Annotated in this window: 56 protein-coding genes, 1 tRNA gene and 1 pseudogene (1 of these 58 only partly in view); 28 read left to right on the top strand and 30 right to left on the bottom strand. The window is 65.1% G+C overall.

Annotated features, from left to right (window positions below; all coding sequences use genetic code 11):
* Positions 1 to 775, top strand: partial view of an HAD-IB family hydrolase gene (locus EAW56_RS00290; RefSeq protein ID WP_095275137.1) — the 3' portion only. The gene continues 278 nt to the left of window position 1, outside the view; 775 of the gene's 1053 nt are visible here — the last part of the coding sequence; its start codon lies off the left edge, out of view; its stop codon occupies positions 773 to 775.
* A gap of 144 nt (positions 776 to 919) precedes the next feature.
* Here EAW56_RS00290 and EAW56_RS00285 read toward each other — a convergent pair whose 3' ends face one another.
* The 5 genes from EAW56_RS00285 to EAW56_RS00265 form a co-directional block, all read right to left on the bottom strand.
* Positions 920 to 1021 carry a 30S ribosomal protein bS22 gene (locus tag EAW56_RS00285; protein ID WP_003855542.1) on the bottom strand — a complete coding sequence of 34 codons (102 nt, stop codon included), beginning with the start codon at positions 1019 to 1021 and terminating at the stop codon, positions 920 to 922.
* A gap of 215 nt (positions 1022 to 1236) precedes the next feature.
* Complete coding sequence (locus tag EAW56_RS00280; protein ID WP_095275138.1) at positions 1237 to 1428, bottom strand: helix-turn-helix domain-containing protein; 192 nt, start codon at positions 1426 to 1428, stop codon at positions 1237 to 1239.
* A gap of 210 nt (positions 1429 to 1638) precedes the next feature.
* Positions 1639 to 2472, bottom strand: a complete 834-nt coding sequence (gene proC, locus EAW56_RS00275; RefSeq protein ID WP_122084625.1) for a pyrroline-5-carboxylate reductase — start codon at positions 2470 to 2472, stop codon at positions 1639 to 1641.
* 64 nt (positions 2473 to 2536) lie between these two features.
* Positions 2537 to 3364: a hypothetical protein gene (locus EAW56_RS00270; protein WP_122084623.1), complete on the bottom strand. Its 828-nt coding sequence runs from the start codon at positions 3362 to 3364 to the stop codon at positions 2537 to 2539.
* On the bottom strand, positions 3364 to 4320 hold the full coding sequence (locus EAW56_RS00265) for a Ppx/GppA family phosphatase (protein WP_122084622.1): 957 nt from the start codon (positions 4318 to 4320) through the stop codon (positions 3364 to 3366). Before EAW56_RS00265 ends, EAW56_RS00270 begins: the two co-directional genes overlap by 1 nt.
* Positions 4321 to 4353: 33 nt before the next feature.
* On the opposite strand from EAW56_RS00265, the gene EAW56_RS00260 reads away from it, so the two are divergent.
* On the top strand, positions 4354 to 5250 hold the full coding sequence (locus tag EAW56_RS00260) for a DUF3109 family protein (RefSeq protein WP_095275142.1): 897 nt from the start codon (positions 4354 to 4356) through the stop codon (positions 5248 to 5250).
* On the opposite strand, the gene EAW56_RS00255 is transcribed toward EAW56_RS00260, so the two are convergent.
* Genes EAW56_RS00255 through EAW56_RS00245 form a run of 3 tightly spaced genes read right to left on the bottom strand, consistent with a single transcriptional unit; the run spans position 5247 to position 8002 of the window.
* Positions 5247 to 5936, bottom strand: a complete 690-nt coding sequence (locus EAW56_RS00255; RefSeq protein ID WP_095275143.1) for a response regulator transcription factor — start codon at positions 5934 to 5936, stop codon at positions 5247 to 5249. The two genes, EAW56_RS00260 and EAW56_RS00255, sit on opposite strands and share 4 nt — an antisense overlap.
* A gap of 14 nt (positions 5937 to 5950) precedes the next feature.
* Positions 5951 to 7237: a sensor histidine kinase gene (locus tag EAW56_RS00250; protein WP_122084620.1), complete on the bottom strand. Its 1287-nt coding sequence runs from the start codon at positions 7235 to 7237 to the stop codon at positions 5951 to 5953.
* A gap of 18 nt (positions 7238 to 7255) precedes the next feature.
* The gene (locus tag EAW56_RS00245; RefSeq protein WP_208636469.1) at positions 7256 to 8002 is read right to left on the bottom strand and encodes a phosphoglyceromutase; all 747 of its coding nucleotides are present in this window, start codon (positions 8000 to 8002) and stop codon (positions 7256 to 7258) included.
* A gap of 86 nt (positions 8003 to 8088) precedes the next feature.
* On the opposite strand from EAW56_RS00245, the gene EAW56_RS00240 reads away from it, so the two are divergent.
* Positions 8089 to 9264, top strand: coding sequence for a chymotrypsin family serine protease (locus EAW56_RS00240; RefSeq protein WP_122084617.1), 1176 nt, complete (start codon positions 8089 to 8091; stop codon positions 9262 to 9264).
* Between the two features lie 6 nt (positions 9265 to 9270).
* Here EAW56_RS00240 and mshA read toward each other — a convergent pair whose 3' ends face one another.
* Positions 9271 to 10530 (bottom strand): D-inositol-3-phosphate glycosyltransferase, encoded by a 1260-nt coding sequence (gene mshA / locus EAW56_RS00235; protein ID WP_095275328.1) that lies wholly within the window; start codon positions 10528 to 10530, stop codon positions 9271 to 9273.
* A 390-nt stretch (positions 10531 to 10920) separates the two neighbouring features.
* Positions 10921 to 11316: pseudogene (locus tag EAW56_RS12915) on the bottom strand (MinD/ParA family ATP-binding protein); the annotation flags it as partial.
* A gap of 404 nt (positions 11317 to 11720) precedes the next feature.
* On the opposite strand from EAW56_RS12915, the gene EAW56_RS00225 reads away from it, so the two are divergent.
* Together EAW56_RS00225 and EAW56_RS00220 are read left to right on the top strand one after the other, a co-directional pair.
* Positions 11721 to 13448, top strand: a complete 1728-nt coding sequence (locus tag EAW56_RS00225) for a long-chain-fatty-acid--CoA ligase (RefSeq protein ID WP_122084616.1) — start codon at positions 11721 to 11723, stop codon at positions 13446 to 13448.
* 97 nt (positions 13449 to 13545) lie between these two features.
* Positions 13546 to 15297 (top strand): long-chain-fatty-acid--CoA ligase, encoded by a 1752-nt coding sequence (locus tag EAW56_RS00220; RefSeq protein ID WP_122084614.1) that lies wholly within the window; start codon positions 13546 to 13548, stop codon positions 15295 to 15297.
* Here EAW56_RS00220 and EAW56_RS00215 read toward each other — a convergent pair.
* Positions 15290 to 16387: a UDP-N-acetylmuramate dehydrogenase gene (locus tag EAW56_RS00215; protein WP_122084768.1), complete on the bottom strand. Its 1098-nt coding sequence runs from the start codon at positions 16385 to 16387 to the stop codon at positions 15290 to 15292. The genes EAW56_RS00220 and EAW56_RS00215 overlap by 8 nt on opposite strands.
* Between EAW56_RS00215 and EAW56_RS00210 the strand changes: the two genes are divergently transcribed.
* From EAW56_RS00210 to EAW56_RS00200, 3 genes are read left to right on the top strand one after another with little or no spacing between them, the layout of a single operon-like run.
* Entirely contained in the window at positions 16349 to 16840 is a 492-nt protein-coding gene (locus EAW56_RS00210; RefSeq protein WP_122084770.1) for a DUF2505 domain-containing protein, read from the top strand. The genes EAW56_RS00215 and EAW56_RS00210 overlap by 39 nt on opposite strands.
* A complete protein-coding gene (locus EAW56_RS00205; RefSeq protein WP_122084613.1) occupies positions 16841 to 17656 on the top strand; it encodes a class I SAM-dependent methyltransferase in 816 nt (271 codons plus the stop codon).
* 5 nt (positions 17657 to 17661) lie between these two features.
* Positions 17662 to 18447: an LmeA family phospholipid-binding protein gene (locus tag EAW56_RS00200; protein ID WP_122084611.1), complete on the top strand. Its 786-nt coding sequence runs from the start codon at positions 17662 to 17664 to the stop codon at positions 18445 to 18447.
* Here the strand turns inward: EAW56_RS00200 and EAW56_RS00195 are convergent.
* The 9 genes from EAW56_RS00195 to lpdA all read right to left on the bottom strand — a co-directional run bounded on the left by EAW56_RS00195 (position 18444) and on the right by lpdA (position 27239).
* A complete protein-coding gene (locus tag EAW56_RS00195; protein WP_122084609.1) occupies positions 18444 to 18980 on the bottom strand; it encodes a hypothetical protein in 537 nt (178 codons plus the stop codon). The two genes, EAW56_RS00200 and EAW56_RS00195, sit on opposite strands and share 4 nt — an antisense overlap.
* 6 nt (positions 18981 to 18986) lie before the next feature.
* On the bottom strand, positions 18987 to 19307 hold the full coding sequence (locus EAW56_RS00190) for a DUF2516 family protein (RefSeq protein ID WP_233125689.1): 321 nt from the start codon (positions 19305 to 19307) through the stop codon (positions 18987 to 18989).
* Between the two features lie 3 nt (positions 19308 to 19310).
* Complete coding sequence (locus EAW56_RS00185) at positions 19311 to 19856, bottom strand: CGLAU_01105 family protein (RefSeq protein ID WP_095535211.1); 546 nt, start codon at positions 19854 to 19856, stop codon at positions 19311 to 19313.
* 64 nt (positions 19857 to 19920) lie between these two features.
* The gene (locus tag EAW56_RS00180) at positions 19921 to 21198 is read right to left on the bottom strand and encodes a DUF445 domain-containing protein (RefSeq protein WP_122084608.1); all 1278 of its coding nucleotides are present in this window, start codon (positions 21196 to 21198) and stop codon (positions 19921 to 19923) included.
* A 123-nt stretch (positions 21199 to 21321) separates the two neighbouring features.
* The gene (locus EAW56_RS00175) at positions 21322 to 21693 is read right to left on the bottom strand and encodes a hypothetical protein (RefSeq protein ID WP_095275155.1); all 372 of its coding nucleotides are present in this window, start codon (positions 21691 to 21693) and stop codon (positions 21322 to 21324) included.
* Positions 21694 to 21748: 55 nt separating this feature from the next.
* Positions 21749 to 22498: a succinate dehydrogenase/fumarate reductase iron-sulfur subunit gene (locus tag EAW56_RS00170; protein ID WP_095535209.1), complete on the bottom strand. Its 750-nt coding sequence runs from the start codon at positions 22496 to 22498 to the stop codon at positions 21749 to 21751.
* Complete coding sequence (locus EAW56_RS00165; RefSeq protein ID WP_122084606.1) at positions 22498 to 24591, bottom strand: fumarate reductase/succinate dehydrogenase flavoprotein subunit; 2094 nt, start codon at positions 24589 to 24591, stop codon at positions 22498 to 22500. The genes EAW56_RS00170 and EAW56_RS00165 overlap by 1 nt, the downstream gene beginning before the upstream one ends.
* A 24-nt stretch (positions 24592 to 24615) precedes the next feature.
* Positions 24616 to 25389 carry a succinate dehydrogenase cytochrome b subunit gene (locus EAW56_RS00160; protein ID WP_122084604.1) on the bottom strand — a complete coding sequence of 258 codons (774 nt, stop codon included), beginning with the start codon at positions 25387 to 25389 and terminating at the stop codon, positions 24616 to 24618.
* 386 nt (positions 25390 to 25775) lie between these two features.
* Positions 25776 to 27239, bottom strand: coding sequence for a dihydrolipoyl dehydrogenase (gene lpdA / locus EAW56_RS00155; protein WP_122084603.1), 1464 nt, complete (start codon positions 27237 to 27239; stop codon positions 25776 to 25778).
* A 177-nt stretch (positions 27240 to 27416) separates the two neighbouring features.
* Here lpdA and EAW56_RS00150 point away from each other — a divergent pair, with 177 nt between their 5' ends.
* The 15 genes from EAW56_RS00150 to EAW56_RS00080 all read left to right on the top strand — a co-directional run bounded on the left by EAW56_RS00150 (position 27417) and on the right by EAW56_RS00080 (position 43455).
* Entirely contained in the window at positions 27417 to 29084 is a 1668-nt protein-coding gene (locus tag EAW56_RS00150) for an alpha/beta hydrolase (RefSeq protein WP_239215553.1), read from the top strand.
* A gap of 370 nt (positions 29085 to 29454) precedes the next feature.
* Positions 29455 to 30600 (top strand): alpha/beta hydrolase, encoded by a 1146-nt coding sequence (locus EAW56_RS00145; RefSeq protein ID WP_122084601.1) that lies wholly within the window; start codon positions 29455 to 29457, stop codon positions 30598 to 30600.
* Positions 30601 to 32679: a prolyl oligopeptidase family serine peptidase gene (locus EAW56_RS00140; protein ID WP_122084600.1), complete on the top strand. Its 2079-nt coding sequence runs from the start codon at positions 30601 to 30603 to the stop codon at positions 32677 to 32679.
* On the top strand, positions 32676 to 33866 hold the full coding sequence (locus tag EAW56_RS00135; RefSeq protein ID WP_122084598.1) for a polysaccharide biosynthesis protein: 1191 nt from the start codon (positions 32676 to 32678) through the stop codon (positions 33864 to 33866). Before EAW56_RS00140 ends, EAW56_RS00135 begins: the two co-directional genes overlap by 4 nt.
* Positions 33867 to 33872: 6 nt before the next feature.
* Entirely contained in the window at positions 33873 to 34853 is a 981-nt protein-coding gene (rfbB, locus tag EAW56_RS00130; protein ID WP_122084597.1) for a dTDP-glucose 4,6-dehydratase, read from the top strand.
* A 21-nt stretch (positions 34854 to 34874) separates the two neighbouring features.
* Complete coding sequence (locus EAW56_RS00125; protein ID WP_122084595.1) at positions 34875 to 36197, top strand: sugar nucleotide-binding protein; 1323 nt, start codon at positions 34875 to 34877, stop codon at positions 36195 to 36197.
* 52 nt (positions 36198 to 36249) lie between these two features.
* Complete coding sequence (locus tag EAW56_RS00120) at positions 36250 to 36726, top strand: hypothetical protein (protein ID WP_122084594.1); 477 nt, start codon at positions 36250 to 36252, stop codon at positions 36724 to 36726.
* Positions 36727 to 36765: 39 nt separating this feature from the next.
* On the top strand, positions 36766 to 37629 hold the full coding sequence (gene rfbA / locus EAW56_RS00115; RefSeq protein ID WP_122084592.1) for a glucose-1-phosphate thymidylyltransferase RfbA: 864 nt from the start codon (positions 36766 to 36768) through the stop codon (positions 37627 to 37629).
* A 102-nt stretch (positions 37630 to 37731) separates the two neighbouring features.
* A complete protein-coding gene (locus tag EAW56_RS12495) occupies positions 37732 to 38421 on the top strand; it encodes a DUF6973 domain-containing protein (protein WP_133064815.1) in 690 nt (229 codons plus the stop codon).
* Positions 38422 to 38427: 6 nt separating this feature from the next.
* Positions 38428 to 39303 (top strand): glycosyltransferase, encoded by an 876-nt coding sequence (locus EAW56_RS00105; protein ID WP_239215572.1) that lies wholly within the window; start codon positions 38428 to 38430, stop codon positions 39301 to 39303.
* Positions 39304 to 39391: 88 nt separating this feature from the next.
* A complete protein-coding gene (locus EAW56_RS00100) occupies positions 39392 to 40144 on the top strand; it encodes a glycosyltransferase family 2 protein (RefSeq protein ID WP_122084590.1) in 753 nt (250 codons plus the stop codon).
* A complete protein-coding gene (locus EAW56_RS00095) occupies positions 40141 to 40509 on the top strand; it encodes a DUF2304 domain-containing protein (protein WP_095275334.1) in 369 nt (122 codons plus the stop codon). The genes EAW56_RS00100 and EAW56_RS00095 overlap by 4 nt, the downstream gene beginning before the upstream one ends.
* A gap of 13 nt (positions 40510 to 40522) precedes the next feature.
* Positions 40523 to 41236 carry a DsbA family protein gene (locus EAW56_RS00090; protein WP_244213297.1) on the top strand — a complete coding sequence of 238 codons (714 nt, stop codon included), beginning with the start codon at positions 40523 to 40525 and terminating at the stop codon, positions 41234 to 41236.
* Positions 41237 to 41312: 76 nt separating this feature from the next.
* A complete protein-coding gene (locus tag EAW56_RS00085) occupies positions 41313 to 42452 on the top strand; it encodes a DNA cytosine methyltransferase (RefSeq protein WP_122084589.1) in 1140 nt (379 codons plus the stop codon).
* 10 nt (positions 42453 to 42462) lie between these two features.
* A complete protein-coding gene (locus EAW56_RS00080) occupies positions 42463 to 43455 on the top strand; it encodes a DUF4928 family protein (RefSeq protein WP_208636468.1) in 993 nt (330 codons plus the stop codon).
* 23 nt (positions 43456 to 43478) lie between these two features.
* Here EAW56_RS00080 and EAW56_RS00075 read toward each other — a convergent pair whose 3' ends face one another.
* Both EAW56_RS00075 and EAW56_RS00070 read right to left on the bottom strand, forming a co-directional pair.
* A complete protein-coding gene (locus EAW56_RS00075; protein ID WP_095553297.1) occupies positions 43479 to 44105 on the bottom strand; it encodes an MBL fold metallo-hydrolase in 627 nt (208 codons plus the stop codon).
* Positions 44106 to 44130: 25 nt separating this feature from the next.
* A complete protein-coding gene (locus tag EAW56_RS00070; RefSeq protein WP_122084587.1) occupies positions 44131 to 45231 on the bottom strand; it encodes an S-(hydroxymethyl)mycothiol dehydrogenase in 1101 nt (366 codons plus the stop codon).
* 107 nt (positions 45232 to 45338) lie between these two features.
* Here EAW56_RS00070 and EAW56_RS00065 point away from each other — a divergent pair, with 107 nt between their 5' ends.
* Both EAW56_RS00065 and EAW56_RS00060 read left to right on the top strand, forming a co-directional pair.
* Positions 45339 to 45710, top strand: a complete 372-nt coding sequence (locus EAW56_RS00065; RefSeq protein ID WP_122084586.1) for a PadR family transcriptional regulator — start codon at positions 45339 to 45341, stop codon at positions 45708 to 45710.
* Positions 45707 to 46681 carry a hypothetical protein gene (locus tag EAW56_RS00060; RefSeq protein ID WP_095547723.1) on the top strand — a complete coding sequence of 325 codons (975 nt, stop codon included), beginning with the start codon at positions 45707 to 45709 and terminating at the stop codon, positions 46679 to 46681. The genes EAW56_RS00065 and EAW56_RS00060 overlap by 4 nt, the downstream gene beginning before the upstream one ends.
* Here the strand turns inward: EAW56_RS00060 and EAW56_RS00055 are convergent.
* The gene (locus EAW56_RS00055) at positions 46662 to 47516 is read right to left on the bottom strand and encodes a GDSL-type esterase/lipase family protein (protein WP_095553293.1); all 855 of its coding nucleotides are present in this window, start codon (positions 47514 to 47516) and stop codon (positions 46662 to 46664) included. The two genes, EAW56_RS00060 and EAW56_RS00055, sit on opposite strands and share 20 nt — an antisense overlap.
* A gap of 194 nt (positions 47517 to 47710) precedes the next feature.
* On the opposite strand from EAW56_RS00055, the gene EAW56_RS00050 reads away from it, so the two are divergent.
* The 3 genes from EAW56_RS00050 (at position 47711) to EAW56_RS12910 (ending at position 51386) form a co-directional block, all read left to right on the top strand.
* Positions 47711 to 49384, top strand: a complete 1674-nt coding sequence (locus tag EAW56_RS00050) for an AMP-binding protein (protein WP_122084584.1) — start codon at positions 47711 to 47713, stop codon at positions 49382 to 49384.
* A 49-nt stretch (positions 49385 to 49433) separates the two neighbouring features.
* Positions 49434 to 50618: an MFS transporter gene (locus EAW56_RS00045; RefSeq protein WP_122084582.1), complete on the top strand. Its 1185-nt coding sequence runs from the start codon at positions 49434 to 49436 to the stop codon at positions 50616 to 50618.
* Positions 50619 to 50873: 255 nt separating this feature from the next.
* Positions 50874 to 51386: a hypothetical protein gene (locus EAW56_RS12910; RefSeq protein ID WP_244213296.1), complete on the top strand. Its 513-nt coding sequence runs from the start codon at positions 50874 to 50876 to the stop codon at positions 51384 to 51386.
* Between the two features lie 228 nt (positions 51387 to 51614).
* Here EAW56_RS12910 and EAW56_RS00035 read toward each other — a convergent pair whose 3' ends face one another.
* The 7 genes from EAW56_RS00035 to EAW56_RS00005 all read right to left on the bottom strand — a co-directional run bounded on the left by EAW56_RS00035 (position 51615) and on the right by EAW56_RS00005 (position 56228).
* Entirely contained in the window at positions 51615 to 52262 is a 648-nt protein-coding gene (locus tag EAW56_RS00035; RefSeq protein WP_122084581.1) for a hypothetical protein, read from the bottom strand.
* Between the two features lie 472 nt (positions 52263 to 52734).
* Positions 52735 to 53301, bottom strand: a complete 567-nt coding sequence (locus tag EAW56_RS00030; protein WP_122084579.1) for a helix-turn-helix domain-containing protein — start codon at positions 53299 to 53301, stop codon at positions 52735 to 52737.
* Positions 53302 to 53535: 234 nt separating this feature from the next.
* Positions 53536 to 53955, bottom strand: coding sequence for a hypothetical protein (locus EAW56_RS00025; RefSeq protein ID WP_122084578.1), 420 nt, complete (start codon positions 53953 to 53955; stop codon positions 53536 to 53538).
* A 4-nt stretch (positions 53956 to 53959) separates the two neighbouring features.
* Complete coding sequence (locus EAW56_RS00020; RefSeq protein ID WP_244213295.1) at positions 53960 to 54340, bottom strand: hypothetical protein; 381 nt, start codon at positions 54338 to 54340, stop codon at positions 53960 to 53962.
* A gap of 113 nt (positions 54341 to 54453) precedes the next feature.
* The gene (locus EAW56_RS00015) at positions 54454 to 54741 is read right to left on the bottom strand and encodes a hypothetical protein (RefSeq protein WP_095275179.1); all 288 of its coding nucleotides are present in this window, start codon (positions 54739 to 54741) and stop codon (positions 54454 to 54456) included.
* 107 nt (positions 54742 to 54848) lie between these two features.
* Positions 54849 to 54924, bottom strand: a tRNA-Thr gene (locus tag EAW56_RS00010).
* A 74-nt stretch (positions 54925 to 54998) separates the two neighbouring features.
* Entirely contained in the window at positions 54999 to 56228 is a 1230-nt protein-coding gene (locus tag EAW56_RS00005; RefSeq protein ID WP_122084576.1) for a DNA polymerase III subunit delta', read from the bottom strand.
* Between the last annotated feature and the right edge of the window lie 145 nt (positions 56229 to 56373).

The following is a 56373-nucleotide window of genomic DNA, read 5'->3' as shown; positions in this document are numbered from 1 at the left end:
CTTTGACGTGGACAACACCCTCATCCAGGGCTCCTCGCTCATCCTGCTCGCCGAGGGGCTGGCGAGGCGGCGCTTCATCACCGCCGGCGAGCTGTTCCCGGCCCTGCTCAAGCAGATCCGGTACCGGCTGCGCGGTGCGGAGAGCCACTCGGACATCGCCGCGGGGCGCGAGCAGGCGCTGGGGATTGTGAAAGGCAAGCGCGTCGACGAGCTTAAGGCGCTGTGCCAGGAGATCGTGGAGCGCCAGATGCTGGACAAGGCGTACCAGGACACGATCGAGCTGGCCAGCATGCACATCGCCGCGGGCCAGCAGGTGTGGCTGGTCTCCGCCACGCCCGTGCAGATCGGCCAGGCGCTGGCGAAGCGGCTCGGCTTCACCGGCGCGCTGGGCACCGTCGCGGAGGAGCAGGACGGGGTGTTCACGGGGCGGCTGGTCGGCGACATCCTGCACGGCCCCGGCAAGAAGCACGCGGTGGCGGCGCTTGCCGCGATCCAGCGCCTTGACCTGGACAAATGCACGGCCTATTCGGACAGCATCAATGACCTGCCCATGCTCGGCATGGTCGGGGTGCCGGTGGCGGTGAACCCGGACCGGGCGCTGCGCCGCCACGCCCGCGCAGCCGGGTGGGCGGTGCGCGAGTACCGGCCGCTGCGCAAGCTGGCGCGCAGCCGCGTGGCGCTGGGCGTTGCGGGTGCGGTCGCGGTTGCCGGTGTGGCGGGTGTGGCCGCGGCGAGGCGGGGCGCCGACCATACTGATGCGGCTCTTGAAGGATGACGAGACGGCCATGACGAAGATGCGACTAGCCTCTCGCATCTTCGTCATCCGGTCTTCGTCAGCTAGGCTGCACCCCACCCGGCACAGGTGCGCGGGCACGAAAAAGCACCCGCCCCAACGGGAACGGGTGCGGGCCGACAGGGCCTACTTGCCCAGCTTACGACGCTGAACGCGGGTGCGGCGCAGCATCTTGCGGTGCTTCTTCTTGGACATGCGCTTGCGGCGCTTCTTGATCACAGAACCCATGGGGCTTCCTCGTTTCCTTGGTGTACGTACAGTGCCTGTCAGCGCGACCGCCACCCCGCCAAGCGGGGCGAACGGGCCGGCGTGAGGTGCACACTCCGCAGGGCGTGCGCCGACATCAATGGTTGACAGCATACAGCCCGCCGCGTGTCCAACCAAAAATCCGGCGCCACCCGCCTTGACTGGAAGCGAGCGGTGCCGGTTGCAGCGCAAGGGCGTTATCCCACGTCGTAGACGGAGGACTCCAGGTACTCATTCACCGCGCCCTCGTTCACACGGAACGACCGACCCACGCGCACGGCCGGCAGCTCGCCGGAGTGCACGAGGCGGTACACCGTCATCTTGGAGACGCGCATGATCTCTGCGACCTCTGCGACTGTCAGGAACTTACCTTTGTCTTCGTTTGCCATAAAATACTTAACCCTTCAGCACGGTCGCGCTGTAGGCTTCCCCTCCCACAGGACGAACACGCACGTGCCTGAACCAGACTATCGTGAAACCAGGGCCGAATGCGACCTGAGTGCCAAAATTTTTCTGTGAGTCCCCAGAGACGCCGCGTCATTGGTGTGAAAAGTGGGGCGCAGAGTGCCTATCGACGCCACACCCACCCCCTCGCACCATCACCCGATCTCCGCGGAACGGTTCGCGCAGGCCTCCGTCGCCCGGTAGAACGCGCCGCGCAGCCCGGACTCCTCGAGCTCCCGGATCGCCGCCACCGTCGTCCCGGCCGGCGAGGACACCCCGGCCCGCAGCTCGGTCGGCGTCTGCTCCCCCTCCAGCATCGCGCCGGCGCCGGCGGCCGTGGCGGAGGCGAGCTCGGTGGCGAGGTCGCGGGGCAGGCCGAGGGACACGCCGGCGTCGACAAGCGCCTCTGCGACCAGGAAGAAATAGGCGGGGCCGGAGCCCGAGAGCGCGGTGACCGCATCCATTTGTTTCTCCTTGACCTCGACGAGCTTGCCGGCCGCGGAGAGCAGCTGGCTGATCGCGGCGTGCTGCTCGTCATCAACAAAGCGGCCGAACGCCGCGGCGAGCACGCCCTTGCCCACCAGCATCGGGGTGTTGGGCATCACGCGCACGATCGGGGTGCCCGCGGCCGAAACGGCCTCCTCCATCGCCTGCAGCGAGATGCCCGCGGCCATGGAGACCAGCACCGTAGCGGAGTCGGAATCGGCGATGTCGGTGCTGATGTCCTCGATGAGGCCGAGGATCTGGCCCGGCTTCACGCACAGGAACGCCACCTGCGATTCGGAGACGGCGCCGTTGTTGTCGTCGGTGACGTTGACGCCGTAGCGGTCGGCGAGCTCGTCGCGGCGCGCCGCCGTGCGGTTCGTGGCCGTGATCTGTTTGGGGTCGATGCCGCTGGCCACCAGGCCGGACAGCAGGGCCTCGCCGATGCTGCCGGTGCCGAGGATGGCAATCTTGCCCTGGAACGTGGGTGCAGTCGTGGATTCCATGGTGGACAGACTAAACCCTCCACCGGCAGTTGCGCTCAGTGGAGGGTTTGTACTGCGGGGGCGTCTAGATCAGCGCCGGGCCAAACGCCATGACCGCGGCGGCAATGCCCGCCATTGTGACGGTCAGCGCGTCCTTGCCGGTGCGCATCGCGCGCACGCCGAAGATGACGGCGAGGACGGCGACCACGCCCAGGATCGCGGCGAGGATGGTGGACATGTGCGCCCAGATCCACTGGAAGGCGAGGAAGCCGAGCACGCCGAGCAGGACGCCGACGAACACCAGCAGGACCAGGACGATTGGGTTGACGCCCTCGTCAACCGGCTCGTCCACCTCCGCTGCCTCCGCTGCTTCCGGCGACTGGACAGGCGCGGCCGGTTCGACGGGGCGCTCCTCGCGCGGCTCGGCGGGCGCGGTTGCCGACGTCTCCGGCGCGACAACCGGGATCTGCGACGTGTCTTCGGTACGCACCGGACGCGACGCGCCAGCAGTCTGAGACTCAGTTTTCGGCTCAGCCTTGGGCGCCACCTTCGGGGCGGACGCGTCGGGGACCTTCCGCAGGACGGCGGTGTCGCCCGCGGACGGCGCCTTCGGCTCCGCAGGCTGCTTCGGCTCCGCCGGCTCCGGCGAAACCTTCACCACCTCGACGGGAGCGGAAGCGCCGGTTGGCTTCGCGTCCTTGGGGGGCTGCGGGGGTGCGTCGATAGGCACGTTCGAGTGCTTCGACTCCGGCGGGCGCGCCTCGACCTTCTTCAGGGACCCGGTGAGCTCCGCGACAGACACGCCGCCGTCTTCCAAGCTGCGGCGACGCCGACGGCGCTTGCCTGCCTCGGGGTTGTCCTGCTGGGCCCGGGCAAGAAGCTCCGCAACGGTCAGCTGCCGTTCCTCAGACATTAGGCGTTGTCTCCTTCGTCATCTCCTGGGGCAAGTCCCTGGTCAATACGCTTCAGAATGACGCCTTCGCGCAACGCCCAAGGACAGATCTCTAACTTATCAAGATTAAGTGCACGCATCGCGGCTTCGGCCACCAGGGCACCCGCGACGATCTGGTGGGAGCGGTCCGAATTGATGCCCTCGAGCTCCGCGCGGTCCGCCGCTGTCATGCGGGAAATGAAGGCGATGAGCTGGCGCAGCCCCGGGGCGGTGAGTGTGCGCTGCACGTACGGTCCGGCCGAGGAGGGCGCGGCGCCCGTGAGGCGGGCCAGGGAGCGGAACGTCTTGGAGGTGCCGACGGCGAGGCCGGCCTCGCCAAGCGCGCGGAACTCATCGGCCGGGCCGGCGAGCTCGGCGTCGATGTAATCGCGCAGCGCATTAATCTTCTTGCGCTCCGGCGGGTCGGTGTCGAACCACTCGTGGGTCAGGCGGCCGGCACCCAGGTTGAGCGACACGGCCAGGTCCGGCACCTCTTCGGTGCCGGTGGACAGCTCAAGGGAGCCGCCGCCGATGTCCAGGTTGGTGATGCGACCGGCGGACCAGCCGTACCAGCGGCGGACCGCCTGGAAGGTGGAACGCGCCTCTTCCTCGCCGGAGATGACCCGCAGCTGCACGCCGGTCTTCTTCTCCACCTTCTTCAGCACCGCGTCTGAGTTCGTCGCCGAACGCACCGCCGAGGTGGCAAACGCGAGCAACTCATCGCACTTGAGCTTGTCGGAGAGGTCCTTGGCCTCTTGCACGGCGTCGATAAGCTTGCTCACGCCCTTGTCCTCGATATTGCCGTCCGCGTCCAGCTGCTCCACAAGTCGCAGGGGCTGCTTCCAATCGCTCATCGGGGTCGGGCGGCCGCCGGACTGGGCATCTACCGCCACGAGGTGGACGGTATTGCTCCCAACATCTAATACACCTAATCGCACACCACTAGGGTAATGGGTCTACCGTGTTGAGGTGTGAATCAGCCAGCTTCGAACCAAGTTTTTCTCGGTTTCCCCGCAGACTCGCCGGCCGGAAAGTCCATCCTGGCCGGGCGCGAAACCCGCCCAGACTTCCCGCACGAATGGTTCGAGTTCGTCCACCCCGACGACCCCACCCACTACTTCAGCCTCGACCTGACCTGGCTGGAATCCACCTGGTCGTGCCGGTTTGGCACGCCCGAGTGCCTGGGCATTGATGAGAGCTTCCCCGTGGTCGGCTGCTGCATCCACGGCGCGTACCTCTCGGACGAGTCGGACCGCGACGACCTCTACAACGCCGTTGCGGAAATGCCGGCGAAGTACTGGCAGCTGCGGCCCGCCGAGACCGACTCCTACATCGCCAACGCCGACCCGACCATCCTGGAGCCGTGGCTGGAGTGGGACGACACCGAGGAAGAGGACGACGGGCCGCACATTAAGACCCGCGTGGTCGACGGCGCGTGCATCTTTGCCAACCGTTCAAAGGAAGGGACGGGGCCGGGGTGCGCCCTGCACCAGTGGGCGATGGCGGAGGGCCGCAACATCATCGGCTCCAAGCCGGAAGTGTGCTGGCAGGTGCCGTTTTCGCGCGAGGACGAGTACGAAGAGCGCTCCGACGGCGAGGAGATTCTGCGCACCACCATCGGCGAGTACGACCGGCGCCAGTGGGGCGGGGGCGGCGAGGACTTCGACTGGTGGTGCACCAGCGCCCCCAGCTGCCACACCCCCACCGGCAGCGGCTCGGCGACGCCGGTGTGGCAGTCCATGAAGGACGAGCTCACCGCGCTGATCGGCGAGAAGCCCTACGAGATCGTGGCGGCGCACTGCGCGGCGCGCGCGGCGCTACCCGCCGAGGCGAAAGCGGTTCACCCGGCGGCCCGGAAGCAGGCTTAGCCCTCGAACTTGTAGCCCAGGCCGCGGACCGTGACCAGCAGCTTCGGCTTGGACGGCTCCGCCTCGATCTTGGTGCGCAGGCGTTTGACGTGGACGTCGAGCGTCTTCGTGTCGCCGACGTAGTCCGCGCCCCAGATCCGGTCGATGAGCTGGCCGCGGGTGAGGACGCGGCCGGCGTTGCGCATCAGGTATTCCAGGAGGTCGAACTCCTTGAGGGGCATGGGGACGGGCGTGCCGTCGATAAGCACTGTGTGCCGCTCAATGTCCATCTTGACGCGGCCGCCAACGAGGACCTCCTGCTCGGCCGGCTTCGCCTCCTCCGTCTCGCCACCGCGGCGCAGCACGGCGCGGATGCGGGCGATGAGCTCGCGGGTTGAGTACGGCTTGGTCACGTAGTCGTCGGCGCCGAGCTCCAGGCCCACGACCTTGTCAATCTCCGTGTCGCGGGCGGTGACCATGATGATCGGGACCGAGGAGACGGAGCGCAGCGACTTGCACACCTCGGTGCCGGACATGCCCGGCAGCATGAGGTCCAGGAGGACCAGGTCCACGTCGTTGTCGCCGAACTGGTCGAGTGCGCTGGGCCCGTCCTGTGCCACGAGCGTGTCAAAGCCTTCCTTTTGCAGGAGGTAGGCCAGGGGATCAGCCAAAGATTCTTCGTCTTCAACGATCAGGATGGTGGTCACAGGTCTTCCCTTTCCTACTTATTGGCTTTCACTCGACGCATGACGTTACGCACCGGGGTGTTCGTGCCCGACTTCGGCTGCCCCTTGGCCGTCACTGCTGGCTCGCCCGCCGCTTCCGATTCGGCGGCCGCGCGCTCGAGCTCCGCGCGCTCCGCGGCCTGCTCCGGGTCGAAGATCGGCAGCTCAATGGTGAACGTCGACCCCGTTCCGGGCCGGGACCATAGTTTGATGTTACCCCCGTGGTTTGCCACCACGTGCTTCACGATGGCCAAGCCCAGGCCGGTCCCGCCCGTGGAGCGCGAACGGGCCTTGTCCACCCGGTAAAAGCGCTCGAAGACGCGCTTCTGGTCCTCGGGGGCGATGCCGATACCGCGGTCGGTCACGCGCAGGTACAGGACGTTGCCGCGCACCACCTTCTGGGTGATGCTCACCGGCTTGCCGTCGGGCGAGTAGTTCACCGCGTTGGAAACGAGGTTGGACACGGCCGCGGTGAGCAGGGGGCGGTCCCCCATCACGCGCAGCCCGGTGCGTTCCCCGCGGATGAGCTCGATCGAGCGGTTTTCCGCGCCGACGTGGTTGCGCTCGATTGCGTCGTCAATAATCTCGTCCACCCGCACCGGGCTCATGTCCGGGAGCGCCTCCGCGCCCTGCAGCTTGGACAGGGAGATCAGGTCTGTGATCATCTCCCCCATCCGGTGGGCTTCCTTTTGCAGCTTCGCGCCAAAGTAGGTGACCATGTCCGCGTCCGTGGGGTCTTCCATGAGCGCCTCTGCAAGCAGCGCCATGCCGCCGACCGGCGTTTTCAGCTCGTGGGAGACGTTGGCCACGAAGTCGCGGCGCGCGTTTTCCATCCGCACGTTCTCGGATTCGTCGGTGACGTAGACCACCGCGTACGAGTTCTGGGTGAGCGTGAGCGGCTTGATCACGGCGCGCACGTTCCGAATCCGGCTGCCCGTTGCGCGCTGCGGGAGGGCGAGGGCGAGGATGTGCTCCTCTTGGTCGTCGAAGACCTCCTCGGCCACCGCCCACACCTCGGGGTTCACGGTGCCGTCGTGCACGACGGACATGTCGTGGGCGCGAGCGTTGGAAAGCGTGACGTGTCCCGAGCGCTCCATGACGGCGATACCCGTGGGGGAGCCCTGGATAGCCAGGTGATACATCTGGCTGATCGAGCTTGCCTGCGTCTCCGACTCCGCCGTGTATTCCCGATTGCGCTCGCGCCAACGCAGCGCCCGCCGCAGGATTGGAGCGGCGAGCGCGGCGACTGCGATGCCCAGGAAAAAGGCGATAAGTGGGGTCATGCAGACAACTTTAGGGTCTTACTTCTGCCCCTGGTTTGCCACGGCAGCGGCGCCGGCAGCGGCGGCCTCCGGGTCCAGGTAGGTGCCGCCCGGGTTGAGGACCTTGCCGTCCGCGTCGATCTCGTAGACCAGCGGCATGCCGGTCGGGATGTTCAGCCCGGCAATGTCGTCGTCCGAAATGTTGTCCAGGTACTTGACCAGCGCGCGCAGGGAGTTGCCGTGCGCGGCGATCATCACGGTCTTGCCTTCGAGCACCTGCGGCAGGATGACGTCGACGTAGTACGGCAGGAAACGCTCGACAACGTCCTTGAGGCACTCGGTGCGCGGCACCTCCGGGAGGAAGGCGTAGCGCAGGTCGTGGGTCTGGGAGTACTCGTTCTCCGGGTCGATCTCCGGCGGCGGGGTGCCGTAGGAGCGGCGCCAGGTCATGAACTGCTCCTCGCCGTACTCGTCGCGGATCTCAGCCTTGTTCAGGCCCTGCAGCTTGCCGTAGTGGCGCTCGTTGAGGCGCCAGTTGCGCTCCACCGGGATCCAGTGACGGTCAGCTGCGTTGAGTGCCAGGTTTGCGGTGCGGATCGCGCGGCGCAACAGAGAGGTGAACACCATGTCGGGCAGCACGTTCTGCTCGGCCATGAGCTTGCCTGCGTTGATTGCTTCCTGCTCACCCTGCTCGGTCAGGTTGACGTCAACCCAGCCGGTGAATTGATTGGACTTGTTCCACTCGCTTTGCCCGTGACGGACAAGAATTAGCTTTCCGTTGCTCATGGTTCCCAGCATGCCACGATTCCGTTCAGCATGCGTTCACGTACTCTCATAGACAGACCTTTTAAACCACCATTCGAGGAGGACTTGTGAAGCTCGCCCGCACCCGTAAAGTCGTGGCCGTAGCGCTTTCCGCCACAGCACTCGCCGCAACTTTCGCCGCCCCCGCTACGGCGCAGGAACCCGCGCTGGTAGCACCCGGCGGCGCGTTCCGCGTCTTCCCGCAGGAGCCGCAGACCGAGATGCCACTCGAGGGTGCGGCCAACGGGCACATCACCATCCCACCTGAGGCCAGCGTGGCGTCCTGCTCCCAGGGCCCGAGCGGCACGATCCGCGGCGAGCGCGTCCTCCTTATCGCCGGCCACTGCGTGCTCCAGGACAACGAAACCCCGACGTTTAGCACCGAGGCCACCGTCCCCGTCGCCGGCAAATACCCGCGCATCGGCGAGCGCAAAGCCGCCCACAAGCCCACCGAGTACGAGCACACCTTCTGGCCGCACGAGTTCTTCTGGGACACCGTCAACACCGACGACTGGGGCGTCGTGCTTATCGACGATTCCGTGCCCGCCACCAGCATCTCCCAGTCCAGCAACGCGGCCGGCGCCCCGGTGAGTGCCCCCGTGCAGCTGCGCAGCATCCGCGACTACCCCACCCTGCCGGTGAACCAGTTCAGCACGGACAACTTCGGCCAGCCCATCTGTAAGGACGGCGCGACGTCCGGCCGCTCCTGCGGAACGCAGATCGGCCGCAGCCGCAACGGCGTCTACTCCTGGGGCCTGAACTACCAGGGCGGCGACTCCGGCGGCATCAACTACGACCCGAACGACGGCGCCGTCATCGGCGTCACCTCCATGGGCATCGGCCCGCTGGGCAAGGCCCAGCCGGCGGACCGCATCATCGAGGACGCCTACGGCGTGCCCGACGGACACGTCAACGAGGAGTTCACGCTGGAGCAGTCGACGGCCCCGCACGCGGAGTACACCTCGCTGAACCAGGAGTTCGACCAGGTCATGAACACAATCCAGGAGGAGAACCCGGAGGTGGAGATCTCCACGCCGAAGGAGGCCTGGGACAAGTCGGTCGCCGTCGCGCAGCAGGACGCCAACACCCTGGCGCAGCGCGCGAGCCAGGTCAACTCCGTGGAGGGCGCGCAGGAAGTGGCAAACATGGCCGGCGCGGCGGCTGACCACCACGCCCAGCAGCTCGCGGTCACTGGGGCGAACTACCTGCTCAACGACGTCCTCGGGCAGGGCCGCCCGCACTAGCCCGCACTAGCCGCCGATGGCGCGGCGGTCGTCCAGCCCGGGCTCAAACTCGGCGATCGTCCGCTCGTAGACGCCGACCAGCGCCTTCGCGCTCTCCTGCCAGCTAAAAGTGGCGGCGTGCGCGACGGCGGCTTCGCCCATGGGGATGCGCAGGGGGTCGTCGTCAAGCAATGCCCCGAGCGCCTCGGCCCAGCTGGCGGGCTCGTGACCATCCACGAGCACCCCGGTCTCCCCCTCCGCCACCGCGAGCGGCAGCCCGCCCACGCGCGCGGCGACGACGGGGGTGCCGGTGGCCTGCGCCTCGACCGCGACCAGGCCGAACGACTCGTTGTAGCTGGGCACGGCGACGACGTCCGCCGCCTGGTAGATGGACACCAGCTCCTCCGGCGGCCGTGGCCCCAGGAAGCGCACGAGACGGCCGAGGCCCTCCTCGCGCGCGAGTTCGCGGTAGCGCTCCACGCTCGTGCCGCTTCCCGACGCCCCGCCGCAGATAATCGCCCGCAGCGGCACCTCCGGGTGCGCCCGGTGCAGCTCGCCAAGCGCCCGAATGAGCACCTGCGGCCCCTTGAAATCCTGCAGACGCCCCACAAACGCGACGACTTTCGCGTGCAGCGGAATGCCCAGCTGGCGGCGCGCCAGCTCCGTGTTGCGGTTCGTGCCCGGCGTGAACAGCTCAGTGTCCGCGCCCGGGGTGACCACGCTGATCTTGCAGGGGTCCACGTCGTAGTGGCGCGAGAGCTGGTCGATCTCGTCGCGGGTGTTCACCACGAGGGTGTCCGCGTTGTCCACCAGCTGCTGCTCGCAGATGCGCCGGGCCTCGCCCTCGGAGCTGCTACTCGACGCCGCGTTTTTCACCGCCGCCCACGTGTGCCCCGTGTGCACGAGCGGGATGCCAGCCAAGTCTGCGAGTAGCCAGCCAACCTGACCCGAGAGCCAGTAATGGGAATGAATGAGGTCGTAGCGCAGGTCGTGGGCGCGCGTGAACTGGACGACACCGCCCGCGAACGCGGCGAGCTGCGTGGGCAGTTCCTCCTTGTGCAACCCCTCGTAGGGGCCGGCGACGATGTTGATCACCCGGAAGTTCTCGCACACCTGCACCACCTCCCCCTGGCTGGGGCGGGTCGCGCGGGTGTACACGTCCACCTGGACTCCCTGGCGCGCGAGCCCCTTTGCCACGTTAAAGGTGTACACGTTCATGCCGCCGGCATCGCCCACGCCGGGCTGTTCCAGGGGCGAGGTGTGCATGGAGATCATTCCCACGCGCAGTGCATCTGCATCCATAGCGCCCCAGGGTAATGCAGCGCGCGTACCTAGTAGGCGGCGTGCTTGTGCCAGGCGCTGAAGTCGCTGGCCACGTCGGCCGCGAGGTACTGGTAGGCGCGCTTGGTGGGCGCCGCCAGGCGGTCCAGGTCCACCACTGCCCCCCTCGGCGAGGTGTCGGTCGTACGGGATTGCATGCACGGCGCGGGTGCGCGACGCGAAGTGCGCAGCGAGCTTGTCCGTATCAATGGTGGGCTTGCCTGGCGCGGCCGCCGAGATGACCACGGTGGAGTTGGCCGCGAGTTGGTCGTAGCCGTGGAGGTTGAGCCAGTCGAGCGTGGCGGCGGCGGACTGGGCGCCGTCGAGCGCTGGCGAGGTCACCAGCACGAGCGAGTTGGCCAGGTCCAGCACGCCCGCCATGGCGGAGTGCATCAGTCCGGTGCCGCAGTCGGTGAGGATGACGTTGTAGTGGTGCTGCAGGATGTCGATGGAGCGGCGGTAGTCCAGCTCGGAAAACGCCTCGGAGACGGCGGGGTCGCGCTCGGAGCCGATCACCTCGAGCCGGGAACTGGACTGGTTGGTGTAGGCGCGCACCTGCGGGTAGCGCGAGGTGTCCGGCGCGGCGAGCAGGTCGCGGATGGTCGCCGGGGTAGTCGCCGCGGCGCGCTGGGCGAGCGTGCCCAGGTCCGGGTTGGCGTCGATGGCAATGACGCGGTCGCCGCGGGTCTCGGCGAAGATGCCGCCAAGGGCCACGGTCGTCGTGGTCTTGCCCACGCCGCCCTTGAGGCTCATCACGGCGATGCGGTAGTCACCGCGGAGGGGTGCGCGGATGGCGTCGATAAGCTGCTCGTGCTCGAGCTCCTTGCGCGAGCCGCCGGGGTTGATCCGGCCGCGCGTGGCGGTGTGGACGAGTTTGCGCCAGCCGCGTTTTGGCGGCGCTTTGACGGGATCGACCAGGTTGGAGTGGTCGAGCGCTTGTGGCGGGACGAGCTCGATTGGGCCGTCACTGAGCGTGGTCACAGAAATCCCCCTTGAATTGTTCCCCCTGAACGTGTGGGCACCAAGCCTAAGGCAGCTGGGGGAAGCGTGCAACGCGAATGCGTTTCGGAGGATGTTCCAAGCGAAAAACTTTCCAAAGTTACGGTTGCGTAGGTTATACTCGCATCTACTTATTTCACTATAACTAAGGAGTGACGGTGAGCGCATCCGACGAGAAGGCCTGGATCCAGCAGTACGCGGAGTGGACGGACCCGCACCCTAGACTGGGCAGCGACACCCTGGTCAGCATGTTCAATGCCAACGTGGCCGCCACCCCGCAGCGCGACGCCACGTGGTTCATGGGCAAGGCACTGACGTACGCGCAGCTCAACGAGAAGGTCACCCGGCTGGCCAACGCGCTTGCCGGGCTCGGCGTGCGCCGCGGCGACCGCGTCGCGCTCGCGCTGCCGAACTGCCCGCAGCACGTCGTGGCGCTGACCGCCGTACTACGGCTGGGCGCAACCGTGGTGGAACACAACCCGCTCTACACCGCCTACGAGCTGCGCGACCAGTTCATCGACCACGGGGCGAAGGTGGCCATCGTCTTTGACAAGCAGGCGGACACCTTCACCACACTGACCGAAGACACCCCGCTTGAGACCGTCGTCTCCGTGAACATGATCGACGAGATGCCCTGGGCCACGCGCGCCGCGCTCTCCGTGCCAGTCGGCCCAATCCGAGACAAGCGCGCGCAGCTCACCGGCCCGGCGCCCGGCACGATCGATATGAAGGACCTCCTGGAGGGGCGCGGCGGCGCGCACGTTGCCAGCCGCGGCGGGGTACCGGCCGGCGAGCCGCCGATCAGCGCCGACGACCCGGCGGTGATCCTGTACACCTCAGGCACGACCGGCGCGCCGAAGGGCGTGCCGCTCACCCACCGCAACATCACTTCCGTGCTCACCGCGGGCGTGTCCTGGCTGGAAAACTGGGGCGCGGTAGAGGAAAAGGTGCTGGGCATCCTGCCCATGTTCCACGTCTACGGCCTTACGCTGAACTACGCGCTGCCGCTCACCTGCGGCGCGCAGATGGTGCTGCTGCCGGCGCCCAAGCCGGAGCTGTACCAGAAGGCCATCCTGAAGACGCGGCCCACCGTCCTGCCGGGCGTGCCCACCCTGTACGACCGGATCATCGACTGGGCCGTCGAATCCCACGCGGACCTCTCCTCTATCCACACCTCCATCTCCGGCGCGTCCACCCTCCCGGCCCACACCATCGAACGGTGGGAGCAGGCCACCGGCGGCCGGCTCATCGAGGGCTACGGACTCACGGAGACCTCGCCAATCCTGGCGGGCAACACGCTCGACGGCACCCGTCGCCCCGGCTACATCGGCCTCCCCTTCCCCAACACGGAGATCCGCATTGCCAACCCGGACAACCCGGCGGAGACCGTGCCGGACGGCGAGCCCGGCGAGCTCCTCGCGCGCGGCCCCCAGGTGTTCTCCGGCTACCTCAACAACCCCGAGGCCACCGAGAAGACCTTCTACCTGGACTGGTTCCGCACCGGCGACATGGCCGTGATGGAGCCGGACGGGTGGATCAAGCTGGTCGCGCGCATCAAGGAGCTCATTATCACCGGCGGCTTCAACGTCTACCCCGACGAGGTCGAACAGGCGATCCGGCAGCACCCGGACGTCACCGACATCGCCGCGGTAGGCCGGCCCCGCGCGGACGGATCCGAGGACGTCGTCGCCTGCGTCACCCTGCGCGACGGCGCGGCGCTCGACCCGGAGGGGCTGAAAACCTTCGCGCGCGAGCGCCTCACCCGGTACAAGGTGCCGCGCACCTTCTACCACTTCGAGGAGTTGGACCGGGACCAGACCGGCAAGATCCGCCGACGGGACGTGCAGCGCACGCTCATCCGGATGCTGGAAGAGGACGGCGCATAACGGAACATTACGGGCAGCAACGAGGCGCAGAAGTTCACAGAAGCCCCACATTCTCCCGTTACGGTAGAGAAAGCTACGGAAGCGTAAGGTGTGGGGCATGTCTTCCACAGTGCATACCTCCGCCGCCAACAACTCCGGTTCCGCCTTTGACCCGAACCAGGAAAAGCCCTGGCTGCAGTACTACCCGGAGTGGACCGACCACTCCCTGGAATACGGCACCACCACCCTGCCGGAGATGTACCAGCAGAACCTGGAGAAAAACGCGAACAAGCCGGCGGCCACCTTCTTCGGCCGCACGCTCACCTTCGCGGAGCTGGACCGCGACGTCCGCCGCGCCGCCGCCGGGCTCAAAGCCTTCGGCGTGCGCGAGGGCGACCGCGTGGCCATCATGCTGCCCAACTGCCCGCAGCACATCGTCGCCTTCTACGCGGTGCAGCTGCTTGGCGCGGTCGTCGTCGAGCACAACCCGCTCTACACCGCCAACGAGCTGCGCCCGCAGTTCGCCGACCACGGCGCGCGCATCGCCATCGTGTGGGACAAGACCGCGGACACGCTGGAGAAGCTTCGCCCGGACACGCCGCTGGAGACGGTGATCAGCGTGGACATGACGCGCGCGATGCCGCGCAAGACGCGCCTGGCGCTGCGCATCCCACTGCCCAAGGTGCGCGAGGCGCGCGCACAGCTCACCGGTCCGTGCACCAACACCGTCCCCTTCGAGGCGCTCACCGGCTCCGCCATCGGCGGCGAGGGCGCGGACATTGACATCCCGGAGGCGCTCACCCCGGACTCGCCGGCCGTGATCCTGTACACCTCCGGCACCACCGGCGCGCCGAAGGGCGCGGTGCTCTCGCACAAAAACCTGCACGCAAACCCGGTGCAGGGCCGCGCCTGGGTCAAGGAACTGCAGGAGCCGGGCCAGCGCATGCTGGCCACCCTCCCCTTCTTCCACGCCTACGGCCTCACCTTCTCCCTCACCCTCATGATGCTGGTGGGCAGCGAGCTTAACCTGCTGCCGGCGCCGAAGATGAACCTGATCATGAACGCCCTGAAGAAGCGCCCGCCGACATTCATTCCGGGCGTGCCCACCGTCTTCGAGCGCATTGTGAAGACGGCCCGCGAAAAGCACGTCGACATGTCCAAGGTGCAGGTCGGCTTCTCCGGCGCGTCCTCGCTGCCCGTCGAGGTCATCGAGGAATGGGAGTCGCTCACCGGCGGCCACCTGGTCGAGGGCTACGGGCTCACCGAAACCTCCCCGATCATCGTGGGCAACCCGCGCACCGAGGACCGCCGCCCGGGCTACATCGGCATCCCGTTCCCGGATACGCAGATCCGCATCGCCAACGAGGACAACCTTGACGAGGACATGCCCTTCGGCGAGCCGGGCGAGATCCTGGTGAAGGGCCCGCAGGTCTTCGGCGGCTACTTCAACAACGAGGAAGCCACCGAGAAGGCCTTCCACAACGGCTGGTTCCGCACCGGCGACATGGGCGTGATGGAGGAAGACGGCTTTATCAAGCTGGTCTCGCGCATCAAGGAGCTCATCATCACCGGCGGCTTTAACGTCTACCCCGCCGAGGTCGAGGAAGTCATGCGCAAGCACCGCGACGTGATCGACGTGGCGGTGGTGGGCCGCCCCCGCGAGGACGGCTCCGAGGACGTCGTCGCCTGCGTCACGCTGCGCGACGGCGCAGCGCTCGACCCGGAGGGGCTCAAGGACTTCGCCCGCGAGAACCTCACCCGCTACAAGGTGCCGCGCACCTTCTACCACTTTGAGGAGCTTGCGCGCGATCAGATGGGCAAGATCCGCCGCCGCGAGGTACGCGACGACCTGCTCAACATGCTCAGCTAAGCGGTGGGAGCCCGACCCACACAGGCTCGGGCACCAGCGCCACGCCAAAGCGCTTCTCGACGCCACGCTGCACCCGCCGAGCCAACTCCGCAATATCATCCGCGCTCGCCCGGCCACGGTTCGTGAGGGCCAGCGTGTGCTTCGTGGACAAGCGGGCCGGCGCCTCCTCGCCCGGGAAACCGCGCGGGAACCCGGCGCGCTCGATGAGCCAGGCCGCCGACAGCTTCTCCTTGCCGTCCGGCTGCGGGAAGCGCGGCATGCCGTCTTCGCCGACCTCGCGCTCGATCGTGTCCGCAACCGACGGGTCCACGACGGGGTTGGTGAAGAAGGAACCGGCCGACCACGTGTCATGGTCCGCGGGGTCGAGCACCATGCCCTTCTTCCGGCGCGTGGCCAGCACGGAGGCGCGCGCCTGCGCCAGCGGGACCTGCTCGCCGCCCAGGTGGCGCAGCGGGGCGGAGAGCTCGCGGCGCTCCAGCTCGATCTCCAGCTCCAAGACCACCGCGCGGTGCGTGAACTTAAGGTTGGAATACCGGTAGGCCAGCTCCAGGTTGCTCGCGGGCACCCACTCGTCGGTGTTTGTCTCGCGGTTCCACAGGCGCACGCGGGTGAGCACCTCGGCGATCTCCGCTCCGTACGCGCCGACGTTTTGCACCGGGGTGGCGCCCGCGGAGCCCGGGATCCCGGAGAGGGCCTCGATACCGCCCAGGCCGCGCTCGACCGCGTAGGCCACCACGTCGTCCCACACCGTGCCCGCGCCGATGCGCAGGGTGGTGCGGGAGGAGGGGGACGAGGGGGCGTCGACAAGCGTGATGCCCGCGTTTGCCGCGACGACCGCAACGAGGTCCAACTTCCCCTCGGCGACGAGCAGGTTCGAGCCGCCGCCCACGACCAGCAGTGGCGTGCCCGCGGCGTCCAGGCGCGCGACGGTGGCGGCGAGCTCCTCCGCGGTCGTGCAACGGATCAGGTCAGCGGGGGTGCCGCCGACGCGCAGCGTGGTCAGGGAGGCGAAAGATGAATCAGACACCCCACCAACGGTAGTCTGTTGGGCATGACTGCACGAAGTGAAACCACCGTCACCATCAACCAGCCGGCCGAGAAGGTCACCGAGGCCTACGCCACCCAGGCGTACTGGGAGTTCATCGCGGAGAAGCTCTCCCCGGAGCCGGGCCAGCTGCACGAGTTCACCGGTGACACCGCCACCCTGTTTGAAGTGCTGCCCAAGTCCATCCTGCCCGAGGCCGCGCAGGCCATGATCAGCCAGGACCTCAAGCTCAAGCGCGTGGTCAACATTGGCAAGCTGGACGGTGCAACCGCCAACCACACCTTCACCGGCGACGTGAAGGGCACCCCGGTCGACTTCTCCGGCGAGATCACCATGACCGGCGAGGGCGACATCACCACCCTGGCCTACGACAACGAGGCGAAGGTAGACATCCCGTTCATGGGCGCAGCGCTCGAGCCGAAGGTGGCCGAGGCGCTCGAGGAGATCGTGGAAAACGAAGCCAAGCTCACCGAACAGTGGATCGCGGAGAACCTGTAAATCTCCCCGCACCACCACAACCTCAGGGCGCAGGCCGGCCCCGGCAAGCCGTACGGAGTAATCACCCGCGGCACCACCGGGTACAACCGCCTGCGCCGTTGTGATCGCTGGGCCTTTTACAACCCCGCGATCCGCTCCCTGCTGCGCGGCGCGCGGGAGCCGCTCGCGCTGGACGTGGGCTACGGCGCCTCGCACACCACCACCGTCGAGTGGTCCCGCTGGCTGCGGCGCGTCAATCCGTCTACCCAGGTCGTGGGCCTGGAGATCCACCCCGACCGGGTGCTGCCGCCGCGCGACGGCGTGCGCTTCGAGCTCGGCGGTTTCGAGCTCGCCGGCTACCGTCCCCACCTCGTGCGCGCCTTCAACGTGCTGCGCCAATACGACGTCGCCGAGGTGGATGAGGCCTGGCGGACCGTCTGCGAGCGCCTCGCCCTCGGCGGCATGTTCATCGAAGGCACCTGCGACGAGATCGGCCGCCGCGCCACCTGGGTGCTTCTCGACGCCACCGGCCCCCGCTCCCTCACCCTCGCCTGGGACCCCTTCGACGTCGCCGAACCGGGTGACGTGGCCGAGCGCCTGCCCAAGGCCCTCATCCACCGCAACGTCCCTGGGGAGAAGATCCACGCGCTGCTTGCCGACGCCAACACGGCCTACGCCCACGCCGCCCCCTTCGACCCGTACGGGCCCCGCGTGCGCTGGCGCGAGGCCCGCAAAGAACTCGTGTCCAAGGGGTGGCCCATCCACCCGGTGCGGCGACCCCTGCGCGACAACGTGCTCACCGTGGACTGGGCGGCGGTGGACCCTGCCGTAGACTAGGCCGCATGAAAACAGCGTGGAAAGTCATCGTTGGCATCCTTGCCGCACTGCTTGTCCTGCTCCTTATCGCCGAGGGCGGGATCCGCATGTTCATGGCAAACCAGATCACCTCGGAGTTCAACAAGAACGCCGAGACCTCGTCCGCCCAGGGCGGCGGTGACGACGCGGAGCCCGACGTCTCCTTCGGCCCGCAACCGGTAATCTTCGGCCTGGTGTCTGGCAAGCTGCCCCACATCGACCTGGACACCCCCTCCACCCTGGTGGTCAACGGCGACCAGGTGACCGGCGACCCCGCCTCGCACATCGTCATGGACAACATCCGCTACGACTCCGGCGACCCCGTCGCCGAGTCCTTCCGCGTAGACACCGAGCTCACCAATGACCTCATCCGTGCGATGCTCAACCAGCAGCTGCACCAGCAGATGGGCGAGGACTCCTTCCTCAGCGGCCTGATCAACGTCTCCGACGTGAACACCGACCCCGACGCCGGCACCGTCCACATCGAGTTCACCGGCGGGGTGGCCGCGCTGGACCTCAAGCCCATCACCGAGCAGGGCCAGATGCGCTTCGAGGCCACCGGCACCCAGCTGTTCGGCATGGACCTGCCCGAGGAGGCCGCGAGCGCGCTGAGCGACGCCATGAGCCAGGGCATGGAGGAGCAGAGTGCAGGCAGCATGAACATTCAGGAGTTCAGCGTCGTGCCCGGCGGCGTGCGCGTCACCATGACCGGCGAAAACGTGAACTTTGCGGAGATGCAGAACGCGCAGGGCCAGTACGGCGCCGCGGCCTAGTCCGACTGTGCTCCGGAGCGGGCGAAGACCCGGGCCGCGCCGGCTTCCAGCCACGTGATCGCGGCCTCCTCGCCCGGATCGGCGCCGTAGACGGCGACGTCGACAGGCGTGTCGGGCACCCCGGCGGCGGCCGGGACAGCTAGGCAGGACGCGCCGAGCTGCTCCGCGACCCGCAGCGCGGTATCCGTCGCGCCTGCGGGGCAGACGATGCCCACTGGGACGGTGAGTGACTGGTGGACCGCGATGGCGTCGGCAAGCGCGGCGCCCTGCGCGGCATCGGGGTCGAGCGCGAGCCAGATCTCGTCGGCGCCTGACTCGGCCGCCAGGCGCGCCTCCGCCGCCTTGATCACGCTGTGGTGGCGGCCGGTGGGCCAGCCCACGACGGCGATGGCGGGAAGACTGCGGCGAAGCACCTGTGGGATCTGGGTCGGCTCGACGACAAGGCCCGCGCTCCCCCGGTCGTCCGGGGCAGCAAACGGGCCACCGGCCAGGAACGTGCCCCGGCGGGTGGCCAGCCACTCGTAGTCGTTCATGCGCCGCTAGTACCCGTAGTTGCCGCGCAGAATGTTATCCAGCTGGGGCTTCACGTCCAGCCAGTACACGCCGATCGCCACCGCGCCGAACCACATGATGAACGGCAGGTGGAGCAGGCAGACCAGGGCGGAGCCGCCCAGGATGAGCGCCCACGTGTTCTTGTTCTGCCGGTCCGCCGCGTCAAACGCATCCGCACGGGTGGACAGCGCAAAGTACACCCCGGCGAAGCCCGCGATCGCCACCGCGAAGAAGAAGAGGGCGCTGAGCATCGTCGGGATGCTCATGATGATCGTGACGGTGCTCAGGTTCGCAAGAGTCGGGGTCATACGTTACTTATCCTCGTCGGCGACAATTTCGCCATCGATAATATCGGGGCGCTGGTTCGCGCCGCCAAACTGCTCCTGCACGCGGGCAAACAGGGACTCGAGGCGCTCGCGCACATCATCGAGCACGCTGTCCGCGCCTTGGCCCGTGGCGGTGCCGGCACCGCCACCGCGCAGCTCACCGATCTTCTCGTTGAACAGGCCGCGCGCGTCTTCCACGGCCTTCTGCAGCGAGCCCTTCACGTCGTCGGAGAACTCCAGGTCGCGCTGCTGAAACGCCTTAAACTGCTTCTCTGCCTCAGCGACGAAGTTGGAGGCCGCCGCGCGGATCTCGCCCTCGCTATCGGCCTGGTCCAGGCGCTCGCGGGCACTGGTGGTAGCGGACTTCAGCTTCTCCGGCAGGTCCTCCGTGTACTTGCCGGCGTGCTTGCTGATCATCGCGCCGAGGGAGGAGCCGGCGGCAACGATTGCCTGGCCCGCGTCGCGCAGGTTGGCGCGCAGGTCGCCGGATTCGGAGGGGTTGGATGCGGAGTCGAAGGAATTGTCAGCCATGTCAGAAAACCTTTCAGTGTCTTTCAGTGTCTTGCAGTGTCTTGCTGGGTGGTGGTTGCGTGAGCTAGTAGAAGAGCAGCTGAGACACAGTGTAAATAACCAGCCCGGCGAGTGCACCCACGATCGTGCCGTTGAGGCGGATGAACTGCAGATCCTTGCCCACCATAAGCTCGATCTTGTCCGAGGCCTCCGCCCCGTCCCAGCGCTGGATGGTCTCCGCGATGATGCCCACGATCTGGTCCGCGCCGTTCTCGGCGGCGAAGTGCACCACCTTTTCCAGCTTCTGCTCCGCCGACGCGCGCACCTCCGGGTCGTTCGCCAGCTTCCCGCCCCACTCCGCGGCAGCGTCCGCCACCTTGCGGCGCAGCATGCTCTGCGGGTCGGTGGCGTTGGCCACGATAGTGTCCGCGAGCTGCTCCCACATGCTGCTTGCCGCGGAGGTGACAGCGGTGGAGCCCATCACGTCGCCCTTGAGCGCCTCGACGCGCGTAATCATCTGGCTATCAAACTGCAGGTCCTGCGCGAACTGGGACAGCTGCCGGCGGATGGCGCGGCGCGCCTCGTGGTTCGGGTCGCGGTCCACCTCCGCCATGAACTTCACCAGCTCGGTGTACACCTTCTCCCCCACCAGATCCTTGGCAAACTTCGGTGCCCAGCGGGGCATGCGGTCGTCGATAAGCGTGACGATGCTCTGCTCCATTCCGTCCAGCTTCGCGCGAGACCAGGCGAGGATGTCCTCGACGATGGGCTCCGCTTTGCCGTCGGCGATGAAGCCCTCGAGCGCGCGGCCGACCGGCGGGCCCCACGTGGGCTCGGCGAGTCGGTCGATGAGCTGTGTGTTGATGAACGCCTCTGCGTCGGCAGGATCGATGCCGCGCACGACGCGGACCGTAAAGTCACCGACCTCCTGGCTGACCCGCTCGGCGCTGGCAGGGCGGGTGAGCCACGTGCCGACGCGCTGCGGCAGGTTCGCCTCCATCACCTTCTGCGTGATGGTGCGGGCGTTGAGGAAGTTCTCGCTGACGAACTCGCTGAGCGCGTCGGCGACCTGGTCCTTTTTGTTGGGGATAATCGCCGTGTGCGGGATCGGCAGGCCCATGGGATAGCGGAACAGCGCGGTGACGGCGAACCAGTCCGCCAGCCCGCCCACCATGCCGGCTTCCGCCGCGGCACGCACATAGCCCACCCAGGCGGGCGCGCCGTGCGATTGCCACCACGAGCAGGACAGGAAGATCACCGCCATGAGCCCGAGCAGGCTCGTGACAAAAATCTTGTGATTCCGGAGGATCCGCCGCCGCTCCACCTCGTTCGAGGGCGCGGGCATCATCGCGTGCTGAGACATACCTTGATTATGGCAGCCCGGCCCCGCGCAGTTCGAGTTGCTTAGCGACGCCCCCGTGCACCAAAAATCCCCCGCCCGCGGGAAAATTCCGCAGTCGGGGGAATTGGCGCAGGGCGTGCGGCGCTAGTTCACGCGGCCGGTGGCCTTGCTGTACGCCTTGTAGTCCTTGCGGCCTACGGCGATCAGGATCGCGCCGAGGATCAGGGTCGCGGCGACGACGATCAGGCCGAGGATGAGCAGGATCTGGCTGTAGTCATTCTCCTGTGCGCCGAAGCCGGCGATCATGGCGGAGCCGCCCCAGACGGCGAAGCCGAAGCCGGAGAGGGACGCCAGGATCAGGGCCATCGCGATCCAGGTGGAGAATCGGTTCAGCGAGGAGTGCGGAGCGCCCAGGGAAACCGGGTCGTAGCCCTCGATGTAGGTGTCCGCGAGTGCCGACTTGTACGTCGGGAAAGACTCGCTGCTGATGTCTGCAACTGCGTGCTCGGAAGCCATGATGACTCTTTTCTCTCGTCCTGCTTCAAATACTCGGTAGATAGTATACGGCGGCCTAGTCGTCGCCACCACGGAAGGCTGCACGTGCGCGCTCGGCGTTGATTGCACCGACCGCGTCCAGCGGGATACCCGCCGGGCAGACGTCCGCGCACTCGCCGTAGAGCGAGCAGTGGCCGAAGTTGGTCTCCAGCTCGTCGACCATGTTGCGGGCGCGGCGGCCGCGCTCCTGCTTGCCCAGCGGCAGCAGCTTCAGGTGCTTGAGCTTCGCGCCGGTGAACAGGTGTGCAGCACCGTTCGGGCAGGCGGCGACGCAGGCGCCGCAGCCGATGCAGGCCGCGTAGTCCAGCGCGGTCTCCGCGTCGTGGTGGTTCACGGCGAGGGTGTCGGCGTCCGGTGCGGTACCGGCGTTGATGGAGACGTAGCCACCCTGCTGCATCACGCGGTCCAGCGCGGAGCGGTCCACGGCGAGGTCCTTGATCACCGGGAACGCGCCGGAGCGGAACGGCTCAATCTTCAGGGTGTCGCCGTCCTTGTAGTTGTACAGGCGCTGCAGGCAGGCGGTGGTGTTGGTGTCCGCGCCGTGCGGGCGACCGTTCACGTTCAGGCCACAGGTGCCGCAGATGCCCTCGCGGCAGTCGGAGGCGAAGACGAACGGCTCCTTGCCTTCCTCGACCAGGTTGTTGTTCACGTGGTCAAGGAGCTCCAGGATGGACATCTGCTCGACGGCGTCGTCCACCTGGACGGTCTCGAAGTGCCCTTCAGTGTCGGGTCCGGCCTGACGCCAGATCTCAAGTGTCAGTTTCATTACTTGTAGTTCCTTGTCATCAGCGGGATCGAATCAAAGTACAGGGGTTCTGCGTGGCGGATGAACTCGCCCTCGCCGGCCGGCTCCCACGCGGAGACGAAGCACCAGTTCTCGTCGTCTCGCTCTGCCTCGCCATCCTCGGTGAGGTGGTCCATGCGGTAGTGCGCACCGCAGGACTCGTCGCGGTCCAGGGCGTCGATGCACATCAGCTCGCCGAGGTTGATGTAGTCGGCCAGGCGCAGTGCGGCCTCGAGGGTCTGGTTCATCTCGTTCGGGGAACCCGGGATGGAGATGTTGGCACGGAAATCGTCGCGAAGCGCGCGGATCTTCTGGATGCCTTCCTTCAGACCCTCGACCGTGCGGGAGACGCCGCAGTGCTCGTAGAGGATGTCGCCGAGCTGCTCGTGGTAGTACTCCGGGCCGTGCGGTTCGGTACCGTTAACGGACATGATCTGCTCGATGGTGTCCTTGGCGCGGTTGACAGCCTCGGTGACCTCCGGCGCGTCCTCCGGCAGCACTTCCTCGCCGAGGTGGTTGGCCAGGTAGTTCGGCACGGTGAACGGGAGGGTGAACCAGCCGTCAACGGACGCGGAGAGCAGCGAGTTCGCACCCAGGCGGTTCGCACCGTGGTAGGTCCAGGAGCACTCGCCGGCGGCGAAGAGGCCGTCGATGGAGGTCATCTCGTTGAAGTCGGTCCACAGGCCGCCCATGGTGAAGTGGACGGTCGGGGCGATGCGCATCGGGACCTTGTACGGGTCATCGCCGATGGAATCCTCGTACATCTCGAACAGGTTGGAGTAGCGCTCGCGGATGGTGTCCTCGCCGAGACGCTCGATGGCGTCGGTGAAGTCCAGGTACGCGGAGTTGTGCAGCGGGCCAACGCCGTAGCCGGCGTTGAGCTGCTGGGAGATGGCGCGGGAGGCCACGTCGCGCGGCACCAGGTTGCCAAACGCCGGGTAGCGGCGCTCGAGGAAGTAGTCGCGCTCCTCCTCCGGGATGTCCTTCGGGTCGCGGTCGTCGCCCTTTTCCTTCGGGGTCCAGATGCGGCCGTCGTTACGCAGCGACTCGGACATCAGCGTCGTCTTTGCCTGCCACTTCGCGTTGACCGGGAGGCCCGTCGGGTGGAACTGGATGAATGCCGGGGAGGCGAGGTACGCGCCGCGCTCGTACGCGCGCATCATGGCGGAGGAGTTGGAGTTCTTGGCCAGCGTCGTCTTGTGGTAGACGTTGCCGTAACCGCCGGTGGCCAGGATCACGGCGTGGCCGGTGAACGGCACGATCTCGCCGGTGATCAGGTTGCGGGTGACAATGCCCTCGCAGTGCTTCTTGCCATCCTTTTCCGTGATGACCAGGTCCATCAGGTCGTTGTGGGTAAAGATCTCCACGTTGCCCAGGTGGATCTGGCGCTGCAGCGCCGACGCGGTGGACAGCTGCAGCTGCTGGCCCGTTTGGCCACGGGTGTAGTAGGTGCGGGAGACCTGCACGCCGCCGAAAGAGCGGGTGGCCAGGGTACCGCCGTACTCGCGGGCGAACGGGGCGCCGATGGCGTTCATGTGATCGATGACGCGGACGGACTCGATAGCCAGGCGCCAGCAGTCGGACTCGCGGCAGCGGTAGTCGCCGCCCTTGACGGTGTCCTTGGTGTGGCGGTACGCGCTGTCGTTGTCCACCTTCTTGCCGCGGGCGGAGTTCACGCCACCCTGCGCGGCGATGGAGTGCGCACGGCGCGGTGCGTCGTGGTAGGTGAAGGCCTTCACGTTGTAGCCCAGCTCGCCCAGCGCCGCGGCGGCAGCGCCGCCGGACAGGCCGGTGCCCACCACGAGGACGGTGAACTTGCGGCGGTTCAGCGGGGAGACCAGGTTCATGTGGTCCTTCTGGTAGCCCCACATGTCCTTCATGCGGACCTCGTCGCGGTTGGGCTCCGCCGCGTCCAGAATGTGCCCCGGGGTCACGCCGGGAGCGGCGGACTCGGGCTGGCGGAAGCCGCCGGACGTCTCCTGGCCGGCAGCACCCTGGGCGCCCACTGCGCCGGTAGCGGCAGTGTCGGCTGCGCCGCCCTGAGCACCCTTATTGGGGTTGTATGCGGTAGTCATAGTGTGTTTCTCCTCTATCAGCCGTTACCGGGAAAAGTCGGGGACGAATCCGCACGCGATGGCAATCGGCATCACAACGTTGCCGATGACCACGATGAACGGGAGGACGTACGCCAGCAGGACCATCAGGCCGCGGCCGCGCTCGCCGAGCCAACCGAGGTCGGAGACAGCGAGGTAGATGCCGTGGGTCAGGTGCATCAGCAGCGCGAGGTTGGCCACGACGTAGATCAGGGTGACCCACCAGCGGCCCGGCGCGAAGGTGGCGAGCATGTTGTTGCGCACCTCGCCGTGGACGAACTGGTTCGAGGCGACGACCTGGCCCGTGGTCAGATCCAGCAGGTGGAAGATGACGAAGAGCAGCAGGATTACGCCGGTGATGAGCATCCAGCGGGTCGCGGTGGACTGCCAGCCACCCATCAGGCCCGTGCGCTTGAACTTGCCGCGCGACTGGGACGAGCGCGCCTTCAGCGTGAACGCACCCCAGACGTGCAGCACCAGGCAGACGAGCAGCACGATGCGGGCGATCCAGAGGAAGCCCTCGTGCGGGAGCAGCGGCTCGCCGATCTCGCGCAGGAAGCGGCCGTATTCATCAATCGGCGCTTGCCCGTTGGCGTGGAGCGGCATAAAGATCTTCAGGTTGCCCACCATGTGGCCGAGCACAAAAAGACCGAAAATGAGGCCGGTGACGGCCATGGTCAGCTTCAAAGCCCACGTTGGGTAGGACGGCCGCTCGCGCAGCGGCTTTTCAGTGATTTTACCGTGACGAATGGCTTCACGGTCTGCGTTTTGTACAGTCATGGCACCTCCAGTGTCGCTACTACTGTAGGCAACCTTTGGGCACCCCACCTATTTATTCGCGCCACTTCCGCGCTCCCACACCCCCTCCCACCTCGAATAATGGGAATACCTTTCTCGCTTGACCCCCAGAGCGCGCCCGCTCCCAGCAACTTTCAACGTTCCCAGCCCACCCTACGGTAATTTGTGACCTTGCACACTCTCGCCACATTTTGTTCATGATCCCCCTGCCCGCACCCCTTAATGTGTCAACCTTTCGTTGGTAAGTTTACCCTTAGTTTCAACGTGAGGTTGAGCTGTCGCTTCTCGACGCCCCGCTGCACGCAAAAAGCGCCCCGGCGAACCGGGGCGCTGCAGTTGCGTCGACGCAGCCGTCGACAAGCAATGGCTCAGAGGTTGATCATGTGGCCTTCGATGCCGTGCGCGATCTCCTTGATCACCTCCGGCAGAGTCGGGTGGATGTGGATGGAGCGCGCGATCTCGCCTGCGGTGAGGTCGAAGCGCTGCGCCAGCACGACCTCCGGTATGAGCTCGGAGACGTTTGCGCCGACGAGGTGGCAGCCCAAGATCTCGCCGAACTCGGCGTCGGCGATGAGCTTGCCAAAGCCGGCGGTCTCGGCCAGGCCGACAGCCTTGCCGTTCGCGGAGAACGGGAAAGTCGCAACCTTGATCTCGCGGTCCGGCCACTTCTCCTTCGCCTGCTCCTCGGTGTACCCCATGGACGCGACCTGCGGGTTACAGAAGGTCGCGCGCGGGGTCATCATGTAGTCCTCGATCTCCAGGGTCTCCGCGTCCGCGATCGTCTCCGCGGCGATGATGCCCTGAGCCTCCGCGACGTGGGCGAGCTGCAGCTTCGCGGTGACGTCGCCGATGGCGTAGATGTGCTCGACGTTGGTGCGCATGCGATCGTCGATAGCAATGGCGCCACGCTCGGTCAGCTCGACACCCGTGTTCTCCAGGCCGTAGCCCTCGGTGCGCGGGGCGAAGCCGACGGAGATCATCACGCGGTCCACGGTGAGCGTCTCAGTCTTGTCGGTGCCATTCTTCTGAATGTCCACCTCGACCTCGGAGCCGTTGTCGCGCACGGCGGTGGTGGCGTGGCCGGTCAGCAGCTTCACGCCGAGTTTCTTGTACTTCTTCGCAATCTCCTTGGACACGTCCTTGTCCTCGTTGGGCAGGACGCGGTCCATGTACTCCACAACCGTCACGTCGACGCCGTAGTTGGACAGCACGTAGGCGAACTCCATGCCGATCGCGCCGGCGCCCACGATGACCATCTTCTTCGGGGCCTCGGGGTTGAGGATCTGCTCCTCGTAGGAGACAACGTTCTCGGACAGCTCAATGCCCGGGAGCGTGCGCACGACGGAGCCTGTGGCGATAATGCAGTCGTCGAAGGTGACGGTCGTGCCCTTGTCGTCGCCCTCGGTGATCTCGATCGTGTTCGCGTCGGTGAAGGAACCAAGGCCGTTAATCTCGGCGATCTTGTTCTTCTTCATCAGGTAGTGCACGCCACCGACGATCTTCTTAGAGACCTGGCGGGAGCGCTTGTGGGCGTCCGAGTAATCGAACTCCACGTCACCCTTAATGCCGAACGTCTTGGCATCGTGGTTGAAAATCTCTGCAACCTCAGCGTTCTTAATTAACGCCTTGGACGGGATGCAGCCCACGTTGAGGCAGACACCGCCCCAGTACTGCTTCTCTACAACTGCAACCTTCTTACCCAGCTGAGCTGCACGGATGGCGGCAACGTACCCACCGGGGCCCGCGCCGAGGACAACAACGTCAAAATGTTCTTTACTCACGCCACACAGGATACGTGCATTCCCCAACTTTGGGTATGCATTCCCCCACATCGCGCTTCCGCGAGTGCCGTACAGCGCCCGAATGTGGGTACCGAACACCCCGAAACACCCTGTACTCCGGTTTCGCTCCTGTAACATTACGGCGATCTGGCAATATATACGGAAGCAACGACGAGCCCTCCCGTTTGTTTACACCGTTTACACAGCTAACTAGGAAAGCGAGCCACCGTGAAGTTCACGCGCCCCGCACTCGCCGCCGTCGCCGCAGTTGCCATCGCCGCAGCCGCGGTCCCGGCAGGTATCCACCTCAGCGCCGACAGCGAGGAAGGCACCCAGCCCGCGCAGATCGCCGCCGCACAATCCACCACCTCCGCGACCGTGCCGGAGACGACGGAATCCACCGCATCTTCTGAGCCGGCAGAGACCACTGAGTCTTCTGAGTCGTCTGCGTCCTCTGCGCCGAGCGAGCCAACTTCGGACGCCGAGGACTCCGACAGCGAGCTCACCGACGCCAACGGCGGCGGCGCTTCCAACCCGACCGGGGACGAGGGCGAGGTCGGCGCGCTTATCGACGATGTCCTGTCCGGCCCCGAAACCGACCCCGACAAGCTGAACAACATGCAGGAGGAGCGCGCTACTTCCGCCGGTACCGTCAAGCCGCTCACCCGCTCCCTGCCCGCCGCCACCGGCGGCACGCAGGAATGGGTGGACAAGATCAAGCTTTTCGACGGTGGCGAGGCCGTCGAGGTCTACTCCCCCTCCATGGAGCGCGACATCCCGGTCGCGATCATCCGCGCGACCGACGACCAGGGCAACTACATCAAAGACGCGCCGACCTACTACCTGCTCAACGGCGCCGGCGGCTCCGAGCAGGACACGGACTGGATCGCCCAGGCCGGCGGCACCCTCGACCGCACCCTGGGCCACGAGCCCGTCAACGTGGTCATCCCGATGGAGGGCGCCTTCTCCTACTACGTGGACTGGCTCACCGAGCCGGACAAGAACCGTTACATGAACGGCAAGCAGCTGTGGTCCACCTTCCTGGCCAAGGAACTGCCGCAGGCAATCGAGCCGTACATGGACACCACCAACGACCGCCGCGCGGTCTCCGGTTTCTCCATGTCCGCCACCTCCTCGCTCCTGCTCGCTGAGCACAACCCGGGCTTCTACAAGGCGGTCGGCTCCTTCTCCGGCTGCGCCGCGACCTCCCGCCCGCTCCCTTGGTTCTTCGTCGGCCTGACGGTGAACCGCGGCGGCGGCCTGACCCCGGATGAGCTGTGGGGCCCGATGGGCTCCGAGTACAACCGCTACAACGACGCGCTCGTCATGGCGGAGTACCTCAAGGGCACTGACCTGTACATTTCTAGCGGCACCGGCCTGGTCAGCGAGACCGACACCATCGGCTACCTGAAGAACCAGCGCAACCTGGAATCCAGCCGCGCCTTTTCTAACCACCTCACCCTCCTGGTCGAGGGCGGCGTGATCGAGGGCGCGATGAACGCCTGCACCCACGACCTGCGCGCCAAGCTGGACGCCAAGGGCATCCCGGCGCACTACAACTTCCGCGCCACCGGCACCCACTCCTGGCCGTCCTGGCTGGAGGACATGCGCGAGTCCTGGGCAACCGTGATCCGCCCGGCGCTGCTCCCGGACGAGCCGGAGACCACGACCGAGAAGGACACCCCGGCGGCCCCCGAGAAGCCGACCGGGACCGACGCACCGGAAGCACCGGCCCTGCCGACGCTCCCAACCGAGCCGACTGAAACGACCACTGCCGCCGAGCCTTCCGAGTCCGCCGCCGCCACCGCGACGGATGAGGCAACGGAAACCACGGAAACCACTGAAACCACTGAAACCACAGCGCCGACGGAGACCACCGCGGCCGACGCCAACTAGTCACCCGCCGGAAACGCCTTGAGGGCTGGCTTGCACCGGGTGCAAGCCAGCCCTCAAACTATTGGGCCACAAACGTGCGGCTTAGAACAGCCCCAGACCGTAGGCGATGGTGGAGGAGGTCGACGAGCCAAAGTTGAGAATCTGGCCGAGCGCCTCGTTGATCTGGACCTGGATGGTTTCCAATCCGTTCATGTGAAAAACCTCGTTTTCTGTCACCGCTGTTACAAACTGTGCGGCCTATTGTCGCACACTGTAACCTCAATTGCCCCATGAGTAACGTAAGATGAGCACTCGGCAATATCTGAAACAGTGGGCACTCCCGCTTCTCTCTGTTACTCCCAAGACAACCTGGAAAAGGAATGCAGGACTGATGAACTTGAAGGGAGCCGTGGTTGCCGCGGCGTCGACAATCGCTCTGGCCTGCGGTATGACCCCGGCGGCGGACGCCGCCACCGTCACCGCCGCCCAGGTCGCGGGGCAGACCCCGGTGGGCACTGTGAAGGCGTGGGACGCGCGGTCCAACCCGCCGCTGGCGCTGAACACCAACCGCCCGCAGTCGTGGACCCAGCAGGTAGACCACAAGAACGTGCTGTCGTACCAGGTGTACTCGCCTTCCATGCGGCGTGGCATCCCGGTCGCGGTGATCCCGGCAACCAATTCCGCCGGGCAGCGCGTGCCCAACGCACCGATCATTTACCTGCTCAACGGCGCAGGGGGCGCGGAGCAGGATCAGGATTGGCTGAAGTCCTTTACCAGCCGCGAGTTCTTTGCAGGCAAGGGCGTCAACGTGGTCATCCCGCAGGCGGGCGCGTTCTCGTACTACACCGACTGGGTAGACCAAAACCCGCAGGGGCGCTACGTCCGCGGGCCGCAGAAGTGGGAGACGTTCCTCACCCAGGAGCTGCCCGGCCCGATGGAGCGCACGCTCAACGCGGACAACCGCCGCGCCATCGTCGGCTTCTCAATGTCCGGCACGAGCGCGCTCGTGCTGCCGGAGCACCGCCCTGGCTTTTACGACGCCGCCGCCTCGTTCTCCGGCTGCGCCGCCACCGCCTCCCCGCACGGATACAACTACGGGCGCGTGACCGTCAACCGCGCGGCGAACATCCCGAACTTCCAGGAGATCACCCCGGAGCAAATGTGGGGCCCGATGGGCAGCCCGAACAATGTGTGGAACGACGGGCTGGCCAACGCCGAGCGCCTGCGCGGCACCAAGCTCTACATCTCCTCCTCCACCGGCCTGGCTGGCCGGAAGGACCAGGTCAGCTACCTGGTGGGCGAGGCCGGCGTGCCGGAGATCGCGGCGGGTGTCGCCGCCACCACGTTGCAGGTCGAGGGTGGCGCGATCGAGGCCGCCATCAACCAGTGCAACCACGACCTGCGCGCAAAGCTCGACGGGCTGAACATCCCGGCGCACTACGAGTTCCGCAACGCTGGCACGCACTCCTGGGGATACTGGCAGGACGACATCCAGCAGGCATGGTTCACCACCATCGCCCCTGCGTTTGGGATGTAGATGCACCCGCAGAGCAAGCAGAGCAATCAGCCCCGCAGCAGAGCGATCGACCCGGCGCTGCTCGACCAGATCACCGGAGATGAGGCGCTGGCGTGGGCCAACGCGTGGTCCGCCGACACCGAGGCCTCGCTGACCGCGCTCGGCAGCCCGCTCGCCGAGGAGGCTGCGCGCCTCCGCAGCGACATCCGCGCCGCCCTGGACACCGACGCGCGCATCCCCTACGTGCTGCGCCGCGGCGATTTCCTCTACAACTTCTGGCGCGACGCCTCGCGCCCCCGCGGCGTGTGGCGCCGCACCACCTTGCCCGAGTTCCTGGCTCCGGAAACGGAGTGGGAGGAACTGGTGAGCGTGGATACGCTTGCCCGCGCAGAGGGTGAGGACTGGGTGTGGAAGGGCGCGACCGTGCTGCCGCTGACGCAGGACCGGGCGCTGCTGCGCTTGTCACGCGGCGGCGCCGACGCGGTGACCATCCGCGAGTTTGACCTGCACACCCGCGCCTTTGTCGCCGACGGTTTCCGCATCGACGAGGCCAAGACCGATGTGAGCTGGGTCGACCGCGACACGCTCCTGGTGGGCACGGACCTGGGCGAGGACTCGCTCACCCACTCCGGCTACCCCGCGCAGGTTCGCCGCTGGCACCGCGGCACGCCGCTCGCGCAGGCGGAGGAGATCTTCCGCGGCGAGGCGAGCGACGTCGCCGTCGGCGCCTCTTACGACCCCACTCCCGGCTACGAGCGCACCGTGATCACCCGCGCCCTGGATTTCTACACGTCCCGGACCTGGGTCGACGGCCACGAACTGGGCCTGCCGCTGGACTGCAGCGCGGTGCCCTACAAGCAGTGGCTGTTCATCATCCCGCGCACCGACTACCAGCCGGAGGGCGCAACGATCCCGGCCGGCGCGCTCGCCGTCACCGACCTGGAGCGCTTCCTCGCGGGCGAGCGCGACTTCCGCGTCCTGTCCGACTTGTCCGACTCAGGCGCGGTTGAAGACCTCTCGCTGACCGCCAACTACGCCTTCGTCACCACGCTCGACAACGTGTCCACCCGCATCGAGCGCATCACCCTCGGCACCTGGGAGCGCACCGACGTCCCGCTCCCGCCGGCCTCGGCCGCGCACATCGTGGCCACCAGCCCGCTCGACGGCGATGAGGTATGGCTCAACACCTCCAGCTTCACCACTCCGAGCACGCTTTCGCTTCTCGACGCCACCGCGCCCGATCACCCCAACGCGGTCAAACACGCCCCCGCCCTCTTTGACCTTTCGGACACCGCAGGGCTGGAAACCCGCCAGCACTGGGCGACCTCCGCCGACGGCACCCGGATCCCCTACTACATCACCGGCGACTTCTCGCGCGGCCCGCGCCCGACGCTGGTGGGCGGCTACGGCGGCTTCGAGGTCTCGCTTACGCCGTCGTTTTCCAACGTGCGCGGCATCGCCTGGCTGTCCAAGGGCAACTTCTACGTACAGCCCAACCTGCGCGGCGGCGGCGAGTTCGGCCCCAGCTGGCACTCGCAGGCGGTGAAGGCGAACCGCCACAAGGTGTGGGAGGACCACCGCGCGGTGCTGGAAGACATCGTCGCTCGCGGCTACGCCACGCCCGAGCGCATTGCCATCCGCGGCGGCTCGAACGGCGGGCTGCTCACCTCCGGTGCACTCACCCAGTACCCGGACCGCTTCGGCGCCGCCGTGGTGCAGGTCCCGCTCACGGACATGCTGCGCTACCACACGCTCTCCGCCGGGGCGTCGTGGATGGCGGAGTACGGGGACCCGGACGACCCTGCCGAGCGCGCCTTCATTGAGACGTGGTCGCCGCTGCACAACGTGGCCAGCGCCCCCGCCTACCCGCCGGCCCTGGTGACCACGTCCACCCGCGACGACCGCGTCCACCCCGCCCACGCGCGCACCTTCGCGCTCGCGCTGTGGGAAGCCGGCCAGCCGGTCGACTACTTTGAAAACACCGCCGGCGGGCACGCGGGCGCGGCCGACAACGAGCAGGTGGCGCGCGTGGAGGCCATGATCTACACCTGGCTGGAACGCCAGATCGGCGACACAGCAACGGCGGAGCGCACGCAGTGAAGAACCTGACGCTGGCCACCATCTTCGCGGCCATCAGCGGCTTCGTCGTGCTCTGGGTCGCCGCCCGCGCCCTGGACCCGGAGACGGGCTACCGGCACTTCGCCGCGTTCTGGAGCGTCTTCTTCGCGGGCGCCGGGCTTGTCGACGGCATCACGCACGAAACCACCCGCGCCGTCGCCTCCGCCGCCGAGACCGGCAAGCGCGGCGCGGCTAACCCGTGGCGCATCGGCGCCCGGCTCGCGGCGGTGGTCCTCGTCGTCGTGGCGGTCGGCGGCGCCCTGCTCATGGGCACCGTCGTACCGCAGTCCCCGGGCACCGCCACCGCCCTGCTCACCATCGGCCTGATCAGCTACGTGTTCCAGGCGGTACTGGCGGGCGTCCTGTCCGGCTCACACCTGTGGGGCCGCTACGCCGCCCTCTTCGCCCTGGACTCGGGCGTGCGCCTGGTCCTCGCCGTGGTGGCATGGGCCGCCGGGTGGGGCCTGCCGGTCTTCCTGCTCATCACCGTGATCGGCGCGGCGAGCTGGCTCACCCTGCTGCGCCGGGAGCACCTGCAGGTGCCGGTGGACGTGGACAGCGGCCTGTTCGTACGCCGCATGGTGACCGCCATGGTGGCCTCCGGGGCGTCGGCGGCGCTAATCACCGGCTTCCCCGCCGTGATCAACGCGGCGTTTCCCGGCGCGCCGGTGGCGGCGGTGATCAACGCCGTGATCCTCACCAGGGCGCCCGTGCTCGTGCCGCTGCAGCGCTTCCAGTCGGCCCTGGTGGTCCGGTTTGTGGAGCACCGCGACCGGATCTACACGGCGCTGGCCATGCCAATTGGCGCGGTCCTGGGGCTCGGCGCGGTGGGGTTCGTCGCCGCGTGGGCGGTCGGCCCGCTCATCCTGCGCATCGCGTTCTCGCCGGAGTACGCGATGGGCGGGGTGTCGCTCGGCGTGCTCACCTTCGCGTCCGCGTTCATGGGCGCGCTCATGATCACCGGTGTTGCGGTGCTCGCCCTGGAGCGCCACGGCTGGTACGTCGCCGGGTGGCTCACGGCCACGGCGGTGGCGTTTGGGATTTTGTTCGCGGCGCCGGTGGGTGCTGAGGGTGGGGGCACGGTGGCGTCGATAAGCATTGCCCTCTTCGCAGGCCCCCTGGCCGGCGCGCTGGTGCATGTGGCGGGGCTGCGGCGCGCGCTAAGGTAGTTCCCTATGGGAACAATGCTGGTCACCGGCGGTGCCGGGTTCATCGGGTCCAACTTCGTGCGCATGGCGCTCAGCAGGGTGGACAAGATTGTGGTGCTGGACAAGCTCACCTACGCGGGCAATCGGGACAGCCTCGCCGGGTGCGACGTGGAGCTCGTGCTTGGCGACGTCGCCGACGCCCCGCTGGTCAACCGCCTCGTCGCACGCGCCGATACCGTGGTGCACTTCGCCGCGGAATCGCACAACGACAACTCGCTGCGCGACCCCTCGGCGTTCATCCAAACCAACCTGGTGGGCACGTACACGCTGCTCGAGGCGGTGCGCGAGCACGGCGCGCGGCTGCACCACATCTCCACCGACGAGGTCTTCGGCGACCTCGCCCTCGGCGGCACGGACGCCTTCACTGAGACAACGCCGTACAACCCGTCCTCGCCCTACTCGGCGACGAAGGCGGGTTCGGACCACCTGGTGCGCGCGTGGGTCCGCTCCTTTGGCATCCCGGCGACCATCTCCAACTGCTCCAACAATTACGGCCCCTACCAGCACGTGGAGAAGTTCATCCCCCGGCAGATCACCAATCTGTTGCGCGGCGAGCCCGCGAAGCTGTACGGATCGGGCGCGCAGGTGCGCGACTGGATCCACGTGGACGACCACAACGACGCGGTGCTCACCATCCTGGAGCGCGGCGAGCTGGGCCAGACCTACAACATCGGGGCCGGCGGCGCGCACGTGACCAACAAGCAAGTCATCGAGGACATCTGCGCGCTGATGGGCGGCACCTACGAGCACGTCGCGGACCGCCCCGGCCACGACCAGCGCTACACCATGGACGCGACGAAGCTGCGCCGCGAGCTGGGCTGGCAGCCGCGCTACACGGACCTGCGCGCGGGCCTGGAGCAGACGATTGCCTGGTACCGCGACCACGAGTCGTGGTGGGCCGCGGGCAAGGACGCGGTGGAGGCGGGCTACGCGGCGCGCGGCCAGTAGGCAGCCCCTAGACTGGCGTGCATGTGTGAGACCCCGATTCAAGGCCTGCAGGTTGAACGGCTGACCGTCCACAAGGACAATCGCGGCTGGTTCAAGGAGAACTGGGCGGGCCAGGCGCTCGTGCCCGCGCAGCAGAACGTGAGCTTTAACGCCCGGCGCGGCGCCACCCGCGGGATGCACGCCGAGCCGTGGGACAAGTGGATCTCGGTGGCCTCGGGCCGCGTCTACGCCGCGTGGGTGGACATGCGCAAGGGCTCGCTCACCTACGGCAAAACGTTCGGGTTGGAGATCACTCCGGACATCGCGGTGTTCGTCCCGCGCGGCGTGGCCAACGGCTTCCAGGCGCTCGAGGACGCCACGACCTACATATACCTGGTCAATCAGCGCTACAACCCGGACGGAGCATACGCGTTTTGCTCGTACAAGGAGGTCGAGTGGCCGCTCGAGCCCACCGAGCTTTCGGAGGCAGACACGAAGCACCCGATGCTTGCCGACGCCACGCCAGTCCCACCCCGCAAAATCCTCGTCACCGGCGCGAACGGCCAGCTGGGCCGGGCGCTCAGGCAGGTGTACGGCGAGGATGAGGCCGACTTTTTCACCCACGACGAGTTCGACCTCACCGACATGCCAGACCTGGACTTCTCCCAGTACTGGGCCGTGATCAACTGCGCCGCGTACAACGACGTCAACGGCGCCGAGGACGACCGCGCCACCGCCTGGGCGGTCAACGCTGAGGCGCCGGCACAGTTGGCGCGGATAAGCAATGCCCACGATCTGACGCTGGTGCACGTGTCCAGCGACTACATCTTCGACGGCACCCGCGAGGTCCACGACGAGGCGGAGACCCCCTCCCCGCTGTCGGCCTACGGGGCGTCGAAGGCCGCGGGCGATACTGCGGCGCAGGTGGCGCGCAAGCACTACGTGGTGCGCACCGCCTGGGTCTTCGGCGACGGCAACAACTTCATGTCCACGATGGCAGGTCTTGCCGCGCGCGGGGTGGAGCCGAAGGTGATCATGGACCAGCGCGGCCGCCCCACGTACGCCGAGGACCTGGCCAAGGGCATCGCGCACCTGCTTCGCACCCGGGCCGAGTACGGGGTGTACAACCTGACCTCGGACGGGGACGCGGTGGGCCGCGACGAGATCGCCATGGCCGTGTTCATTGGCGTCGGCCACGGCCCCTCCGAGGTACACCCGGTGACCACGGCGCAGTACGCCGAGCTCAACGGACCGGAGGCGCGCCGTCCGGCGGAGTCCACGCTAAGCCTGGACAAGATCAAGGCGACCGGATTCACGCCAACCAATTGGCGAGCAGCACTCGCCCTGCACCTTGCGATGCAGTAGGTTTAGACGCTGAACTTGCTTTGCCTGAGGAAACCGTAAAAGGAGCTCCACCATGTCTCGCACGCAGCTGCCCCGCACGCAGATGTCCCGCACGCAGTCCGTCGCGTTGGCCACCGTCGCCGTCCTGGGGGCCGCGGGCCTGGTGGTCCCGGCGCACGCTGCGCAGACGGAGCAGACGGGGACGACGTCTGCCACTCCGACGGCAACGGCAACCGGGACCACCTCCGCAACCGCAACGCCGACCGCCACCCCGAGTCCCACCACCGTGACAACCCCAACGGTCACGGTCACCACCACCCCCACGATCACGCCGACCACCACCACGTCGACGGCCGCGCCCTCCGCCCCGGACATCCTGCAAGCGATGTCCAGCGGCGATTTCTCCAAGATCAGCAAGCCGCAGATCGCGTTGCTCGTGCTGGGCGTCCTCACCACGGTGCTGGGCCTGGCAGTGAGGTTCGACGTGCGCGAGATCGCCGCCGGCCGCTACACCTTCGAAGACTTCATGAAGGAAATGACACAGGAGTAAGCGCGGGCGGACTTCGCGTGACCGGCTAGTCTGGGACGCATGCGAGGCATCATTCTGGCCGGCGGGTCCGGCACGCGCCTGTACCCGATCACGCAGGGCACTTCGAAGCAGCTCATGCCCATTTATGACAAGCCGATGATCTACTACCCGCTGACCACGCTGATCAGCGCAGGTATCCGCGACATTCTCATCATCACCACCCCGGAGGACGCGGGCGCGTTCAAGCGTTTGCTTGGCGACGGCTCACGCTTCGGAGTCATGCTCAACTACGCAGTCCAACCCTCCCCGGATGGGCTCGCGCAGGCCTTCATCATCGGGGAGGATTTCATCGGCGACGACTCGGTCGCACTCGTGCTGGGGGATAACATCTTCGAGGGCACGCAGCTCACCCGGATTCTTGGCGAGACCCGCGACGTGGACGGCGGTGCCATCTTCGCCTACGAGGTCTCGGACCCGCAGCGCTACGGTGTCGTCGAGTTCGATGCAACAGGTACCGCCCTGTCCATCGAGGAAAAGCCGGATACACCGAAGTCCAACTTCGCCGTCGTGGGCCTGTACTTCTACGACAGCAAGGTGGTGGAGATTGCTAAACAGATCACCCCGAGCGCGCGCGGCGAGCTGGAAATCACCAGCGTGAACGAGGCCTACCTGCGCGAGGGCGCGCTGAAGGTCCACCGGCTGCACCGCGGGGACGTGTGGCTAGACACCGGCACCATTGATTCCATGAGCGAGGCCAGCGCGTACGTGGAGGTCATGCAGAAGCGCACCGGTACCATCATCGGCTCGCCCGAGGTGGCCGCCTACCGGGAGGGGTTCATCTCCCGCGACGCGCTCGAGGCCCTCGGCCGCGCCACGCTGAAATCGGGTTACGGGCGCTACTTGTTGGACGCAGCGCGGGACTAGGAGAAGTCACGGGAAAGTCATTTTCCCGCTCTAATTTTTGGTACAATTCTTTTACCCGGAAAACCACCGCGGTCCCCCCTCCCCCAACACCAAGGAGATGCCATGTTGGCAAAAATCACCGCAGCAGCAATGCTCGCACTTACCCTAGGCTTAACACCTCTCGCCCACGCGGATACCCAGGAGCTTGATACCGAAGGTTTTAGCAGCGTTGACCGAAGCCGAATCACTCCGACAGCAGAAGCTGATGCGAAAGCCTTCATCGAACAAAATCGCACTCTTTCCGAAGAGGAATTTTGGCAGGAATTCGACAACCTCAGTCTGGAAACCAAACTCGCAGTCACAGCGGAGCTTGAAGATGCAGCCGCCCTTGCGCACCCAAACGCACAAACGCGATCAGCCTACAGCCGAACCGTTTTAAGTGCTGCTGAGATTGCTCAATGCGGCATCACGCTAGGCGCGTCCAAATGCTACAAAGCAAAGCAACTCGCCGATCACGCTTCCGACGAAGCTATTCGCTTCTATCCGACTTCCTCACACAACGGAAGAGGAGACGCCTGGCGTCACTGCTGGTGGAGCGCATCAATGACAATCGATCTCGGAGAAAATGCAGCGAAACTGATTGGGACTAATCACGAGAAGTTCACAACCGGTCCGCAAGCTGAGAAGGAAATGGACCTATACAACAATGCTCAAGGAAGGTGGGCAGCTGTCGCCGCAGGAAATGACTGGAGAAAAGCAGTCAACTTCTGCCACACATGGTCGGGGAATGGTATTTTAAAAACCTTGAACTAGCCAGATGTGAAATCTCAGGGCTTCAGAGAAATTTGCCCTGAGATCACACGTTCACAATTCGAAGAAAAGCAGGTCAAGTCATTGCGCGTAGGCGAAGTCACAGTACTCATGTCCGTATACGCAAATACGAAAGCTGAAGATCTCGCCTTCGCCCTGAAGAGCCTACAAGCACAGACTCGGCCGCCCGAACGCATTCTCGTAGTTCTCGACGGCCCAATCGCCCAGGACGTCCATTCGCTTCTCAACAACGTCGATACGCTACCGTTGGAAGAAAATGTTGGCCTCGGGAAAGCTCTGGCAGCTGGTCTTCGTGCAGTCGACACCGAATTTGTCGCACGCCTTGACTCGGACGATGCCGCTTTCCCACACCGCATCGAGACTCAGCTCAGTTTCCTCAGTAAGCACCCTGACATCTCGGTAGTCGGCTCCTCGATGAGGGAGTTCAACGAAGCGGGTCACGGCAATATTAGAAAACTGCCGGAATCTCCCTCGGCGATTGCAAAATACGTCCGACTCAACTCCCCAATGAACCACCCTTCGGTAATGTTTCGCACCGCCGACGTACTTGCCGTAGGAGGTTACCGCGATCTACGTGGCATGGAGGACTACGATTTATGGGCACGCATGATCTCGCAGGGGAAGAAACTTTATAATCTCCCAGAACCTCTAACATATTTTCGAGTGGATCAAGACCAGTTCAGACGCCGTTCCGCGAACAACGTACGCGAGGCTGAAAGAGAACTTCAAACCGCGCTGGTTCAGTATGGCCTAGTCTCGCCGGTGCGCGCGCGCCTCAACTTCGTCCTCCGAAACCTCTACCGCGCGCTCCCACTACACCTCATGCAGCGCGCATATGGCGTGCTGTTCCATCGAAGTAAGTGAACACCGTTTTCGCTGACTATTCCTCACAGGCTGCTCACGCGCGTGTACGCCCTACTTTTCCATCGAGACCGGTAACGTATTGAGCGCTATGAACCAATCTCGCGGCGTCGATAAGCATTCGGCGCAATACCCAGGGCGCGAACAGGGCGCGCACGAGTCTTTCACCGACACCTGGCTCATCGTCCCCTGCTACAACGAGGGTCAGGTCATCCAGGACGTGTTGAAGCACGCGCGGGAAACGTTTCCCAATATCGTGGCGGTCAATGACGGCTCGCACGACAACTCCGCCGAGTCGATCCACGCCGCGGGCGCGCACCTGGTCAACCACCCGGTGAACCTTGGTCAGGGCGCCGCGATCCAGACGGGTGTTGAGTACGCGCGTACTCAGCCTGGCGCGAAGTACTTTGTCACCTTCGACGCCGACGGCCAGCACCAGGTCAAAGACGTTAAGCGCATGATCCAGCGGCTGCGCACCGAGCCGATTGACATCGTCGTGGGCACCCGCTTTGCAGGCCAGGAGGAGACGCAGGTGCCGTGGATCAAGCGTCTCGTGCTGAGAACGGTGGTGCTCCTCTCCCCTCGCACCCGCAGACTTGGGCTGACCGACGCGCACAACGGCCTGCGCGCCTTCAATACCAAAGTGGCACACGAGATGAACATCCGTATGAATGGGATGTCGCACGCCTCCGAAATTGTCAGCATGATTGATGCGCAGGGGTGGCGCGTGGCTGAGGAGCCGGTGGACATCCTGTACACCGAGTACTCCATGAGCAAGGGCCAGTCCCTGATCAACGGTGTGAACATCCTCGCCGACGGCATTGTGGCAAGGAGGCTCCCATGATCCAGCTGTTCCTCATCCTGGCGACCCTGGTGCTGGTCATCTACTTCTTCACGCACCGCAAGAAGGCGAACGCGAAGGCGTGGGTCAAGCTCGGCTTCGTGGTGCTCGTCTTCGCGGCAATCTGGGCGATCCTGCGCCCCGACGACGTCACGGTGCTGGCCAACTGGCTCGGGGTGTCTCGCGGCACGGATCTCATGCTGTACGCGCTCATCTTCGCGTTCTTCTTCACCACCATCTCCACGTGGACCCGGTTCCGCGAACAGGAGCTGCGTTATGCCCGCTTGGCCCGCGCGGTAGCCTTGCAGAATGCGGTGCGCCCGGAAGATCCGTACGGCGCAGCGACTCAAGCATCGCAACCTGAATAGGAGCATTTTTACCATGAGTGATACGAAGATCCCACCCCTGATGTGGGCCTTTACGGCCGTGCTCGCCATCGGCACCGGCGTGGGCGGATATCTCATTGGCAACCAGACCGCGACGCCACCCGCCGCGACGGAGACCGCTCAGCAGTCTACCCAGGCAGAGGCCCCGAAGGTGGATGTTGCTCGCCGCGAGGCCGACGACGCCATGGCGCTTGGCGACGTCGACGCCCCCGTCGTCATCTCCGAGTTCTCCGACTGGGCCTGCCCCTACTGCATACGCTTCGCCGCGCAAACGATGCCGGAGATTGTGAAGCAGTACGTGGACACCGGCAAGGTCCGCTTCGAGATGAACGACTTTGTCATCAACGGACAAGGCGCCCTCAACGGGGCGCGCGCCGGCCGCGCCGCTGCGGACCAGGGCAAGTTCTTCGAGTTCCAGGAGGCCTACGTCGCGGCCGCCTCCAAGGTGGAGGGCCACCCGGACTTCTCCCTCGACGAGCTCGCGGGCTTTGCCAAGGAGGCCGGCGTGCCGGACCTCGAGCAGTTCCGCTCGGACGCGGAAAGTGACAAGTACGACCAGGCGCTTTCGGAGGCGAACACGCTCGCCCAGCAGTCCGAGGTCACCGCCACCCCGACCTTTATCATCAACGGCCAGGTGCTCGAGGGCGCGCTGCCCTTTGAGAAGTTTGCCCAGGTCATCGACGCCGAGCTTGAGAAAGCCGGGGCGTAGGGGCCAGCAAAAACTCGTATGCGATTTTCGCTAAGCTAGACAGCCCTAAGTTCAACCGCTCCTCGAGGAGTCCCCCATGTCTCATTTATATCCCGTCCCATCAACTGGCCAGCCGACGGCTATCGAGTTCTTCGCTGGTATCGGCCTCGCGCGAGCCGGGATGTCTGATGCTGGAATTTCGACGGTTTGGGCAAACGACTACGACAAGAATAAATTTGCCATGTACTCGGGCCAGTGGGGCGGCGATGACTTTGCACTGGAAAACGTGTTTGATGTGGACCCCGACCAAGTGCCGCATGCAGACATAGCCTGGTCTTCCTCCCCTTGCACGGATCTGTCACTTGCTGGAAAACGAAGTGGGATCAGCGGTCGGGAATCATCCGCGTTCTTCGGTTTCACCAAAGTCCTCCGCGGCATGGGGGATCGCGGACCAAGCGTGGCAGTCTTGGAGAATGTTGTCGGCCTCGCGTCTTCCCACGGCGGCGACGATCTCCGCGCCGCGATCCGGGAATTCAATGGGCTCGGGTACGCAGTAGATGTCGTCACCATCGATGCACGCCGGTTTGTCCCGCAATCCCGTCCAAGGCTTTTCCTCATAGGCGCAAAGCGACCACTCGAAGGAGGCAAGGACGACACCGCACTGCGACCAGACTCAGTGGCGTGGGTGCACCAAGAGGATGGTTTTCGCACCTTCAAATTTCCTTTCCCACCCATTCCCGCTCCGCGTAAGGAGGGGCTCAGCAGCGAAATCGAGCACCTCGCAGATGATGACCCACGGTGGTGGGACAGCCAGCGAACCGACAACTTTATCCGCTCCATGTCACCGACGCAAAGGCTGCGTGCTGATGGGTTCATCAACGCGCGCGAATTGTCCGCTCGCACTGCTTACCGGAGGACGCGAAACGGTGTGCCTACCTGGGAAATGCGCGCGGAAGACATCGCGGGATGCTTGCGTACGGCACGTGGCGGCTCATCGAAGCAAGCAGTAGCGCTCATGGGAGATGGCAGGATTCGTGTTCGCTGGATGACCGGCCTGGAGTATGCACGCCTCATGGGGGCCGGGTGGTACAACCTCAGAGGATTACGAGAGTCCCAGATTCATTACGGTTTTGGCGATGCGGTAGCTGTACCAGTTGTGTCCTGGCTTTCGCGAGAAGCGCTGGTTCCGCTTACGCTGCAGACTCGAGGGGGTACATATAGTGAGCACGCACTCTAACGACTCAGATGTGAGTCGCGTAGAAAAAGCGCTCATCGAACTTCTCGGTGAAGCGACAGACTGGTATGAGGATCATCGCAAGCGAGACAAAAGTGCAAGAACGAATACGATCAATGTTGGCCTAATCGTCTCCAGGATGGTCCGCGATGGTTTGCCAATCCCCCAGGAACGTCTACTCTCCGAAAATCAAAGTCAGGTTCGCGGCCTTTCTGGCACAGCAATAAAGAAAATCCTGGCTGAACACGGCGAGCACAGAAAATACACCTCTGAAGGTGGGAGAACCTCCCGCGGAACAATCCCTAAGGCACAAGGTCTCGTTGCGCGCTGGAATCGCGTCAACATCGACGGGGTAGACGTTGCAGCTCTAGCGGATCAACTCGAGTCCTTTTTCGTCGAAAAAGCAAAGGTTGATTACTTTGACAAGCAACGGATCAAAGTAGACCTGAATCATCGCAAGCCAGTTTCACTCACGATTGGCGAGATTCTCGAGGCAGCTGCCGCCCGAGAAGACCGTCCCACCGGCGCAGTACTCCAACACCTCATTGGCGCAAAACTTGAGCTCCGTTTCCCGGATCTCGATGTGGGACGGGATAAAGCCAACACAGCGGATCTCCAGACTGACCGCTACGGCGATTTCCAGTTAGGCACCACCGCGTTTCACGTGACCGTTTCTCCAATGGAGAAGCTCATGGACCGATGCCGGGAGAACCTATCCGAAGAGGTACGCCCAGTAATTATCGTTCCCGCATCTCGTGTTCTGGCAGCGAAACAGCTCGCCGAAGTCGCCGCGATTGACCACAGCGTAGGCATAGTCGAGGCAGAATCCTACATTGGGACGAACATCGAGGAGCTCGCTCTGTACAGCTCTGACCAGATCCGTGAAGGCCTCGCTCGCCTCATTCGCCGTTACAACGAACGAATCGCCGATGTCGAATCCGACCTCTCTCTGCGTGTTGACGAGCCGAAATGGCTCAGCAAGATAGCAGACGAGCAAGGCTTCTAAAGGCGAGGGTCTAGGCAGTCGCCCTAGTAGCCGCGGCGGATCCACTCCTCCAGGTGCGGGGCCTCCGCGCCGATGGTGGTATGGTCGCCGTGACCGGTACGCACCACCGTCTCCGCCGGCAGATCCAGTACGGACGTCTGCAGCGAGTGGATGATGGTGTCGAAGGAGGAGAACGAGCGACCTGTAGCGCCCGGGCCGCCCTGGAACAGGGTGTCGCCCGAGAACAGCTCACCGGCCTCCTGCGCGTAGACAACCACGGAGCCGGGCGAGTGGCCCGGGGTGGACAGCACCTTGAGGTCGGTGCCGGCGATCTGGAACGTGGTGCCGTCGACAAGCTGCTCATACTGCGCGTTGGGGTTCTCGCGCTGCCACAGGAAACCGTCGGTGGGGTGCAGGTACACCGGCGCGTTGACCAGCCGAGAGAGCTCTGGTGCGGCGTCGATGTGGTCCGAGTGCCCGTGGGTGGCGATGATGCCCTTGACGCGGCGGTCGCCCACCGCGGCGGCGATGGCGTTGGCGTCGTGGGCGGCGTCGATGATGTAGACCTCGCTGTCGTCGCCGACGATCCAGACGTTGTTGTCCACCTCCCACTCGCCGCCGTCCAGCTTGAACAGGCCGGAGGTCACAACGTTTTCTACGCGGAATGTCATGGTGGTCCCTTCGGGTTCGGTCTGACTAGAACTCGACAACGCTGCGCAACACGTCGCCACGCTTCATCTTGGCAAAAGCGTCCTCCACGTCGCCGACGCCGATGCGCTCGGAGACAAACTCGCCGAGCGGGAAGCGGCCTTGCAGGTGCAGGTCGACGTAGGTGGGGAAATCGCGCTCCGGCAGGCAGTCGCCGTACCAGGCCGGCTTGATGGAGCCGCCGCGACCGTAGACGTCGATAGCCGGCACGTCGATGTGGTCGGTCTGGTTGGGCACGCCCACCATAACCATGCGGCCGGCCAGGTCGCGCGAGTAGAAGGCCTGGCGCCAGGTGGGCTGGATACCCACGGCGTCGATGGCGACGTCGGTGCCGAAGCCGTCGGTGAGCTCGCGGACCTTATCAATGACCTCCTGCTCGCTGAGATCCTTCGCGCACACGGCGTGGGTGGCGCCAAAAGTCTCAGTGGCGGCGTCGCACTTGCGCTGGTCAATGTCCACCGCGATGATCTTCGATGCGCCCGCGAGTGCAGCACCCGCCACTGCGGCCAGGCCAACGCCGCCCAGGCCGAAGACGGCGACGGAATCGCCGCGCTGGATGTCGCCGGTGTTCACGGCCGCACCGAGGCCGGCCATGATGCCGCAGCCGAGCAGGCCCGCGGCCGCCGGATCCTCGTCCGGGTTCACCTTGGTGCACTGCAGCTCGTGGACCAGGGTCTTCTCCGCGAACGAGCCGATGCCCAGCGCCGGGGTGAGCTCGGTGCCGTCCTCCAGGGTCATGCCCTTGGAGGCGTTGTGGGTGTTGAAGCAGTTCTTCGTGTCGCCCTTGCGGCAGGCGCGGCACTCACCGCAGACTGCGCGCCAGTTCAGCACGACAAAATCGCCGGGCGCCACGTGGGTGACGTCCTCGCCGACAGTGTCGACCACGCCAGCGGTCTCGTGGCCGAGGAGGAACGGGTAGGCGTCCTCGATGTCGCCGTCACGGTATGCCAGGTCGGTGTGGCACACACCGGTGGCCTGGACTTTCACCACGACATCGTTGGGGCCCGGCTCCGGGATGACGATGGTGGTGACTTCAACGTCTGCACCCTTTTCGCGAGCGATGACTCCTTGGACCTTTTGGATACTCATAGGGCCCTACCGTACCAGAATTTGGAGATCTGTCACTTATCCGAGCATTACCCCTCACACCAACCAAAATCTTGACACATACCTAGATACGTTTCATACTTAGGTACATGACATTCCCCCAACCTTGGATACGCGCCTTCATGTCGGCTGCGGTCCTCCGATGCCTCGCCGACGGGCCCGCGCACGGCTACGCCATCGCACAATCGCTCGAATCGCTCGGCTTCGGCAGACCAAAGGGCGGCTCCCTCTACCCCGTCCTGGGCAAGCTCGAGAACGCCGACCTCATCGAAGCCCACTGGGCCCCCAGCGAAAGCGGGCCCGGCCGCAAGACCTACTCCATCACCACCAAGGGCAAGGCCGAGCTCTTCGACTACGGCACCCAACTCGACCAGCTCAGGGCGGCGCTTCGCGACGGCCCGGCGCGCACCGACCCCACCAATTCCGCGAACCCCACTACCACCCGAAAGGACACGAAATGAGCTTCTGGACCGACCGCGCAACCCTTGTCCTCACCCTCAACCACGGCTTTTCCCGCGACGCGGCCGAGCAAGCCGCCGCCGATGCCGCAGCGCACGCAGACGCCGACGGGCTCACACCCGAGGCCGCCTTCGGCAAGGCCGACGAGTGGGCAGAATCCCATGCCGCCGAGGTCCGCGACGACCTGGCACACGGTGGCACGGACCCGTTCGTCGGTCAGGGACTGGCGCGCCCACCGCGCCTGGCCTGGATCTTCTTCGTCGCCACGGCAGGCTTCGCCATCGGACTCACCGTCGCCACCTGGAACGAAGACGTCACCCTTGGCATGGCGATCACCCCGGCGGTCCTCGCGCTCGGGCTGAGCGCCACGCTGGCAACGTACTGGAATCTCTACACCCGCATGGCGAAGTGGAAGGCCGGTGCCATTTCCGCCATCCCGCTCGTGGCGTTCAGCCTCATCGGTGCGTGGCTCATTTCGGCGCTGAGCACGATCGACCTGCCGTTTGGCAACGGGTGGAGCCTGATCCTCGCGCTTATCATGTCGGCCGCGGCGTTCTTCTTGCCGTGGAAGAAGCAGACGCCCGACGACGCCACACACACCACTCCTGCCGCCGGCGATTGGGACAGCACGGTCGCCGGGGAGTTACGCGCCCGTGGTGAGTACCGCGAGCGCGAGATCCGCGAAGTGCTTGCGGAGGCCCACGCGTTCGCCGAGGAAAACGGCACGACGGTGGAGGAAGAATTCGGCGACGCAAAGCGCTACGCGCACAGCCTTCCGTCGCGCCCGAAGCGTAAGTTGCAGCGCGCCGCCAGCATCAACGCCGGCGTATTCTTGCTCATGCTCGCCAACATGGCGCTCAACTACTTCAGCGAAGACGGGCCAAACATGTTCGGCATCGTCATGTTCAGCATCGCCGCGGTATGCTCCGCCGCGGCAGCGATCTACTCACTGCTTAAGATGCGGCAATCATAGCCGCGACGTGGGCGTGGCCGCGCTGGTTCACGTGGATGGGCAGATTGCCCGGCCCGCCGTAGAAGTCTACGAGGCCGGCCCACATGCGCTGGTTATCCGGTGAGCACATGTTGTTGTTCCAGGTGGACGGCTTCATGTCCAGGAACTCCACACCGGTCGCGCGCGCAAGGTCAACCTGCGCCCACTGCGCGGAGTCCTCCCACTCCTGCACCGCCGCGAACGGGGTGTAGTCCGACACGTTCGGCGCTACATGGAAGAGGCAGACGCGATCACCCTGCGTGATCTTGGGGTAGCCGACGATCTGGATGCGCGCGTTGGGGGCGGCGGCGCGAATGCGGTTGATCTGCGGCACCATGGCGGCGACAAAGTCGCGTCGAAAAGCGGCTCGATCGCGCCCGTCGTTGTGGTAAGTGTCGTTGAAACCGGTGGAGATGATCACGCGGGCCGTGCTGGGGGTCAGGCCGCCCTCGTTGACGGCGCGGGTGACCTGGGAGGCGAACTGCGGCCCCTTCTGGATAGAGACCGTGCCCGTGCAGGAGTAGTCCCAGGCGGGCAGCCCGAGTCGGCCGGCCGCCTGCTTGCCCCAGCTGGTTGGCGAGGTCGGGCACCACGTGGTCACGGAAGAGGAACCGCGCGGGTCCAGCCCGAGCTTGCCCGCCGCCCACTGCGGGCCGCTCGGGTCCGCGATAACGGAGTCGCCGAGGATGACCAGGTTTCGCTCCTGCGCCTGCGCGGCCGGTGCGACGGCCGTGCCGGCAGCCCCGACGGAGCCGATGGTGGCCAGGACCGCTGCGCAGGTGGCGGCAACCTTGGTACGAAGTGAAGTGCGCGTCATGTTCCGTATGCTCCTTGTGGCGGCATTATGTACAGGATGTGTATCCCCAAGTCGTGGACAAACGTTACCCGTGCCATACTTTCACCACAACATAAGTCACATACGTTTACTGAATTAACATCCCAAATCATTTTTTACGACTAAGCAGATACACTGTGTCTGCCAGCTTTTCAGGGAAAGAAGGACCTCGCGCCATGCCGCACCCCGCACTCTCTCCCGTGGGCCGCGCCGCGTTCACCGCGCGCTCCGCGGTCCGCTTCCTCCGCGCCGCCACCCGCGCCGGCTTCATCAGCGCCGAAGGCGGGCCGAAAGCCCTGTTCACCCTCGCGCCCGCGCTCGCGCGCTACCACTTCACCACCGCGCGCGAGGTCGAGCAGGGCGCCGCGGCAGTGCCCGAGCGCACCGCGCTTATCGACGACGACGGCCTCCTCACCTACCGCCAGCTCCGCGACCACTCGCGCGCCCTCGGCCGCTGGATGCTTGACGTCCAGCGCACGCAGGCCCTCGACGCGCTGCGCATCGGCGTGATGGCGCGCAACGGCCGTGGCATCATCCTGCCCCTCGCGGCGAAGGGCTACACCGGCGGCACGATCTTCCTGCTCAACATCGGTTCCTCCCCCGAGCAGCTGGCCGGCATCATCGCGGAAAACGACATCAACATCCTGTTCATCGACGACGAGTTCGCCGACCGCATCCCCGAGGGGATCGACCACGTCACCACGGTGTGGGCGCACACTTCCCGCGACCACGGCGACGAGCTCACCCAAGCCGGCATCATCGCCCGCGGCACCCGCGACCTCCCCGCACTCCCCACCTTCCCCGCGCACGGCGACATGGTGCTCATGTCATCGGGCACCTCCGGCATCCCCAAAGGCATCCTCCGCCCCGAGCCGAAGCTGCCGATCGTGGTAGCCGGCTACCTCGAAGCCATGCCGTTCCGCTCCGGCCACACCATCCAGATGACGGCGTCCATCTTCCACACCTGGGGGTGGTCCGCGCTCAACATCACGCTCGGCGTGCGCGGCACCGTGGTGACCCAGCGCGTCTTCGATCCCGAGAACGTGTTCCGACAGATCCAGAACTTCCGCTGCGACGGGCTCGTCTCCTCCCCTGTCTTCTTCAAACAGATGCTGGACGTCCCCGGCAACGAGCGCTACGAGACCTCGCACCTGAAGTTCATCGGCTCGGCCGGCAACGCGCTCACCCCCGCCATCATTGAGCGCATGCACGAGCGCTTCGGCCCCATCCTGGCCAACATCTACGGCTCCACCGAACTCGCCCTCGCCGCGGCCGCTGACCCGGAACTGCTGGCCAGCGACTTCTCCGTCGCCGGCCGCGTCCCGCCGGGCACGGTGCTCAAGCTTTACGACGCCAACGACCAGGAAGTCCCCCAAGGCGAAGTCGGCCGCATCTTCCTCAACAACGAAACGGCCCTGCGCGGCTACACCAACCCGGACACACCCATCGTGACCATCGACGGCCTCGTCGAGATGGGCGACCTCGGCTACTTCGACGAGCACGGCTACCTCCACGTCTTAAGCCGCAACGACGACATGATCATCGTCGGCGGCGAGAACGTGCACCCGCAATCCGTCACCGAGGTCCTGGAGAAGATGCCGGGGGTGGACGAGCTCCACTCCGGCGGCGTCGACGACCCCGACACCTTCAAGCGCATCGCGGTGTGGGTCGTGCGCGAACGCTCCGACGCCGGCGCGCGCCTGACTCCCCAGGCAATTCGCGACTGGGTCCGAGCCCATTTGGCTGACCACTCCATCCCCCGCGACGTAAACTTCGTGGACAAGCTTCCGCGCAACGCGACGGGCAAGGTTGTCCCCCGCCTCCTGCCGGAAAGCCGCCGCGACACATAAGTCCCGAGGACCAGGGCGCCAGCTCTTATCCCTGGGAGGAAGGAGCCCCATGGGAGCCGCTGCCCCCAGCACACGCGACAACGCCCGCGCACCATTCCTCCTCGCCCTCGCGTTCCTCATCACCGCCGGGTGGTCAGCGAACCACTTCGCCTCAGTGCTGGTGCTGCTGCGCCGCGACCACGACGTCTCCGCAGTGTTAGCCAACAGCGCTTACGGCATCTACGCGGTTGGGCTCTTCCCCAGCCTGCTCATCGGCGGGTGGGTCGCCGACCGCTTCGGGTCGCGCCCCGCCGTCGTTGCGGGCACCGTCATCGCGGCCGCAGGCAACGCCTACCTCATGCTGGGTATCCCCGGGCACGGGTTGCTCCTCGGCCGCTTCGTTGTCGGGCTCGGGGTGGGGCTGGTCGTCAGCGCCGGCACTGCCTGGGCCGGCAGACTCCGCGGCGCGGGCGGTGCCACCGCCGCGGGCATCGCCCTGACCACCGGGTTCATGCTCGGTCCGGTCTCCTCCGGTGTGGTCGCCCACCTGGCCGCAGACGCGGTGAAGGTCCCGTTCGTGGTGCCGATTGTGATGGCTGTGGGGGTGATGGTGGCGTCGATACGCATGCGCGACGACGGCGCGCCTGCGGTGACGAAGACTGCTGAGACTCGCCCGGGCCACAGCGAGGTCAAGGCGCTCGCGACTGCGGTGCCGATGGGGATATGGGTTTTCGCCTCGATCACGACCGCGATGGTGGTGCTGGCCGGGCGCACCGACTTTGCCATCGGCGCGGCGTTTATGCCTGGTGTGGCCGCGGTGCTGGGCTTTAGCGTGGCGCTGGCCGTGCAGGCGCTCGCGCGGCGCGGGCAGTGGGGGCTGCGCGCGGGTGTGGTCGGGGCGCTCGGTGCGGCCGGTGGCATGGCGCTCATCGCGGTTGGCGGGGCACGGCCGTCTGCTTGGGTGTTTGTGGCGGCGACCGCGCTGCTCGGGCTGGCGTACGGGCTGTGCCTTCGCGAGGGGCTTCTCGACGTCGACGAGTACACCCCACCCGACAAACGCGGCCGCGTCATCGGGCTGTACTACGTGGCCACCTACATCGGGTTCGGGGTCTCGCCGCTCATTGCGTGGACCACGCCGCGCGTCGGGCCGAGCCTGCCGTTTGCGGTCTTCGCCGTGCTGGCTGCGTGCTCCGCGCTCATCCGCAGCGTGCAGATCCGGCGCGGGTACCTGGTGCGCGAGGTTGTTGGGAGTTGAGGTTTCGTCGGTGTGGCGTCCTGGGCGTGACGTCCTAGATGGAGCTAGCTCCGTTTGGCCGATGCGGGCGACGGCGACCTGGGGCTTTACGGAGCGGGCGGGTGCAAATGGAGCTAGCTCCGTTTGGACAATGCAATCCCACGGGTTGGAGTGTGATGAATCGCGTCGCTAGTGCCGAGAATCATTACCCCTACTCATATCCGGATAGCTGCTGCGATAGCAAAACAACCCGCGTAGGCGGTAAGATTCCCGGCAATGACTGACAATGCTTCCCGGGTCGCTCCCCCGCCTCGTATCTATCTGGCGTATGTGAAACGTCTCTACCTAGATGACCCTTCCTCGGCTTTACAAGTTTTGGCAGGTGCTAGTTTCGACGAAACAACCGTTCTCAACTGGATCGAAGAGGGGAAACAGATAAACCATGATATCTGGTATGAGGACCTTCCCATTGATAATCTCCCTCATCCCAGTGCTGCACCGCGTGAAATCCTCATCCATTTTACCGGTGATTTTATGGACGAGGACTACTGTAATCAGGATCTCCAATGGTCGGATCCGGTAGGACGTAAAGCTCGCGTCCCAGATAATTTCCTTGGAATCGTGCGTCCCCAACCTGAACGAGAAGGAACACAAAACGAAGACGGTTATTTAGGCGATAACACGTACCTGTGGCGGGTCCCATGCCCATGGAAGAGTCGCTACTTGCTGTCACCGTTTACTGAAAGTAGTAACGAAAACATTAATTACGGTCGCCCTTGGTCGGTCTAAGTATTGCTTCAAGGGCCTATAGATTCCGTGAGGTGACCCACTTCTCACCCCGGATTTCCTGCGGCAACCCGGCGCGCCAAACCAACGAAGAAACCCCAGCTAAAACGGTGCGAACTGGGGTTTTGTGCCCGGCCTTGGTCCAAATGGAGCTAGCTCCGTTTGGACAATGCAGCCTCGCCGGTTCGAGTGCGTTGATCTCGTGGCTGAGGCTTGCAATCAATGCCCTGCTCATATCCGGATAGCTGCGACAGACCATTCTTCTTCGAGGGGAAGATCACCCAAGATCGATTCAAAATCACGGGAGATGATCACGGGGCGGAATCCTTCTGCATAGAACGTTACTTCTTTGGTCTTTTCTCCCCTGACCTTCAACGCGATTTTTCCTTGCTCAGGTGTGCGGTGTCGAACTACAGCATGATCGACGAGCGCTACAGCACTTGCCCAGGATTCCTTGTCTATATCTGCAAGGCAGTGCCCCGAATAGAAGTCGGGAAAGGAATTCCGCTGTACTGGAGAGATTCCAGGGCGTGAAATTCTCTTCATGGCGACCGACCGAAGGTCCGAAATGATAGCTACAGGGAGCGCCAAGTCCCACACAGCGAAGAGCTGCCGAAGGGGCAATCGGCCCTCCGCAGAGCGGACATTTACATGTATTTGGATAGCTTGTAGCTCTTTGTTCATGTTGCGTGTGACGTCATTGAGTTCCCAGAGACCCGAAGAGACTTCCTCGTTCAAGGAATTCCCGGTGCTGGCGAAGCCAAGCGATAATTCTGCCCACCTAAAGCGATCAAAGAGTAGGTCTACGTCTACTTCCACGGCGGCTGAAGCAGAAGTCTCAAGGATGATGTAGTTGTCCTCGTACACGGTGTATGTCACACCCCGCAGGGTAGCGTCACTTCTACACCCCAAACCACGCCAGGGGCATCAGCATCATCGTTGATCTCCACATCGACGTCGCCTCGAAATACCGTTTGACCGTGATTCTTGCAGATAGCACGTGCGGTAGCCCGATTTCAGCGACCGCCCCACCAGGAATAGAATTTTGGTACCCGTCCCTACCTTTCGGAACCCCTGGCCATGGGGTCCTTTCGCCCAAAGCTCAATACGTACCGTAGCAGTTCTTGCGGGCCAGAAACCTGATCCCACCATCCGTGGACACTGGCCGCCCTAGGTCCTTCAGATGTAGAAATATGCGGGAGGTCGAAAAACGAGATTTGAATCTGAATGGCTGCGGAAACAATCCATATGGATTGACATGTTCCTGTTCCTGCGGATCATTCAAATCGACTGCGTAGGATACCGTGGGTGCCTGTCCGAACGTGCTGGCTTGAGTGTTCAGACCACCGATTTAGTAACGCCATGGTGAGGATCGAGTAACGCCCGGGTGAGTATCCAGTAACACCCGGGCGTTTGGGGGATGGGCGGGGAGCTTCCTCGGACGTCCCCCGGTGGGGTCGAACAAGCGCATCTTCGTTCTTACCCAGTCCACCTGCATAGTGTGAGCTGGTGCGTGCACGATCCAGGCGGTTACCCCGGTGGCATCAACATGCTGCGCTACAAGCTGGCGAAACCGCTCGTAGCTGTAGTACCGCTGCCCCGGCAGCGCTGGCGTTGAGGTGTACTTCCCCCACAGAACCTGCAGCGTGGTCTTATGTCTTCCGGTCCGTGCTTTCACCACGGAATCGAAATCGATCGGGACGAACACACCCTGACCTGTGGATCCTCCGTCATGAAACAGCACAGCTACGGCTTCATCATTAAGCCCAGCAATCTGGGCCGTGGTCGTGATCTGCTCTGCTTGCAGCACTTTACGAACTTTTTGCACGGTGGAATGCGAGCATCCAATCGACGCTGTGATCTGGCGAACGGACCAACCTTTGAGCACAAGGTCCATCACCGCCCTGTAGTCAGTCACAATCGGACTCCTTTGGCAATGCCGCGTGCCCTGAAGTCACGCGGTCACCAAAGAATTTCCCCGAAAGTTCAAGCGTTACTCGATACTCACCATCGCGTTACCCGATACTCACCACGGTGTTACTAAATGCACGCGCGCAACAGCTTGAGCGGGCGAAATGAATGAGATGATGGTTAAAACGCAAAAACTCATTGCACTCGCTTGCTCATACCGAGAGTCTTATTGGGTAGTGGCCTACTGCGGATGCTCCTCGCTGTAACGCAGCAAGGTATCCGCAACAATCAGGACTCCAAGCTCAGCTTCGTCACGCAGCTGTGCTTCGGAGTACGCAACGCCCTTGATGATTCGATGCTCAGCGTGGATAACACTCGCAGTCTGCTGGTCCACGCGGAAGACAACCGGCCACAGCGCACGATTATTAAAGTCGCTGATCCAATTGAGGTCCTCCGCTTTCGGCTGACGCGCCTGGATCATCCCACCAATACCAATGTTCGTGTCCTGGTCAACGGCGTAGATAGGAACCCCATTGACCTTAGTAAGCAACCCACCAGTCGACAGCTGCGAGCAGCTAAGCCCCAGAGAGGAGAGTGCCTCCCCAATAGATTCGACGGATGCTTCACGCAACGCCGGCTTCTTCTTTCCAAACCATCCCATGGCCTTACTCCGTTCCTTCGAAAAGAGCTTCGATCTTTCCCAGCGCGTCGAACCCGACCTGCAAGCTGGCGTCGATGAGCGTGTCCAGCTGGAATTGGGACACACCTTGGGTGAAGTTGAAGTGATTGCGAAAGACAACCGTCCTGCGTCCCTCTATGACATTAGGAACCACTTTGCCGAAAGCGAGGTTGTCGTTCGTCGCATTGATAGCGTTCATTGCCGCAAGCTGCTCGCCTGACGGGATTGTTTGAGAGGACTCAATGCGGACACTGAAATATTCACCCTCGGGAACGAAGATGGCAACACCTTGCGGAAATTGGGCGCCCCAATCGCCGTTGTCCTCTCTCGCAGAAATCTGCAACGTATTCAGAGACTTGACGAGCATAGGGACAGAGAAGGTCGTGATGTCTTTATATGAACTCATTTTGCTCCTGCTGAGTTAGGTGTTGATGAGACGTTTGGGGTCAGGTGAGTCGTTCTCTTGCCTAGGAGTCGCCCCTATTCCCGCGCTTCACTGGAGCCATCCGCGATGATGCGCCCTAGGGATCCGATGATGACTGCGGTAATTAAGTATCCGCTGACCGCATAATTGAAAAGGCCGCTACACATCTCATCGCTGAGAATGTCGTAGATCAGAAAAACCGGGGCTAGTAAAACCATCACGACTAAGAAACGGAATGGAGAAAGCACCTTTCGCTTCACTGAAAGGTGGACAAGGTACCCCATTGCCATGATGCATAAGGAGATGAATATCGCGACCGCTGCGCCAAAGACCACATAGATCATATTTCTCCCTGAATTCATCTGGGGGTGGCCACCACAACCTGGAACAACTGGCGCGCCAGACCTACGATGAAGTCCCAGCTAAAACGGTGTTCTAACTGGGGTTTTGGTGGAGCCGCCTGCGAGAATCGAACTCGCGACCTTTTCATTACGAGTGAAACGCTCTGCCGACTGAGCTAAGGCGGCCGGACAACGCACAAAGTGACGCTGTACCGGAAAGTGATTGTAGTGCAGAAACCGGCAAATAATAAACCAGCAGGTCAGCGCACGCCGCAGGCGATGCGCAGGTGTCCGATCATGCCGTTGAACGCCACGGTCGGCGTCACGGACTGGTGCAGGCGGGCGCGACACTGCGCGATCGCGTCCTGGCAGGCGACCAGGCCGGCGGCGGGCACGCGGTCCGCTACCTCGCGGGCAAGTGGCTCGAAGTCGGGGTGCGTCAGCGGGACGTCGGCACCCGACTGCACCACCAGCGCATCCCGGTACACGCCGGCGAGGTCCACCAGGACCAGGTCGAAAACGTCGCGCTTGCGCCGGGTGCCGCGCGCTTTCTGCCGCGATTCGAGTTCCTTGATGGAGGCGGCCGCCCCGCGCAGCGCCTTCGCCGCGCCCTTCCCCTTCGCGCCCATGCCCAGGGCCTGCTCGAGTTTGGCGCGCTCGGCGGCATCTTCCTCCGCGTAAGCGTCGACAGCCTCTTTCTCCGTCGCCTTGACCAGCGCCCCCACCGCTTGGAACGCCTGCGCGCCGTGGAAAATCAGCTCGGCCAGGTTGATCGCGCGGGCGCGGCGCTGCTGGATGTCCGGGTTGCGCACCAGCAGGCGCGCGCGGCCCACGTGGCGCAGCGAGGTCGCCGCGGCCAGGCGCGCGTCGTGCTCGCTCGCACCCTCCTCGTCCATAAGGATGCGCACGAGCTCCGACTCGGACGGCGACGGGATATAGAGGTGCCTGCAACGAGAGCGCAGGGTTTGCGAGAAGTCCTCGGGGTCCGTCGACGGCGCGAGCATGATGATCACGGTGCGCTCCGGCGGCTCCTCCACCGTCTTGAGCAGGGCGTCCGCGGCGGCCGGGTGGAGGCGATCCGCGTTCTCGATGATCAGGACGCGGTGCGCGGCCACCGTGGGCATCCGGGCCGCCTGCGCGACGATGTCCCGGATGTACTCGGTTTTGATGATCAGTTCCTTGGGCACCACGTGCACCACGTCGGCGTGCTGGTCCGCCAGCGCGTCGCGGCACCCGGCGCAGCGGCCGCAGCCCACCTCGTGTGGGTCCGTGCACACCAGCGCCGCGGCGAACGCCATCGCGGCCTGCGAGCGCCCTGAGCCCGGCGGGCCCGTGAACAGCCAGGAGTGGGTCATTGCGTATTGGTCCGCGGGGGCGTCGATAAGCAACTGCTCGCGCGCAGACGCTGCGGCGAACAAGATGACGTCGCGCACGTGGGGTGCGTCGGCGAGGCGCTCTGCGACGCTGCGTGGATTGGCTGGCTGAGTCACGCTGCTCTAGCCTACTAGTGTTATGTCCATAGAGTTTTTGGACAAGGAGTCCAATGACTTTTTGGACACGGAATCTATGGAGTTCTTGGACAGTTTCTAGCGGGTCATTCTGGTGGCCTGCGCTTCGGTCGGGGTTTGGACAGTT

The organism is Corynebacterium gottingense, from assembly GCF_003693265.1.
In the GTDB taxonomy this organism is placed as follows: Bacteria; Actinomycetota; Actinomycetes; order Mycobacteriales; family Mycobacteriaceae; genus Corynebacterium; species Corynebacterium gottingense.
The sequence above is the reverse complement of the archived record's forward strand: the minus strand, read 5'-3'. Positions and strand labels throughout refer to the sequence as shown.

Coding starts and splice junctions, on each gene's coding strand:
- EAW56_RS00060 (WP_095547723.1), top strand. CDS start 45,707: ATGAGCTTCTGGACCGACCGCGCAACCCTTGTCCTCACCCTCAACCAC.
- proC (WP_122084625.1), bottom strand. CDS start 2,472: ATGGAATCCACGACTGCACCCACGTTCCAGGGCAAGATTGCCATCCTC.
- EAW56_RS00195 (WP_122084609.1), bottom strand. CDS start 18,980: ATGAACGACTACGAGTGGCTGGCCACCCGCCGGGGCACGTTCCTGGCC.
- EAW56_RS00270 (WP_122084623.1), bottom strand. CDS start 3,364: ATGTCTGAGGAACGGCAGCTGACCGTTGCGGAGCTTCTTGCCCGGGCC.
- EAW56_RS00200 (WP_122084611.1), top strand. CDS start 17,662: ATGAAAACAGCGTGGAAAGTCATCGTTGGCATCCTTGCCGCACTGCTT.
- EAW56_RS00245 (WP_208636469.1), bottom strand. CDS start 8,002: ATGAGCAACGGAAAGCTAATTCTTGTCCGTCACGGGCAAAGCGAGTGG.
- EAW56_RS00125 (WP_122084595.1), top strand. CDS start 34,875: ATGTGTGAGACCCCGATTCAAGGCCTGCAGGTTGAACGGCTGACCGTC.
- EAW56_RS00100 (WP_122084590.1), top strand. CDS start 39,392: ATGAACCAATCTCGCGGCGTCGATAAGCATTCGGCGCAATACCCAGGG.
- EAW56_RS12495 (WP_133064815.1), top strand. CDS start 37,732: ATGTTGGCAAAAATCACCGCAGCAGCAATGCTCGCACTTACCCTAGGC.
- EAW56_RS00280 (WP_095275138.1), bottom strand. CDS start 1,428: ATGGCAAACGAAGACAAAGGTAAGTTCCTGACAGTCGCAGAGGTCGCA.
- EAW56_RS00065 (WP_122084586.1), top strand. CDS start 45,339: ATGACATTCCCCCAACCTTGGATACGCGCCTTCATGTCGGCTGCGGTC.
- EAW56_RS12910 (WP_244213296.1), top strand. CDS start 50,874: ATGACTGACAATGCTTCCCGGGTCGCTCCCCCGCCTCGTATCTATCTG.
- EAW56_RS00085 (WP_122084589.1), top strand. CDS start 41,313: ATGTCTCATTTATATCCCGTCCCATCAACTGGCCAGCCGACGGCTATC.
- lpdA (WP_122084603.1), bottom strand. CDS start 27,239: ATGTGGGGGAATGCATACCCAAAGTTGGGGAATGCACGTATCCTGTGT.
- EAW56_RS00090 (WP_244213297.1), top strand. CDS start 40,523: ATGAGTGATACGAAGATCCCACCCCTGATGTGGGCCTTTACGGCCGTG.
- EAW56_RS00050 (WP_122084584.1), top strand. CDS start 47,711: ATGCCGCACCCCGCACTCTCTCCCGTGGGCCGCGCCGCGTTCACCGCG.
- EAW56_RS00190 (WP_233125689.1), bottom strand. CDS start 19,307: ATGACCCCGACTCTTGCGAACCTGAGCACCGTCACGATCATCATGAGC.
- EAW56_RS00285 (WP_003855542.1), bottom strand. CDS start 1,021: ATGGGTTCTGTGATCAAGAAGCGCCGCAAGCGCATGTCCAAGAAGAAG.
- EAW56_RS00145 (WP_122084601.1), top strand. CDS start 29,455: ATGAACTTGAAGGGAGCCGTGGTTGCCGCGGCGTCGACAATCGCTCTG.
- EAW56_RS00095 (WP_095275334.1), top strand. CDS start 40,141: ATGATCCAGCTGTTCCTCATCCTGGCGACCCTGGTGCTGGTCATCTAC.
- EAW56_RS00020 (WP_244213295.1), bottom strand. CDS start 54,340: ATGCTCGTCAAGTCTCTGAATACGTTGCAGATTTCTGCGAGAGAGGAC.
- EAW56_RS00185 (WP_095535211.1), bottom strand. CDS start 19,856: ATGGCTGACAATTCCTTCGACTCCGCATCCAACCCCTCCGAATCCGGC.
- EAW56_RS00025 (WP_122084578.1), bottom strand. CDS start 53,955: ATGGGATGGTTTGGAAAGAAGAAGCCGGCGTTGCGTGAAGCATCCGTC.
- EAW56_RS00070 (WP_122084587.1), bottom strand. CDS start 45,231: ATGAGTATCCAAAAGGTCCAAGGAGTCATCGCTCGCGAAAAGGGTGCA.
- EAW56_RS00170 (WP_095535209.1), bottom strand. CDS start 22,498: ATGAAACTGACACTTGAGATCTGGCGTCAGGCCGGACCCGACACTGAA.
- EAW56_RS00220 (WP_122084614.1), top strand. CDS start 13,546: ATGTCTTCCACAGTGCATACCTCCGCCGCCAACAACTCCGGTTCCGCC.
- EAW56_RS00015 (WP_095275179.1), bottom strand. CDS start 54,741: ATGATCTATGTGGTCTTTGGCGCAGCGGTCGCGATATTCATCTCCTTA.
- EAW56_RS00075 (WP_095553297.1), bottom strand. CDS start 44,105: ATGACATTCCGCGTAGAAAACGTTGTGACCTCCGGCCTGTTCAAGCTG.
- rfbA (WP_122084592.1), top strand. CDS start 36,766: ATGCGAGGCATCATTCTGGCCGGCGGGTCCGGCACGCGCCTGTACCCG.
- EAW56_RS00055 (WP_095553293.1), bottom strand. CDS start 47,516: ATGACGCGCACTTCACTTCGTACCAAGGTTGCCGCCACCTGCGCAGCG.
- EAW56_RS00045 (WP_122084582.1), top strand. CDS start 49,434: ATGGGAGCCGCTGCCCCCAGCACACGCGACAACGCCCGCGCACCATTC.
- EAW56_RS00120 (WP_122084594.1), top strand. CDS start 36,250: ATGTCTCGCACGCAGCTGCCCCGCACGCAGATGTCCCGCACGCAGTCC.
- EAW56_RS00165 (WP_122084606.1), bottom strand. CDS start 24,591: ATGACTACCGCATACAACCCCAATAAGGGTGCTCAGGGCGGCGCAGCC.
- EAW56_RS00140 (WP_122084600.1), top strand. CDS start 30,601: ATGCACCCGCAGAGCAAGCAGAGCAATCAGCCCCGCAGCAGAGCGATC.
- EAW56_RS00160 (WP_122084604.1), bottom strand. CDS start 25,389: ATGACTGTACAAAACGCAGACCGTGAAGCCATTCGTCACGGTAAAATC.
- EAW56_RS00180 (WP_122084608.1), bottom strand. CDS start 21,198: ATGTCTCAGCACGCGATGATGCCCGCGCCCTCGAACGAGGTGGAGCGG.
- EAW56_RS00210 (WP_122084770.1), top strand. CDS start 16,349: ATGACTGCACGAAGTGAAACCACCGTCACCATCAACCAGCCGGCCGAG.
- EAW56_RS00175 (WP_095275155.1), bottom strand. CDS start 21,693: ATGGCTTCCGAGCACGCAGTTGCAGACATCAGCAGCGAGTCTTTCCCG.
- EAW56_RS00250 (WP_122084620.1), bottom strand. CDS start 7,237: ATGACCCCACTTATCGCCTTTTTCCTGGGCATCGCAGTCGCCGCGCTC.
- rfbB (WP_122084597.1), top strand. CDS start 33,873: ATGGGAACAATGCTGGTCACCGGCGGTGCCGGGTTCATCGGGTCCAAC.